Source organism: Chloroflexota bacterium (genome assembly GCA_035652535.1).
Taxonomy (GTDB): domain Bacteria; phylum Chloroflexota; class UBA6077; order UBA6077; family SHYK01; genus DASRDP01.
Map to the genome: position 1 here is coordinate 1 of DASRDP010000010.1, position 57671 is coordinate 57671.

A 57671-nucleotide genomic window follows, 5' to 3' on the forward strand; every position below is an offset into this window, starting at 1 on the left:
GTTGGGCCCGAGGCTCACGGTGGAGTAGGCGCCTGTCTCCGGGTCGAGCTGACCCAGCGTCCCGTCGCGCTGCCCCGTGTACCAGACGCGGCCGGACCCGTCTGGCGCCGCGTCGTGCGGGCCGCCCCCGTTCTGGACCGCGAATTCCTGCACCGTGAACGGCGTCTGCCCCTCAGCGCTCCAGGACTGATTCGCGGAGATCGCCACGGCGATCAGTGCCGCCGCAGCCGCGCCCAGGCCAATGAACCCCTCGAGCGACCATCGACCGTGTGCGCCACGGACAAGCCAGCCAGGAACGAAATCCGTGAGCATTCAACCTCCCCTCGTGGCCTCATCGAGATCATATGCGGTCCTCGCCCTCCGGGGGTCGCCGCCGACCCAGCCGGTTGACCATGGCCCAGATGGGTCGCTATATTGCCAGCGCTAGGCCGCTGCGATCAATTCGGCCTACCGCCTGGGCGAGCGACGCGCCGAGTAGAGTTGCGGGAGATGCATGGACGGCTCGCCGTCGCGCCACTTAACCCTCACAAATGGGGCGGACGGGAGCCCCATCGGCTTCGCCGTTCGGCGTATCGTGCTGGCCGGATACACGGGACGGGATCGCGCAACGGTCCAACGGCACGTGGACGAGCTGCGCGAGCAGGGGGTCCCGGCGCCGAGCCAGACGCCCGAGCTGTATCGGATCGAAGACGGCGCGATCCAGATCGGCGGATCGCTCAAGCGCGCCGGCGGCTGGTCCTCGGGCGAGGTGGAGTTCGTTCTGCTGGTGGCGCCCGAAATGACCTACGTGGGAGTGGGAAGCGACCACACCGATCGCGATCGGGAGCGCGCCTCAATGATCGAGGCAAAACGCGCGTATCCGAAAATACTCGGGAGTGTCGTGTGGCCGCTCGAAGCGCTGCTCCCCGACTGGGATGGGCTGACCCTGCGAAGTTGGGTCTCTGGCGCGGGCGAGCGACGCCTCTATCAGGAGGGATCCGTCGCGTCCATCATGGCGCCGCAAGACCTCCTTGCCCTGCTGGAGAGGGACGAGCGCGGGCCGGGGCTGGCGCTCTACTCCGGGACGCTGCCGGCCCTCGAGCTCGCGCCAGAGCGTGGTCGCTGTCTATTCGAGGGCGCCATCGTGACGCCTCGCGGCCAGGCCCTGATCACCTGTGAATACACATACGAGGCGTGAACCGATGCCAAAGCCCGAATATGAGTTTTTCGAGCCGTCGAACATCCCGGCGACCAACGTTGGCGGCGTGAAGGGACTCAGCGAGCGGATCCTCAGTCGCGACCCCGAGACGGGGGACTACACGCGTATTTTGCAATTCGAGCCCGGCACCGACACGAGCCCGATGGGTGTGCAGCGGCACGATTTCTGGGAGGAGGTGTGGATCCTCGAGGGGAGCCTCCACGACATATCGCTGAACCAAACGTTCCGCGCGGGGATGTACGCGTGCCGCCCACCGGGCATGCCCCACGGCCCCTGGCGAGCCCCGGAGGGCTGCCGGACTTTCGAGATCCGATACTTCCGCAAGTCTTAGGACGCTGCGACCGGGCTGGACGGTCGATTATCATTGAGCATCTTCTCAGGAGGCAGGCCACCGTGGCCGCGACGAGCCAATTGACCTCACTTGACATTCGAATTCGGCAGCAGGTTCTGCCCTCCGGGGACGCGTCCCATGGCACACCGGACCCGGTGCTGAAGCGCAGCTTCTTCTTCGCGTTCCCGGAAGGCGAGGCGCAGGTCGACCAGACCGACTACGGCCACCCCGGAAAGATGAACCCCTGCTATCCGCAGGTCATTCCGACGCGGCTTGCCGCCAAGACGCAGGCAATCCTCGCCGCAGCCGAGGCGCTCGCCGCTCTGCTCTAACCGGACGCTGAAGGCGGTCGGTCAATCTCCGCTCCCATCCGAGCATTCGCCGAGCGATCTGTACGGCGGCTGACGGTCCTCAACACTTCCAGTGGGGCTGAGCTGGCTGTCTGGATCACCGCCCCGCGACGCGCGCGGCCGGGACCGACCGTTGTGCTCGTTCCTGGAGGGATCTCCCCGGGCAGTCAGTCCTTCGGTATCACCGGAATCGCAGACCGCTTCGCGCGCATCGGCTTCCGCGTCGCGCATTTCGACCCTGACGGCCGCGGCGAGAGCGGCGGGATCGAGGACTTCGGCGGTCCTGTACACCAGGTCGGCCTCGCGGGGGTCGTTCGCATGGCGGCGAGCGACGAGGCGGTTGACGCCGCTCGTTTGGCCGTCCTGTCGTTCGACGCGGGCGCCCTGATGGCAACCGGGGCCGTCGCGCGCCATCCCGAGCTTTCCGTCCGCCTTCTCATCGACTGGGAGGGTCCCGTGACGCGAGCCGACGTCGCGAAGGTGCTCGTGAGCGGGGCCGACGGTGACGCGGCGTCTCTCGCGGGCCACGACGAAACGTGGTGGCGCGAGCGGGAGCCTGCCCGCTGGCTTCCCCGCGTTCGCGTGCCGTATCTGCGGATGCAGGGCGATCCGGACCACGCGGGTCTCGACCCATCGCGCGCCGTCACCGCCGTCCGGCTTGCCGCGGCATCGCGGTTCGGTGGAAAGGGCCGAGCGCCGTGGGTGCGGCTGAACGGCGACGCGCCGAACTGTCCTTCGGAGCCGCCTGATGGACGGTGGCTACCTGCGATGCCGGCCGAGGTCGCGGCGCTTTCGTATCTCGTGGAGCTGCTGCCGCCGCGCTGACGGTCGCGCCCGAACGCGGCGGCGAAGCGGGCGGGGCGGGCGAGCGGCCACCGTTTCTGAGGGCAGACCGCTCAGCGCCCGCGCGGGGCTATTTGGACGCGGGAGCGATGGTCCGCGATCCCCCCGCGTGCCTCGACGGCGCCGCGGGCGCGCCGGGCGGCTCCTGTCGCCCCCCCGAGGCGGTCACGCGCGGCGCGAGTTGAACGACGGGCGACTGCGACGTCGTCGTAACGATGGCGCCGCTGTGAAGCTGGGTCTGATTGGTCGGAGCCATGAGGACTGGCTGGGCAGCCGCCGCGGCCGTCCCTCGGATCACCACCGGCGAGCCGGCGCTACCGCCCACGCGCCCGGCGCTCGTGGCCTGAATTGACCCGCTCCCGTGCATGGCGGGGACGGTTGGCCCCGTGGCAGCAGCGCCGCCGCGGACCTCCGAATTGGTCTGCACGACTCGAAGGGATGATTCATTCGACTGGTGGACGCTCTGCAGCGCAGCCGACGCGGCAAAGAGCGCGGGGACCGGACCGCTGGGCGCCCCCTTCGCGGAATCCACCGCCACCTGGACTGTCCCGCGGCCAACTCGGGGAGCTTGCTGGCCCTCCACTCCATTCGCGGCCACGCGGGCCGACCCGCCGCCGCGCTCTCCGCGATCCGGCGCGGGCTCGCCGGCGATTGCCGGTTGGGCCGGGGCCGTAACCGTCCCCGGCGCGGGGGGAAGGAACGCGCCGGCCGGTTCCGGAGCCATCTTGGGACCGCCGGCGCGGATGGGCCCCGGCTTGCCGGCCGCGGGACTGGCAACGGTCCGCGGCGGCAACTTGGCGCTCGCAGTAGCTCCTCCCGTCGACCCCTTCGCGGCATTCGCCGCGGGCTGAGCGATGAGCGGGCCGAACGCCGGCGCCGCGATTATCGGCTTGGGCGCCGGTCCGGCGGGTGCGGCTGGCACGGCGGCGGGGAATGGAGCCGGCGAAGCTTCGATCTCTTGCGCCGGGGCTTCGGTGCTGGCATCGTTCCCCTCCGCCGAACCATCGGGTCGATTCGCCGTGTCCGCTGGCGCAGGCCGATCGTTGAGGGCGGACGGCGCGTCTTCGGGCTCGACCACGCGCCCCGACGACGGCTCTTCTCCCGCGTCGGTTGTCGCTTCGGGCTCGGCGGCGACGGTCTCATCCGGGAGCAAGCTCGCGACTTCGGGCTCCGCCGGCGCGCCTGGCGAACGCGGTGGTGCGAGGGACGCGCTCACGGAGGCGGCCTGAGAGGCGTTCTTCGCGACACTTGCCCCATTGGTCTCGGCCGTCGGCGATGCGTCACCACGGTGGAGGGCTGATGGTGACGACATCAGCAGCGCGACGAGGAGGAGACCGGCCGCGAGCCCGCCAGCGCCGACGTACGCCAGCGCTGCGAATCGCAGGGGCGCGCTCGCGCTCGCCTGAATGACCCGGTCGCGGAGCCTGAGCCACCGTGTCATGCAATCAACTCCTCTTCGCTCGTGACGGGAATCTGCAGGCGGAATGTCGCGCCGTGGTCCAGCCGACTCTCCACCTCGATGCTTCCCCCCATGCGTTTCACGATGGCGTGGGTCAGAGCGAGACCGAGGCCTGCGCCTCGCTCGCGACCGACTCGGGGGTCCTCGCTCCGAAAGAACTTGCTGAACAGGCGCAGCTGATCGCCCTCACTCAAACCGACGCCCGTGTCGGAGACGCCGAGGGTCGCGACTCCACGCTCGATCCGGTCGCGAACCCAAACCCGAATCTCGCCGCCGTCTGGCGTGTACTTTACCGCGTTGCTGACGAGATTGCTGAGCGCCTCACGCAGTAACAGGGGCGAGGCGTATACGGTAGGGGCACGGTCCGGCACCTCCACGAGAAGCGTCTGCTGCTTTTGATCCGCCAGCGGCGACAGTTCGTCGACGACATCTCGAACGACGATGCTGAGGGGAACATTCTCTCGAGCATAGACGCCCTCGTCCATCTCCACCTTGTTGATCTGCAGCAAGTTCTCCATGAGCCGCTCGATCGTCTTCCCCGCTCGAGTGATTCGGTCCAAGTGTTTGATCACGTCCGAGTGGGACGCTTGATTGCTGGCCAACGCGCCGCGTGCGAGCTGCGCGTACCCGAGCACCGTCGTCAGCGGGTTGCGCACCTCGTGCGTGATGAGGTGCGTCAATTCCTCCTGCACCACGCGTGCCCGCTCGAGTCGGCTCCGCTCTTCTTCCGCTTCCTCGCGCGCAATTCGGAGCCTCCACCACTCGCCGACGACGAACAGCACCGCCAGCAACGATGCGAGCGCCATCAAGAGCCCGCCTTCGCCGAGCAGGTCGCCTGCGACGATGGCCACCACCCCGATCGGCGCGGTCGCGAGGGAAAGTACCAGGTCGGGGCGCTCGACGTGCGGATCGTCGGCGGGCGGAAGCTGCGCCCGCTCGGCCAGTTGCCACGCCCCGGCCAGCAAAAGCGCAAACAGCCACACCACCAGCAGCGATCGCGCCTCGGCCTGTGGGAAGCTGGCGATCACGCGATCGGCGGCCTCGAACGCGAGAATGCTGATGGCGCCCGCCGTTACCGCGGAAAGGATAGACACCCTGCGCGCGAGGTTCGCCACGAGAATCGCGCCGAGGAGGAGCGGAGCGATGCTGCCCCCGAATCGCCAGTAAGCGGGCACCAGTGGAACCAGGAGAAGCGACGATGGCTTCTGTCCACCGTGCATTGGCGCGGCGATGAGCGATCCGACGAGGAGCGCGACCCCAACCGGGGCATACGCCTGGTTCCACACGTCGTGTGGACCAGTGACCCACAGCGCCCAAGCACTGGCAATCACGAGGAGCGTCGCGTAGCCAATGCGCAAGCCGGTGCGTCGACTCATTCGCTCGACCATGTCAAATCATCCGGTCGATCAAGTCGCTCCGTGCGACGAGGGCGCGGTCCGCACTCCTCCGTTACGAGCGCTCAAGTCTGACGAGGGGAAAATCGATGATCGCGCTCAGTCATGTTTCGATCTCTCGTCGAAATGTTCGCGTTCTTTATCCTTTTTTCTATTCTATTGAAACGTGAAGCAATTCGCTCCGGTCCGGCTGTGAAGCGCAGCGCTTCGATAGAGAGAGGCAGTTAACGTTCCCGGTGGTCACTTTGGCGGAGCAGCCACGTGGTCACCCTGGCCCGGAGATTCGACGGCGTGAACGGCTTAACCAGAAAGTCGTCTGCCCCCCCGGCGAACCCCTGGGCGGCCGATCCCTCGTCATTGCTCGCCGTCAGCACGATGATCGCCATTTGTCGAGCGCCGAAGCGAGCCCGAAGGCGGCGGATGACCTCGAATCCATCGGTCTTCGGCATCTTCAGGTCAATGATCACCACATCGGGGCGTTCACGAAACGCCGCTTCAAGGGCCTGCGCCCCGTCGGACGCGGTCACCACGTCGTGGTGATCGGCTCGAAGGATCGAGGCGATGAGATCGATGATGTCGGGGTCGTCGTCGGCCACGAGGATCTTGTACGCGTCCGGCACGTGGGCCTCCGATTGCGCGCCTATCAGAACAGGATAGTCGTGCCCTCGGCAGCGCCAAAGACCTCGACGTCGGATCCATAAGCGGCTGCACGCGACCGGGCGGCGGCGACGATGGCGTCGACGGCCTCGTCGTTGTGCGTCGGGTCGTGGTGGTACAGGGCGAGTCGCTTCACGCGACCGAGCACGCCGATATCCGTCGTGTAGCTCGTCGTGGAGTGGCCCCATCCGATCTTCGCCGGATATTCAGCATCGGTGTATTGCGCGTCCATGATGAGAAGGTCCGCCTCGTGAACGAATTCCGCGAGCCGCCGGTCCTCTTCGTGCACCAGATGCGGCAGGCTGCCCCGCTGAGGCGCGACAGAGCTGGATGGTCCCAAAACCCGCAGCCCGTGGGGCTCTGTGTCGGACGCGTAGATCACCGCCTGTCCGTCGGCTTCCACCCGGTACCCGAGACACACACACGTGTGGTTCAGGTAGTGGACGGTGACCTTTACGTCATCGATGGAAAACGCGCCCTCACGAACTTCGTGGAAGCCGATATCCGCCTGCATATCGTCGAGGGTGACCGGAAAGTAGGTGTATTCCATCTGGTTCGCCAGGACCTGATTCAGGCTACCACTGATGCCCGACATCCCGTGGAGGGTAAAGGCGTTGCCTGCGACGAAGGCTGGGGAGAAGAATGGCCACCCCTGGATGTGGTCCCAGTGGGTATGCGAGAGCATGACGTGGCCGCGAACCGGTCCATCCTGCTCGATTAGCGACATGCCCAACTCGCGGATGCCGGTGCCGCTGTCGAAAATGATGAGGACGCCGCTGTCCGTCCTGACCTCCACGCACGACGTGTTGCCGCCGTGGCGAACGGTTCGCGGGCCAGGGGAGGCGATGGACCCTCGAGTGCCCCAAAAGGTGACCCGCACTTCGCCCCCCGGCAGCGCGATTGATTCGACGTTTGGTGGGCCGTCGTCTGGCCCTCCAACTCCGTAACGTGGCCCGCGGAAGTATCGGGGCGCGCCGAACCGGTTCAGCGCACGGCAGCGTTCGCAAATGGCTGGTTGGCCGCCGCTCGTTGGCCGGGAATTCTACACTTTGCGCCACCAGCTCGGGACCGCGAATCCGTCGTCTTCGTCGGGATTGCCAGGAATGAACCCGGCGAAGCGAACCATGGGCGAACGGCGGAGTAGCCCAGGAATTACCTGCCCGTGGATCACGAGCTTCGCCATGTGCTCCGATCCGGCCTCGTCGCGAATCGACGCGATCGCCTGTTCGTACGCTCGCCCGCCGGCTTCGCCCGCTCGAAGCGCCTCGATCAGCGCCTTTGTCGAAAAGCGGTTGCCCACGACGCGACCGATGGCGTCGGCAACATGAGGCTCAAGGATCGTGATCGCTTCCTCGTCGTCCACGTGTGCCACTTCGCCCTCCGCGACCTCCGTTCGCGCGTCGCGCTGGAACGCTCCGCGCGGTTCCGGACGCCTACTTATAATGCTGCCAGGGATCGGGCGCGCGCCCGATGGGGGTGTTCCTTGCGGCCATTGCCTTTCTTGTTCCGAAGGAGCACGTGAGCCGGTGGCCGTTGCCGGCGGTGACCCGCCGGCGTTTTCTCCAGCTCGTGCCGGCGGCATTCGCGGCCGCCGCGTGCCAGCCACCGGCCATTTCCCAACCCCGCCCCGTGGGATCCGAGAGCTGGGAACAGCATCCCGGCGGGAGCATAACGCTCGCGGTGGAGGCCGAGCCCCAAACACTCGTTCCCTCCGTCGGCGGGCCTCGATCGGATGCGGCACAGCACCTCTTCAACCTCGTGCACCAGTCGCTGGCTACCTACGATGACCAGGGTCGTCCCTCCCCCCGGGTAGCGCTCAGCCTTCCATCCCTCGAGAACGGCACGTGGAAGGTCTTCGACGACGGCACCATGGAGACTGTCTGGACACTTCGGGACGACGTTCAGTGGCACGACGGCGAGCCACTGACCGCGGACGATGTCGTTTTCAGCTGGCGCGTGTTCAACGACGCGGCCGTTCCGATCGGGTCGCGCAAGGTCGCACGCCTCATCGACGCGATCGATGCGCCCGATTCGCACACGGTGGTGATGCACTGGCGCGCGCGCTACGCGTTCGCCGATCAGATCACCGGAAACGATCTCACCCTGCTCCCGAGCCACCTCCTGGAGGCGTCGTATGACCTCAGGCGAGAGCAGCTTGCCGCGCACCCCTACTGGCGCGCGCAGTTCGTCGGTGTGGGACCGTTCCGCGTCGATCAATGGAGCAACGGGACGATCCGCCTCACGGCCTTCGACGCCTATTTTCTTGGGCGTCCGGTCCTCAACGCCATCACCGTTCGGTTTCTGCCCGACAGTAGTGCGGCGGTCGCGGCGCTCCTCGCTGGGGGAATTGACGTCATGCTTCCGCGCCGTGCCGTTCCGGGCGTGGTTCTGACCCTGCAGCAGCGCTGGCAGGATGCCCGAGACGGGACGTCGGCGGTGCTCCCGGGATATAGCTGGCTCTTTCTTGCGCCCCAGTTCAGTGGACCGCAGCCGGAGGACCTGCTGGACCTTCGGGTACGACAGGCCCTCGATTGCTCCCTGGATCGCGCTGCCATCGCGGAGGCGGTCACGGGCGACCGCTCGCTGGCGTCCGATCTCTGGGTCCCATCTGCTGATCCGCAGTACGCGCTGCTCGGTCCGGACTACACGCCCACGGAGTACGACCCAGCGCGCGCACGGGATCTCTTTCGCGAGGCCGGATGGCGGCGGGAGTCCGCCGACGACGTCCTCGTGAAGCAGGGCAGGCGATTCGAGATCGAGCTGACCACGCCCCCAGAGTTCGAGCGCACGAGCACCGCCGTGGCAGAGTTCTGGCGGGAGGCTGGGGTCGCGGTCCAGGTCAGCATCCTGAATCGTCCCGCACTCACGGACCGCGCCGGGCGCGCCGCCTATACCGGCGTGGAGCTGGCCGGCGCAACCCCCAGCCTGGCGCTGATCGAAGGGCGACTCAGCAGCTCCAACATTCCGCTTGCCGAGAACCAGTGGGTCGGAGCGAATCGCGGTCACTACGCCAGCACGAAGATCGACGAGCTGCTCGACCGCGTCTGGACGACCATCGACCCACAGGCGCGTGGCGCCGCCGAGCGCGAGCTTACCGCGCAGATCGCGTCTGAGCTTCCCATCCTGGGACTCCTGTTCTACCCGGCCATGGCGGCTGTTCGTTCGAACGTCCGTGGAGTCAAATGGCCGCGCGCGCAAACGCCGACAGGATGGGCGTCGGCGACCTGGAACGCCCACGAGTGGAGCGCGGCTAGCTGAGGGCAGGCTCCTGTTGGTTCTCGGCCGCGAGCCCCTCGGCCTCTGCTTCATCGGCGGTGTCTGGTTCCCGATCCGTCACGCATAGGGGCTGGATGGTCGCGAGCGGGGCGTCAAAAAGGCCTTCGGATTCGCTGAACAGGGCCTCCAGATCCTCCGGTCGAAATGCCTTGTCCAGCCGCTGACAGCAGGTGGTTCGCAGTCGATTGATGTAGAAGTCGGCATCGTAGTCCGGTTCCCCGCCGGGTTGAAGGAGCTTCTTGGCCCCTTTCGCCTGGTAGTAGCGGATGCGCTCTCCAGGCCGCCATCCCGTGTGACCGGCCGCGAGATACACCTCGTACGGCTCCTCCCGTCGCTTGGCCTTGGCATACGTCTGCGGGGCCTTGGTGAGGGGCATCGAGACGCAGAGGGCCGCCGCGGGGACGCGGTGCGCCCGAAGATCGGCGCACGTCGAACGGTACAGCGCGCGGACCGACTCGAATTCGCCGCGAAGGACGTGCATGATGACCCGCGACAGGAACTCCTGAATGAACGGCTCGGTCTTGGCCGAACGAAATGCAACGCCAACCAGCCGAACGGGGTCGCGCTGGCGGAATCCTTGCTGCGCTTCCGAGTCGTAGTCGAGGAGCGCGTAGTTCTTTTCGAGATAGCTGTACATCGCCCGATAGCGGCCGTCGTGCTCCACTTGAATCCCCGTCGGCATTGCTCGGGCCACGTCCTCGATGAGGGCAAGCTCATCGTCGTGGGTCCAGGTACCGCCTTGTGGATGCGGCGGCATGCTGAACAGCACGCCGTCCGTATCGGCCTCGATGAGCGTCGCCCCGCGGGTCCGAAGCTCGTCCAGAAGGAGGCGGAGGATCTCTCGCCCACGCGCCGTGACGCGCTCGGCGGCCGCGGTATCGCAGAACAGGGCGAAGCTGGCGCCGAGGCTCCCGTAGAACGAGTTGATGAGCACCTTCATGGCGGACTGCATCGCGTCGTGGAAGGCGCGCGCGTCGTCCGCGCCTTCGCCGCGCGCAGCCCGCTTGTGCATAAGCCGTAGCGTGGTCAGCTCCTCTAACAGCCCGAGGAACGCGCCGATTTCGTCGTTTGCGGGCCCGATGCGGTCGGCCAGCATGATGCTCGGGTAAAGGGATGCGACGTCCGCCTTGACCACGTTGCCGATGATTCCCGTCGTAAAGAGGCCGGTCGCCCCGCCCGCGAAGGTGCCGGACGCGCGCCCGATCGGAAGCGAGTGGCCCGCGGCGACGTAGGCGCGCACCAAGAGCGGCTCGATCAGCCCTTGGCCGGTCCCTGCCGTGGCGATGCGCTCGAACGGCTTGGGCACCATGGACGCGAGGGCGAAGGCGGGCGCGAGCAGAATCTGCGAGAGCCGGTCCACCTCTTCCACGTCGTCCATGCAGTACCGCCGCACTCGCTCGGGGTCCTGCTGGAAGACGTTCCAGATCTCGGCCCCATCGACGTACTCCCGGTCGTCCATCGCGATGCCGAAATAGCGCGCGGCCTCCTTCAAGCCGCTGCTGCGAAGATCACGCTGGATGGCGCTGTAACGGCGCGTAGCATGGAGGGTGTCGATGATCTCGCGCCCCGCGAGGCTGTAGCGCGTGAACGGTTGGTTCGCGGCGCCGATCTTCACGGTGTCTCGGCTCTCGAAGAACTCGGAACCGTCGCGTCCAAGAGGGAGGGGCACTCCGAGGGTCTGGGCACGCTTGATCAAGAACCGAATGTCGAAGTCGAAAATGTTGTGGTTCTCGATGACGTCCGGATCCCGCTCGCGGATGATGGCGACCAGTCGCCGAATCAGCTCGGCTTCGTCCATCTCCGCCGTGTCGAGAAGCATCGCAAAGCCGTCCGAATCCTTGATCGAGACCATGAAGATCCGGTCTTGCCCAACGCCGAGTCCGGTGGTCTCGAAATCGAACTGCAGGCGGCGGATGTCGGCATAGGTCATTCCCCCGTAGTACGTCCGCCCCGTGATCGTGAGGTACTGCTCAACCACCGGACGAACGTACATCAGCTCCGAGATCGGCTCTTCTAGGCTGCCATCGTCGTGGCGCCGATGGATCGTGTCCACGATCTGCTGCTCGACCGCGTCGAGCTGGTCAGTCAAGACGAGGTACTGGAAGGTGTTTGCGCCGCGGAGTCGGACCAGGCCTACAGACCCATCCGGCACAGACGGGGTGGATTCGAGCGCTTCTGGACCGAGGTCGACAACCGGGAGGCCGTCCGCCAGCTCTCGGTGCGCGAGGAAGAACCAGTTGGGGAACCGCTCCTCTTCGCAGACGACCTCACCACCCACTCGCCGCCACACGCGTGCCTTGCCGTGGCGACTGGCGGCGACGGAAACGATCCCCGGCGTGTCGTCGCGACCGAAGAGGAGGGATCGCCGGTCGGAGCCCGTTGTCGGGACAGCCTCGGACAGGCGCTCAGCCGTCATCCCGCGCTCATATTCGGGACGGGCCATGACCGTCAACAGGATTGGGAAGCGCGCGCGACAGTGGTGATGTCTCCCGTGCTGATCTCATGCTCAGGATACGAGTTGCTCGATGACGCGGAGTAGCTGGAGCGGGCTGAACGGTTTGGTCAGATACTCGTCTGCCCCCGCGGCGAACCCCGCCTCGCGCTCGGACGGCTGCGCGGCGCTGGTGAGCATGACCACGGCGGTCGATCGCAGGTCCTCGTCGCTCTTGATTCGCCGGCAGACTTCGAGCCCGTCCATCACCGGCATCTGAACGTCGAGGAGGGCGAGCTTCGGTCGCTCTGATCGCGCAAGCGCGAGCGCCTCACCGCCGTCACTCGCTTCGATGATCTCGTAGTCCTCACTGGCGAGGGTGGCCGCGACCAGGAGACGCAGGCTCGGCTCGTCGTCAGCTATGAGCAGCTTGTGCATCCGAAGATCCTTCGTTGGATTGCGTCACCCTGTGCTCCCAAACCGCAGCCGATAGAGCGAGAGGGCCCCGACGCGCCCTCGAATGGGCCGCGTTCCCAAGAGATCGGCGGAAACCTGGTCGGACACCGCGTGGTACGCCGATTCCGACAGCAGGACTTCACTGGCCCCGGCGACCTGTGCGAGGCGCGCCGCCACGTTGACGGGGTCGCCAATGATTCCCAGCTCGCACCGCTCGGGGGGACCCATCGTCCCAACGACGACGCGGCCGGAGCACAGCGCCACGCCAACCTCGAGGCGGAACCCCCACTCGTTGGCCCGCCGGCGATTGAGCCCCTCATTGGCGCCAATAACGCCGATCGCCGCGGCGAGGGCACGCGATGAGTGATCGGGCGCGTCAGCCCACGCGCCGAAGGTGGCGAAGAGTCCGTCTCCGAGGAACTTCTCCACGGTGCCGCCGCACCGCACCACCGCCCGCACGACCACCCGAAAGTGCTCATTCAGGACGGTCAGCAGTTGATCTGGGTCGGATTCGAGCCGTTCCGCGATCGCCGTGAAACCGCGGATATCGGAGAAGAGAATGGTCGACTCGCGAACGCGCGTTTCCGGAAGCGATGGCGCGAACACGTCCAGCGGAACGGGGACCAGCCGCTCGTACGCGCGCCGAAGCGCATTCATCCGCGCGACATCGCGGGCGAAAAGCAGCGTTTGGGCGTGCGACGTCCCTCCGGAGTCGCCGTACGACACGCGGTTGTCGGGCTTGGCCACGCGGCCTCTCCGAGGGCGGGACGGATCTCAATTCGAATCGGGCCCGCCGCATCATACCATGGAAGTCGCTGGCATCGGAGAGCGGCGCAGCTCGAGCGACGCGCGGACGCCTTCGCGGTCGAACGGCTTCGTGAGCACGGTAAAAGCCCCCCCGAGACGGATGACGTCCTCGGGAAATGCCGTGACGATGACGACGGCCGTAGACGGGTTGGCTTCAGCAATCGTAGCTGCCAGCTCGGGGCCGCCTCCCGGCATGCGCACGTCGAGAAAGATGTGGCTGAAGGGATGCTCCCGTAACGCGAGCAATGCTTGCCCTCCGGTCGACGCCTCCGACACGTCGTATCCGAAGCGCTCGATATACCCCCGCAGGAGCTGACGGACGTCTGGGTCGTCATCCACCACCAGCACCTTGTGGGGATGGCGACCGGAGATCGCCTGCCGCCGATTCTCCGCTCGCCCGCGACCGAGGAGGCCGGCATGCTCGATGACGGACTCGATGTGGTGACGCTGAAAGGGCTTCGTCACGATCAGCACCGGACACTCCGGGCGTCCATGGAGGTCTCTGAGATCCTCAGGGAACGCGGTCACCGCGGCGATAGGCAGGTTAGGCCACCGCTTGCTCACAGTGCGAATGAATTCCACGCCGTCCGTTGTGGACGGCATTCGTACGTCGCTCAGGACGAGGCCGATCCGGGGGTTCCTCTCGAGGGCTGCGATGCCTGCTTCGGGTCCATTGGCTTCAATGACGCCGCAGCCACAATCTTTGATGTGCTCCCGGAGGAGCGTACGGACCGCGGCCTCATCGTCGACCACGAGGACTTCGGTACTTGGTCCGGTTTGAACGAAGGTGCCCCGTCCATGCTGGAGCGAGATGAACCCGTCGTCGGCAAGGGCCGTCAGCGCATGGCGGAGGGTCATCGGAGCCACCCCGAAGGCGACGCTCAGCTCGGCATGGCTCGGGAGCTGTTGGCCAGGCGGCCACACCTCATCGATGATCTTGCGGCGGATCTCTTCGTAGACTCGCCGGGATCGAGGCCCCAATCGACGAGGCACCGGCCATCCCCCCGCACAAGGGTCGCACTATCGTAACATAACGTAACAGAACGCTAGTATGGTAGCAGGTAACGCCGCGCGTTGCTCGCTACGAGCCGCGAAGCTCGAAGAAGTGTTGTCGATGATACTCCTGAACGCGCGCGACGAGATCGCTGTATCCGTACATTTCTCGAACGATAGTTTCTCCCACCATTACCACAGCGTCGAAACCCGCGCCCGTCTCTTCGATGGTCACACCTGAGGCTCGCATCTGGTCCAGATCCCGGCCCACGGTGCGCAGGAGCTCGGCTGAGCCATAACGGAACATGCCCTCGGCCAGGCCGCGGTGCATGCGGGCTGCGGCTCGAAGCGCCTCGATGGCCGATCGATCGTAGTGCTGAGTCGCGCGCGCCCCGCGGCCATCGTCCCAGGAGACCTCGATCGATTCGGGGCCCTCGACAATTCGGATCGCATGCGCGTTGATGTCGTCCAGAAAGCGTCCGAGGGCCCGAAGGGTGTCCGAGTACTCGCCGGGCGTCAGCACAGTGTTCCTCCATCCTCCGCGGACTCAGGCGCCCGGGAGCACCCTGCGTACGGCGCGATAGACCCAAATGGCGCTTACGACGCTGAAGAGGAGCGGCGCAAGCAGCGCGACGAGGAAGAATGGACGGTCAACCTGGGGCTCGCTCAGCCATGCGACCAGGAGCTGCCCCACGGTTCCAAGGGCAAAGACACCGAAATATCCCATGGCGGCAGAGCGGGCGCCAATGCGATCCACAACCTTGAGCCAGCCGCGCCACGAGAGGAAGTCACGGGGACGAAACCGCTGATAGACTCGCGCGTGCTCGCGCGCGGCGCGCAGCTGCGCTTCCCAGAGCCCAGGCGTGCTGGCGAGGGCGGCGAGGGACAGCGAGATCGCGGCGAGGGTCAGGGCCTCCACCGCCCCGCGCATACGCAACGCGGCCGCCGGCAAAGCCCCGAAAAGCGAGACCGCGATGCACGCGGCTACTGCGTAGAGGGAGACGCGTCCTCGTCCCCCGTGGAGAAAGCTCCAGCCGGCGTACAGGGCGAACGCCAGGATCAGGACCGTGACGATTCGGCTCGGGTCCACTGGTGGGCCGCAATCTCATCTCGTTCCGCGACCGTCCCGGTCACGCGGATGCGCCCCGCCACCCGACGCGCCGCTGTCGGAACGTCGCCGGCGGCCGTCCGGCTCAACGAGCGTGCGGTAGATCTGAGCGTTCGCTCACGTCGATGAGCACGCCGTCCGGATCCGCGAGATGGAAACTCCCGTGGCGGCACCGCGCGAACAGCTCGTATCGCACCTCGCCTTCCGCGTATCCGTGGAGGGGTGACGGCGCCAGACCCGGGTTCTCCGCAACCATGGCGTCGAGGTCACGCTCGAACTGCGCGAGGCTCTCCACTTCAAAGCCAATGTGGTCAAGCGCCGGGCGCTCGATGCCGGTTCCAGCGAAGTCGGAGATCTTCCAGGGCGCCACCACGAGGGTGACGGTCCCGTCCGTCAGGCTGTAGGTCGGATCGTCCGGATCCCTGGGCAATGGGGTGAGGTCGAAGACCTCCGCATAGAAGCGAGCGAGGAGCGCGGGGTCCACCGTGCGAAGCTGAAGGTGGCTGATTCGGCGAGGATTTCGCGCGTCGATCTTCTCGGCATAGAGCCCGCCGCGGTTCTCCATTCCCTCCTGGGACAGGTCGAACACGTTGCCGAGGGGGTCATGCGTGCTGATGCCGGCGAATGGCCGATTGCTGGGCCGCTTCAACAGCTCGACGGTCGGAAAGTCGTCTCTGAGGCGCGACGCAATCTCATCGACGCTCTCCACCTCGAATCCGAAATGGTCCAGCCCTGCCTGGCGTCCGGCTTTGCGCGGGTTGATGTTCAGCCCCACGTAGCCGTCCGAAACGGTGACGGCCCGCGCCGCCTGCGTCTCGGCCATGCGCATGCCGAACAGGGTCGCATAGAAGGCGCCGAGTCGCTGGAAATCGTTGCTGACGATCGCCATGTGCTTCAGTTTGGCGGACACGAGACCCTCCTTCCCCGCTACCGGACCTGCGAGCACTATCCTACCGGCCGCGAGAGCGCCGGCCCGCGGCGGCTCACGCGCCCGAATCGCACAACCGTCGGTGCGCTAGCCCCTCTTCTCCGCGGCCGCTTCCGCCGCCGCGGCGCGCTTGCCTCGGGCCGACTCTCGGAAGAAAACGATCCTCCGCTTCGGCGGGCGGGCCGGCAGGGTTCGAAACTGGCAGTACACCGCCGGATCCGGACCGGGATTGTGCAGGCGGTAATAGTAGCCAGCGTCGATGTGAACAAATTGACCCGGGCCCAGGACGAGGTCCTCGCCTGACTCCACGCCTGTCAGATGGAGCTTGCCCTGCCAGACCAGAAACGTGTGCTCTTCCCCGGGGTGGCAGTGCATTTCGTCCGCCTGGCCGGGCTGATAGCAGTTCAGGATCACCGCGGACTCATCCTGCTGGGTGAGGGGGACAAAGGCATTTCGCTCCGTGACAGCGTTTTCGACGATGCTGGCGACCTGCCATCCCTTGTTGCGAAACATCTGACGTTCGATCATTTGATCACGGGGGTTGGGCTGCTGCGACTGTGCTCCACCTTCGGCCATCGATGCTCCTCATGGCGTTCGCCGCGTGCGATATCGTGGCAATCATATTCCGGTTTGTGGCAGGGCACCAGTGGCGGCAAAAGAGACGCTCGCGGACGTGATTCGGGCGCGGGCGATGGCGCTGGGATTCGACCTGGTCGGCTTTGCCGCGGCCGGCCCGTTCGCGCGGGAGGCCGAGCTCGTGCTGGCGAGCCTGCGGGATGGGCGGCTCGAAGGGATGCGCTGGTTCAGTCCAGACCGGGTGCGCCTCTCGTGCGACCCGGAGCGGCTGCTGCCCGGTGCGCAGAGCATCATCGCGCTCGGCGTGGCATACGCACAAAAGCCGCCAGCGCTCGTACCCGACGGGCGTCGGGGCAGGGTGGCGCGCTACGCCTGGGGGCGCGACTATCACGACGTGATCCGGCCGAAGCTTCGGACCCTCGCGGACACCATCGTCGCCGAGACCGGTCCCGCCACGCGGTGCCGTTGGTTCGTGGATACGGGTCCGTTCGTCGATCGCGCTGCGGCCGAACGGGCGGGGCTGGGGTTCATCGGCAAGAACACGTGTGTGCTCACCGGGCAGCACGGTTCCCTCGTCTTCTTGTCGGCGATCCTCACGACCGCGCACCTGGAGCCAGATCCCGTGGGCGCCCGTGACTGCGGCTCCTGCCGACTCTGCCTCGACGCGTGCCCGACCGGTGCGCTCACCGATGCCTTTCGCATGGACGCGACGCGGTGCATCTCCTACCTGACCATCGAACATCGCGGGTGGATTCCCAGGGAGCTGCGGCCCCAGATGGGCGACTGGGTCTTCGGGTGCGACGTCTGCCAGGACGTCTGCCCGTGGAATCGGGCCCGGTCGGCCTCGTCGCACGAAGAATTTGCGCCGGATGTTGGCGCGGGCGAGACGCTGGACCTTCCCGGGCTGCTCCGCCTCGACGACCGCGCGTTTCGCGATCGATTCCGCGGCACACCCCTCACGAGACCGAAGCGTCGTGGGATCCTCAGGAACGCCGCGATCGCGCTCGGGAACGCCCGGGACCCGAGCGCGGCGCCGGCGCTGATCGAGGCGCTATGCGACCCCGACCCCGTCGTGCGCGGGCACGCCGCGTGGGCGCTGGGGCAGATTCAGCCGCTGGCGGATGACGCGCGCACGGCGCTCGATCGCGCGCTCGCCGTCGAGACCGACACGGATGCGCGGGCAGAGATCGAGGCCGCGCTGGGTTCAGCTGGCCCGCGCGGCCGCGGCTAACACGAACCGCCGCAGGAGTCGCTCGCTGGCCGCGTGGCCGGGCACCAGCTCCTCCGGATGGAATTGAACGGCCAGGGCAAAGGGGTGGCCCGGCCGCTCGATCCCCTCGACCACGCCATCCGACGCGACGGCCACGACCTCGAAGCCCGGCGCTATCGCGCCGACGGCCTGGTGGTGGAGGCTGTTGACGGGAAGCTCGCCAGGTCCGAGGATCTCTCCCAGCCGCGATTCCGGCTCCACAACGCGGACCGAATGCGCAATGGCCGACCGTGGCTCAACTCGATGGACGAGGGCGCTCGGGACCTGGCTGGCAATGTCCTGAATCAACCCGCCGCCCGCCGCCACGTTCAGGCACTGCTGTCCGCGGCAGATGCCGAGGACGGGCTTCTCTTCTTCGAGAGCCCACCGCGCGAGGCGCAGCTCCGCGTCGTCGAGGGGCGGATCGACGGCCCCGAGCAGCGGGTGGGGCGATTCGCCATAGGTCGATGGCTGCAGATCGGCCCCGCCGGGCAGGAGCAGCCCGTCGATGGCGTCGAACAGCCCGCGCAGCGGCTGGTCGTCGGCGAGGGCCGGCATGAGGAGCGGTACGCCCCCAGCGGCGGCAATCGCTCGGCTATAGGCCTGGTTGATCACGAATCTTGGCGGTCGATCCTCGGCCACCAGGGTACTGCAGACCATCCCGATTCGGGGCAGCACGTTAGGTCCACGCCCGCTCGTCACACGATGTCCCGCAGAAGCACGACCGGGTGCGCGCGCGACTTCGCCCACCCGAACCGCCTGCGCGGGCCCGGGCGCTGGAGGGCGCTGCCGAACCCGATGCCGTGGCGCTCGCCTCTGCGCGGCCGGCCGCGTTTGATTCTGGCTGCGCTTTCCCCTCCTCGGGGTGGTCGGCGCCCGTCTCAGGCTCTTCGGACGGCGGGGTTTCCTCGTCCAGGACGCGGGGCGTGCGCCGACGGCGCCGGCGCGACCCCGGCTCGACTTCGCGCAGCTCGTCGAGGCTCTTCAGATAGTCGATGAAGAGGATCCCGTCGAGGTGGTCGATCTCGTGCTGGAGGATGTGCGCGAGCGGCCCGTCGGTCTTGATGCGCACGTCCTTCCCGGTGCGGTCCTTCCCTTTGACGGAGACGCGCACCGCGCGGGGAACGGTCCCGACGTAGCCGGGGATCGAGAGGCATCCCTCTTCGGCCATCCACTCGCCTTCTTTGGCGAGGATCTCGGGATTGATCAGCACGGTCTGGTGCAACTCCTCGGTCTCCTCGTCGGCATATTCGCAGACGATGACGCGCAGCAGTACGCCGACCTGGGGCGCTGCGAGCCCAACCCCCTCCGCTGCGCGCATCGTTTCGATCATGTCGTCGATGAGGGTTTGAATCGATCGATCGACGCGCTTGACTTTGACGCTCTTCATGCGGAGGCGCGGGTTCTCGAGGGTGAGGATCGGCCGGGTCGCCACACAATTCTCCGATCGGGGTCTCGGCCAGATTCTAGCATCCGCTCTCAGGGGGTCGACGGCTCCCGGGCGCCCTGCGCCATCGTCTCCTCGATGAGGGCGAAGTCCGTCTCGGGCAGGACGTGCACGTTCCCTTGGAAGGCGAGCCGCCAGTGCTGAGGCGGCCACTTCCGCGCATATTCCATCTGCTCGACGAGGAGCCGCGCTGGGACGTAGTCGTCCTCGTCGAGGACGACGTCCGGCTTGATGGAGAACCGAAACGGATAGTCTTCCCCGGGCTTGTCGCTGGTCCAGATGGGCGTGTGGTCCTCGAAATAGCGGGAGGTAATGGTGGCGGTGAAGGCGAATGCCTGCAGACCCGTCGCGTAGAGGACGACGCGGTCGCCCGGCTGCATCTTCTCCGCCTTCTTCCGATGGCCCTTTTTGATCCCCTGGATCGTGAAGTTTCGTTCGCGCGTTTTGGCGATGTTGTCCGGTGAGGTGACGAGACACCAGCATGTCGGCATTGACGCCTCCCCTCTCGAGTCAGTCACCGGCAGTATAGCGACCGACTCGTATAATCCGCGCGTGGAGCACCACCGCATCCCGACGCCGCCGGTCTATCACGGTGAGCCGCACTTTCGCGGCGGCGACGCTCCCGACTACGACAACCTGCTCTCATGCGTGAAGTGCGCGGCATGCTCGGCCGTGTGTCCCACGTATGCCACGGACGCTATTGAGGTGCAGTCCCCGCGTGGTCGGGTCCAGCTCATGCGCGCCGTCGACGAGGGGCAGATTGACCTGAGCGCCGTCGTGGCCGAGCACATGTATCACTGCCTCGATTGCCGCGCCTGCCAGAGCGTGTGCCCCTCCGGCGTGCGCGTGGGCGAGCAGGTCGTGCGCATGCGCGCGGTGATCGAGCGCGGCCGGCGGCAACCCTGGCCGAAGCGGTTCGTCCTCAGTCAGGTGATGACCCGCCCCGACTGGCTCGAGGCGGCGGTCTGGCCGCTGCGACTCTACCAGTGGCTTGGGATCCAGTGGCTCGTCCGCCGATCCGGGCTGGTCCGGCTCTTGCCGCGAAGCCTGCGATCGATGGAGCGCCTGTTGCCGCCGCTCCCGCGAACCCCGCTGCGGCGCGCGCTGCCCGAGGTTACTCCGGCCGTGGGCGAGCGCCGCTACCGCGTCGGCTTCTTTCTCGGGTGCGTCATGAGCCTCGTGTTCGCCAAGACGAGCGCGCGCACCGTTCGGATCCTCTCGGAGAATGGGTGCGAGGTCGTGCTGCCGAAGGCGCAGAAGTGCTGCGGCGCCCCGCACGCGGGGGAGGGCGACGTCGACACCCTCAAGCGGCTGGCGCGCCACAACGTCGAGCTTTTCGAGCGCTACTCCGTCGACTACGTGGTCGCCGACTGCGCGGCGTGCTCCGCGCAAACCAAGGAGTACGCGGAGCTGCTCCGCGACGATCCGGAGTTCTCGGCCCGTGCGGAGTCTTTTAGCCGCCGCGTTCGCGACGTGACCGAATTTCTCGCCGCGATCCCGCTGCGCGAGCCCCTGGCCGAGGTCCGGAAGAAGGTGACCTATCACGAGGCGTGCCACCTCTGCCACGCGCAGGGGGTCTCGCGGCAGCCGCGCACCGTCATGGCCGGCATCCCGGGTCTGTCCCTCGTCGAGATGCGTGAGGCGAGTTGGTGCTGCGGCAGCGCGGGCGTCTACAACCTGACGCATCCGGAGCGGGCCGAGCAGATCCTGGATCGCAAGCTTCGGAACGTCGCGGCCACCGGTGCCGAGGCTGTGGCCGCGGCGAATCCGGGGTGCCTCCTGCAGCTCATCGCGGGCGCCCGCGAGCGCGGGCTCGACGTCGCGGTCGTGCACCCGGTGGATCTGCTGGCCGAGGCCTACGAGACCCCGAAGTCGCTGGGTCCTTAGCGGGCCGCGCAAAATCCGGTCGCGTTGAAGATCCCGTTCGCCTCGATCGAAGGGCGCTCGCGCTGAAAATCCGTTCGCCCCGAGCCCTTTTCATTCGCTCGGGACAGGCCCTGTCGCAGGGCGCTCGTGCGTGCCATACTGTGCTGACCTGACAGCGGGGAGGCGCGCGTGGGTGATCCGTACTTCATCAAGCTCACGATGGTGAACGGCGCCCCCACATGGATCAACCTCGCCAACGTGGCGTTCATTTACCAGCAGCCCGGCGCCCAGACCGTGGTCCGCTTCTCGGGGCCTCCCGACAACCAGGTCGGCGTGAAAGAGAGCCTCGCAGACGTGGCGGAGCTGCTGCCGCCCTTCGCGTAGCGTCCAAGACGAACCTGGGGTGTCGGATGGTATGAGCTTCGCCATTGCCACAGCTGCGCCGCTCTGGCAGGGCGGGGATCTCCGGCCTGCCAGACGAGGAGGCCACGTTTGTGGGTCGTGAACGCGCTATGCGACCTCGACCACCATCTCAATCTCGACCGACGTATTCAGCGGGAGCGAGCCAACGCCGAACGCCGCTCGCGCGTGCCGGCCTTTGTCGCCAAAGACCCTGACGAGGAGGTCCGAGGCGCCGTTGATCACCTGCGGGTGGTCGGTGAAGGTGGGAACGGCATTCACCATTCCGGTCAGCTTGACGACTCGGCTGACTCGATCGAGGTCCCCCAGCTCAGACTTCAGGGTCGCCAGGAGGTTCAGCATCGTGAGCTGGGCCGCCTCATATCCCTGCTCGATCGTGATCTCCTGCCCCAGCTTGCCGATGGAGACGAATTTGCCATCGCGCCGCGGTCCGCGTCCAGATAAGAACAGCAGATTGCCCGTTCGCACCGCCCCGACGTAGTTCGCAATGGCCTCCGGGGCCTCCGGCAATTGAAGTCCGAGCGCTGCGAGCCGCTGCTCCGCTTCCACCAGTCCTCCTCCGCGCACGTTGTGTGTCGACATCTTAGGGTAATGATGGAATCGTTCGCTTGAAAACCGGCGCGAGAAGCGGGATGATCCCTTCCAGTGACGCCCGGGCCGTACGCTCCGGGCTTGGGCGAGACGGTCATCCCGAGGGCGCGGCCCGAGGGGTCTCGTTTGACAGCGATGCTGCGCTGCGCTCAGCATGACTTCATTCGCCGTCTCCGACCGAAAAGGCGGGCGAGCGGCGTGGAAGGATGAGAGGGTGATGGCCGGCGACGTCGAGCGCGCCCACCGTGCACTCGAGCAGGCGCTCGCACCCGACCGGGTGACGATGGCGCCAGAGGACATGGTGGTCTATTCGTACGATGGAACCTGGATCGTCGGGCGGCCGCAGATCGCCGTCACGCCTCTCAATGCCGAGGAAGTTGCCGCGACCGTGCGCGTCGCCCGGGACGAGGGGATCCCCATCGTACCCCGGGGCGCGGCGAGCGGGCTCGCGGGCGGCTCGGTCCCCCTCTTCGGCGGCATCGTGGTCAACATGACGCGGATGAACAGCATTCTCGACATCGACCGGGTGAACATGACCGTCGTCACGCAGCCGGGCGTGGTCACCGCCACCCTCCAGGCGGCGGTCGAGCGGGAGGGTCTCTTCTACCCGCCCGACCCGGCGAGCCTGAAGCAGTCCACCATCGGGGGCAACCTCTCGACGTCCGCCGGCGGTCCGCGCTGCCTGAAGTATGGAACGACCCGCGACTATGCGCTCGGCCTCCAGGTCGTGCTCCCCAGCGGAGAGATCATGCGAACCGGCGCGCGTACCGCGAAGAATTCCAGCGGGTACGACCTGACCCACCTCTTCGTGGGATCTGAGGGGACGCTCGGCCTCATCACCGAGGGCACCCTCAGACTCATCCCCGTGCCGCGCGCCCGGCGTACGGTGATGGCGGACTTCGCAGACGTCTCCGCGGCTGCCAACAGCGTGACGGACGTGCTGGGGGCGGGCATCGTCCCGTGCGCGATGGAGCTGATGGACCGAACGACCCTGACCCTCGTCGAGGAGTACCTGAAGGCAGGGATCAACACGAACGCGGGCGCCCTGATTCTCATCGAGATCGATGGGGACGAGGAGGTGGTGCCGCGACAGGCCGACGAAGTGGCGGCCATCTGCAATGAACGAGCGATCAGCGTGCGGCTCGCCCGCGACGCCGCCGAGGCGGACGGTCTCTGGAACGCCAGGCGCTCCGTGGCCGCCGCGTTCGGCCAGCTGCGGCCGAATCGCCTGGGCGAGGACATCGCCGTCCCGCGCAGCAAGATCCCTGAGGCCGTCGAGCGCATTCGCGACATTGGCGCCGAGCACGACGTGACCATCGCTATTTTCGGGCACGCCGGCGACGGCAATCTTCACCCGAACCTCCTCGTCGATCTCCGAGACGAGGACGAGACGAGGCGAACGCTCGCGGCCGCTGACGAGATCTTCCGTCTCGCTATCGAGATGGGAGGTGTGATCTCGGGCGAGCACGGCATCGGCATCATGAAGCGGGAGTATCTCGTCGAGAACCTCGATCCCCTCGCCCTGGCGACGATGCGGGGCATCAAACAGCTCCTCGATCCAACGAACATCATGAACCCGGGCAAGGTCCTGGCTCCACTGTGACCGATGCCAGCCACGATCGCCTGACGGCCGAATACGTTCGCGAGGTCTGGGCGAGCCTTGGGTCCATCGTCATGCCGACGCTGCTGCTCCACAGTAGCGCCCTCGACGAGGCGGTCGGCGCCCACGTAACGCTGGCCTGCGAGACCTTTCAGCGAACCGGCTCGTTCAAGTTCCGCGGCGCCTACAATCTCCTGCGGAGCGTGTCCGCCGAGCGGATCGTGAGCGCGTCCTCCGGAAACTTCGGCCAGGCGGTGGCCCTCGCCGCGCGGATGCTGGGAAAGCACTGCACCGTCGTGATGCCCAACACCTCCGCTCGCGTCAAGATCGAGGCCGTGCGCCGAAACTGCGCCGAGGTCGATCTCATCGATACGGCCACGGTGCGTCGCCTGGACCGCGTACAGGAGGTCATGGAGCAGCAGCCGGGTAGCTTCTACGCGCCAGCCTTCGACGACCTCCGCGTCGTGGCGGGGAACTCATCCCTCGGGCGGGACGTGCTGGCGCAGGTCGCCGACCTGGGTGCGCTACTCGTGCCGGTCGGCGGTGGGGGGCTGATCTCCGGCATTGTGACGGCGCGCGACGTGCTGGGGAGCCGAACGCGAATCGTGGGCGCTGAGCCGGCCATCGCCAACGATGCTGCCCGGTCCTTCAGATCCGGAACGCTGATCGCAAACGACGAGGAGCCGCCCACCATCGCCGACGGGGCGCGCACCCTCTCGCTGGGGGCCGTCACATGGCCCATCGTTCAACGGGGCGTCGACGAGATCGTCGAGGTACCCGAGGCGACGATCGCCCACGCCACGCGCCTGCTGTTTCGCACCGCCAACGTGAAGGCGGAGCCGACCGGCGCGCTTGCGCTCGGGGCGGCGCTGGTGTGCCGCGAGCGATTCGCGGGGCAGAGGATCGGGTGCATCGTGAGCGGCGGCAACGTCGACGCGGACGTCTACGCGGCGATTCTCCGCGAAGAGCTGTAACGGCCTGCTACGTCCGCCCCATCGCGCCGTGGCGACGCGCAAAGGTCACCAGCGCCTCCACCTGCTCCTCGTTGGGTGATGCTTGCCAGCGGCGCGCCTTGATGAGCTGAAGCGCATCCACCGCGGAATATCCCGACGAGACGAGAACACAGGCGCCCAATAAGGGGCCGCGGCCCACGCCGTGCAAACAGTGAACGTAGACGCGCCGGCCCCGCTGGATCTGATCGGTGGCCCATTCGACCCCGGCGTCCAGTGAGGACTGGCTCAGCTCGTGGGTATCCGGAGCGGGGAGCCAGAGGAAATCCATCCCTTGGCGACGAAGCGCCTCCTCGTCGTCGCACGCCTCGGCCCGGCAGTCGACGACCGCGCTGACCCCGATGCGCCCGAGCTTGGGAATGTCCGACCGCCGAAAAGCGCCACCGACCGCTAGCTCGTCGGTGATCCATGAGAAATTGAGCTTGGTCGGCGCGAACTCCAGGACCCGCGCGAAGCCCTTTCGCGTGAACCGCAGCGCCTCCTCTGTCGCTCGTGAGATCAGAGACTTGTCACGCAGCTCGCGCGGGAGGTCTTCGGCGAACGCCGCGTCCGCGACGGGTTGAATCGGCGGGACGGGGCTAAACTCGGACACGTTCCGCCCGGAACACCTGGTCCTCGATGTAGTGCTCGGCCGCGATCGCGGCGGTCGTCGCATCGCCCACCGCCGTCGTGATCTGGCGAGCGAGCTGTGACCGGACGTCGCCGGCCGCGTAGAGGCCCGGCACGCGGGTTTCCATCCGCTCGTTGGTGATCAGGAATCCTTGCTCGTCGTGGTCCAGGTGGTCTTCGAAGAGCCCGCTATTTGGGCTGAACCCGATGAAGACGAAGACGCCATCGAGGGGCAGGCGCCGCTGGCTCCCGTCCTTGAGGTTGCGGATGGTCGCCCACTCCACGGTCTGCGTGCCGCCGATCTCGTCGACCACCGCGCTCGTGATGAACTCGATCTTCTCGTTTTCGCGGGCTTTTTCCTGCAGGATCGGCTGGGCTCGAAACTCGTCGCGCCGGTGGATGAGGTACACCTTCGACGCGTGCCGAGTCAGATAAATCCCCTCTTGGAACGCCGAATCGCCGCCGCCGACGACAGCGACAACCTTGTTCCGGAACAGTGGCCCATCGCACACGGCACAGTAGGAGACGCCACGCCCGGCGAGCAGCTCCTCGCCCGGCACCTCGAGCTTCTTCGGCACGCCGCCGGCCGCCATGATCACCGTTCGCGAGCGATACGATGGGCCTTCTTCGGTCGTCGTCGTAAAGATGTCGTTCCCGCGCGTGATACGCTGCACGGTCCCCTGCTCGATCTGGAGCCCGAATGTCCGTGCGTGCTCCTCCATCTTCTCCGCGAGCTCCCGGCCCGTGGTCGACACGAAGCCCGGATAGTCCTCGATGAGGTCCGTATTGAGCAGCTCGCCGCCGGGAAGTAGCTTCTCCAGCAGCACCGCCCGGAGGTTTGCCCGCGCCGCGTACAGCCCGGCCGTGAGGCCCGCCGGACCGCCTCCGACGATCACGACGTCAATCAGTTCTTCGTTCACCGATGCTCCTCTCGCTCTGCACTCACCTTGTACAACGCTGCGCCACTCGGTAATCTTTCACGCTGGCGGCCCGCGGGGATCGGCGATGCAGCCGAAGGCCCTCTCTGAGCGGCGGGAGGCCTGCCCCGAGAGAGGTTGACGGGACGCGAGCGGTCCCGCGTGTTTCTCAGCACACCGCTAAGGATACGGCATGGCGCGATGGCGGAAGACGGACACGGCGGTCCTCGTCGCCATCCTCTGCATCGCCGGCGCGACCGCCCTCCTCTGGCTGTACACGATTCCCTTCCACAAGGCGCCCGACGAAGGCGCCCACTTCCAGATCGTGCGCTTCATCAGCGACCACGGCCGACTTCCGGTCTTTTCGCCGGATGACCTCTGGCTGATTGCCACCCCCTCCGGCGCCGTCGAGACGTACGCGGCGTACCCGCCGCTCGCCTACATGGTCGACGCAGGCGTCGGTTGGCTGACCCGGGAGGAGGCGATGTGGGCAGCCCGATACGCTTCTCTGGCGTCGTACATCGGCACGGTCGCCCTAACGTACTGGATCGCGCGCCGCCTCTTCCCCGATTCTCGGGCGATCGCCATCACCACCGCCATGCTCGTCGGGTTCTTGCCGCAGCTCACGTTTACGGCCGCGTATGTCAATAACGACGCCCTGGCCGTCCTGGAGACCGCCGCGATGCTCGGCCTGCTCATCTGCGCATGGCAATCCGGAGCCCGTGCGCGCACGCTCGCAGGGGTCGGCCTGCTCGCGGGCGAGCTCCTCATCACCAAGTACACGTTCTACGGCGTGGCCGCCATCGGCTTTGGAACGGCCGCGCTTCTGGCGATTCGGGAGGGCCGCTCGCTCGGCATGCGCCTCTTCGCGCTTGCCGCGGCGACCGCCGCCACCAGCGGCTGGTGGTTCGTTCGGAACATCGCCCTGTACGAAGAGGTGATCCCGGGCCAGGTCATCGCCGATGCGAAGGCGTCCGCGGGCGGAAATACGCTCTTCGTGCCGATCGACCACGGCGTGACGCTCCTCACCCTGTCCACCCAGACGAACTTCTGGGAGATGACGCTGAAGAGCTTTGTCGCCGGGTTCGGGTTTATGGCCATCTTTCTTGACGCGCCGTACTACTGGCTTGTCGCGGGCATCGCGGCGGTCGGGGTCATCGGCGTTCTCGTCGCGTTGCGAAAGGGTCGACCGGAGCGCCCGCGGCTGGCGGCCGCGGCGGTCGCGCTGGCCATCATCGCCAGCACGATCGCGCTGGACATGGTCGTCAACGTCTACGGCGAATACTCGCCCCAGGGGCGGTACCTGTTCCCCGCCCTCATCCCGCTCGCGCTGATCGTCGCGCGCGGCTGGTTCGCGTTCTCCGACTTGAGCCGCTTGCTCCGCTGGGTCCCGAGCATGGGCGTCCTCGCCTTCGTCGGTCTGAACCTCATCGGCCTCGTGTTTTTCGAGATACCGCGCCACTACGGCCCCACTGCGGAGCGGATCATGGTGCAGATGGACAGGCCGTCGAACGCCCGCCACGGGGGCGAGGCGATCGAGGTGGCCGGATGGAGCCTGGTGGAGGGGCAGCCAGCGTGGCGGCCATTCGCGCCTGACCTCGTGTCCAGGTACCGTCAGCCGACGCCAGAGGTGAAGATCTACGCGGACGGGCCGCCGGGCGTCGGCCGATTCCTCGCACAGGCGCGAAACGGGTTCAAGCGCCCGGACGTGGCCGACTTCTACGGCCGGCTGAAGGCCATCGACCGAACCGGCTTCTGGTTCATGGTGCCGGCCGGCTCCCTCTCGCCCGGTCGCCACGCGCTGTACGCCTGTGCGACCGCGCCTTCCGCCACAGCGCCGACGTGCGGGGAGAAGGACCTCGAGATCCTGTAGCGGTCGGAGGCCGGCTTCGCTCGAAGAAGAGTCTACGTTTCCTCGAAGCCGAAGCTTGTGAACTTCAGCGTCCGCGCATTCTCGCTGACGGTCCGCACGACGTGATCGGAGGCCCCGTCGGGGATCTCGGCTTCGATTTCAACGGTGATGGTGACCTTCGAGCCGACGATTCCACTGAGGTGCTGGACCACCTCCTCGGCCACGGTGCCGGCGTCGCGTGCGAGACGGGTGGCGTCCAATTGCACCGTGCCGTGAAACCGCCTCAGCACCTTGGCCGGTGGTGGTGCGACGGCCGCCTCGCCGTCCCTGATCTGGCCCTCGGCGCCGTTCTCCTTCCCCGGCGGGTATCTTCCTGAGGCCCCTCCGGGTGTTGGGGGCGTGGCAGTCTCCTCGGCATCCAGCTGGCGGCGGGCGGCCTCGGTCTTCACAATCAGGCTGCGCCCGTCCATGAGGACGCTTCCGACGCGCCCGAGGCGGAGGCCGGCGTAGCGCCCATGGGCCTCGTCCCAGGCCTCGGCATAGGCGAAGCCATCGGTCTCGGGAGTCAGCGATGCGGCGCCGTCGGCGATGCACTGCAAGAGCACCTGCTCGTCCTTCAGCCTGGGGAGGTACAGGTACTTCGTGAAGTAGTCCCACAGCTGGCGGATACCGACGTGATCGCCCTGCCACAATGGCACCCGATCCAGCTCCATGCGCAGCAGCGCCGATCCGTATTCGGTGAACAGCAGGCTGCCGGCCTTGAGCTTGCGGCTCGCCCGAACGGCGAGCGCCTCGCCCCCCTTAAGCCCGGTCTCCTGCCAGGTGACCTCACTCTCCCCCGCTTGCTGTTCCGGAACGAGAACCAGACTGTAGGTTTCTGGGAGGCGGGTATCCACCGTCTCATCGGCCTGCTGGCGCTTGCTGGCCGCCTGGCCGGCCTGGAAGACATCCAGATTTAACTCCTCCCGCTGATCGTCGATGGACTTCCAGGCCAGGTACTGACGCACCGCCGTCTCCAGCTCGGCCAAACGAGCCCGATCGGGCGCGAGGAACACCAGCATGTTCCGGTGATCGCGGGGACCGGTCCCCTTGGAGTCCAGGATCCGGGTGGCCGCCGCCCGGGCTGGACTTTCGGCCCCGCGTGGCACATGCGGATGGTCCGGATCCAGGATCACGAGTCGGGCCGACTGCTCATCGGGTACGTCGGCTGGCGACGCGGGACAGGGGTGCACGCTCGCGAAATCGCCGCGCTGCCCGCGTTGCGCGCGCACCCGCGCGCGGATCTCCGCCAGCACCGCATCGCGCGAGAGTTGCTCGGCCCGATCCTGGGCAAGGCGGGTCACGCTGGGCTGACGAGCAAACCAGTAGCGCTGATTGTCCACGTACAGATGGGTGGCCCGGTCGGTGAGCCGCCGCAGAGCGTCCCCGAAAATGGCCGGGCTCTCTCCGGGCTGCACCGCTCCCAGCTTGATCTGCCGGTCCTCGAGGCCGCGGTTCGGCGAGTCCGGCCCTTTTGGCGCCGAGCCCAGAAAGATCGTCCGCGCCACCCGGCGGGTGGAGGAATAACGACCGAGGTTCGGGTTCTCGGCGTCGAGCGCGAGGGCCACCGATTGCGGCCCGTCCACGTCGGTCTCGATCACCGGGTCCCACGGCTCTTCCAGGTACTGGCGGAACTCGTTGTGGATCTCGGCCTCCTCGATCGGTATGGTCCCCGGAAGGATCAGGAGGTTGGCGTCCTGGCGCTCCCAGAGCGCATGGATCACGGCCGCCATGAGTCGCAGCACCCCTCGGGTTCGCTGGAAGCGGTCGAGCGCCGACCAATCGCCGAACAGCCGGTCGAACAGCTCGGGATGGATCGGGTAGGCCTGGACGATGCGCTGCTCGTAGGCGGCTTCGCGGCAGTGGGCGGGAAACTCGCCGGTCTCCTTCCGATACAGCTGGGAGAACGCCTTTGCCACGGCATCGCGCTGCGCACTCTGGCTCGGATCGGCGATCGGCTCGAAGAGTCTCCTCCGCACGATCTCGAACCCCTCCTCGGTTGACGCGGGGCGCCACGGGGCGTCCAGTCGGCGGAAGATGTTGCTGATTCGCTCCAGGGCCCGCTTGCCCGCCTCGCCGCCAACCTCCACGTCGGACGAGGGAATGGCGGCCACGACCAGAGTTTGGGGCGCCTGGCGGGCCGCCTCGGCCAGCGCCTGAGCGAAGGTGAGATTGGCCTCGAATGAACCGGCCGGGAGTCCCTCCACCCCCTCGAGCTGGCGCACGAAGGCCACCCACTCGTCGATCAAGACCAGGCAGGGCGCGAACAGCTCGAACAGATCGCGCAGCGCGTCCGATCCGGGGCTGACGCTCTTCTGGTCGGCGTCCGCGACAAGCCCGTAGCCGTCCGCGCCGCCGAGCTGCCACGCCATCTCGCCCCACAGGGTTCGGGTAACGGTCCCATCGGGCTTCCGTCTGGGATTGGACGGGGACAAGGCGGTGCCTACCAGGACGGCGCGGTGGGCGGCGGGCGGGCGCTCGACCCCGGCCTCGACCAGCAAGGGCGCGACGCCGGGAAGCTCGCCCGCCGGCGCGCCCGAGAAGAGATGGTAGAGAGCCAGCATCGAGTGGGTCTTACCCCCACCGAAGTTGGTCTGCAGGTCCACGACCGGGTCCCCGCCGCTACCTCCGCCCAGGCGCCGGAGAGCGTCGGTGAGGAGCTGGCGCAAGCTCTGAGTGAGGAAAGTCCGTTGGAAGAACTCGCGCGGCTCGGCATACTCCGGCAGCCCTTCGCCGCGGTGCACCTGGCCCAGGTCCGCCGCGAACTCCGCCTGCCGATAGCGGCCCGAGGCCACGTCGGGGTGCGGCGTGATGACCTCGCGCCATGGGCGAAGGTCGCCAGAGGGCTGCCCGCCGAGGGGGAGGGTGGCGGCCCGCCGGGCCTCGCGCCGGGGCTGGGCCTCGTACTGCACGCGGATCTGTTCCTGCTTGAGCCGGTCCAGCTCCGCCGCCTCCGGCGCTGAAATGGCGCTCAGCATGCGGCTCACGCTGTCGAGCGCCCTGAGCGCGTCGTCGGGGCTGAACGACTTCTGATGGGCCCACTCGTTGCGCGTCGTGAGCAGCTCGTGAACCAAGTTGCGCTCGAATTGGCCGAGCTTCTTGCCGAAGACCTCGCGCCACTGCTCGCGCATGAGGACGAGCAGGGCCTGCACGTCGCCGCTGCCCCTTTGCGCATCAAAGTTCGCGGACGAGCCGCTCCGGGCAATGGCCTGCTGTGCTGCCTCCAGCCACCCCTGCTTGAAGACCGCCTGCATCTCGCGACGGACGTAGGGTTCGAGCCCGCCCTGAAGCAGCTCCAGCGCCCGCCCAACCCGGTCGCGGTTACTCATCGCCATGGCTCACCTCCCGTATCCGGACCCCGCCGCAAGGATCAACATGGGAAGCAGCCGCGGCGGGCATCTCGTATACTCAAGCGCTTCTCGATCTGGCTGCGCGACGATACGTGGTGGAGGGCAGGAATGCCGGGAACCTGGCGCCTCGATGTGCCCCGGGGGCGAGCCGCCGCGCGTTCTACGGTCGAAGGCTTCGCGGTTGTGACCCTCGTCTTCCGGCACCAGGGGGACGACGTCTGGACTGGGGAGTGCCGGGAGTTGGGGACGGCCACAGACGGCTCCAGCCTCGCGCGGGTCCACGCCGAGCTGGTCGACCTCGTGGTTCTCCACCTCAACGCGCTCGAGGAGGCGGGAGAGCGCGAACGATTCTTTCAACGGCACGGGATTCCCTTCTACGGGGCGGACGCGGCGCCGAAGGTGATCCAGCTGGCGTTGCCGCTGGACGAGGGCACATTCGTGCACCCGCACAAGGTGCCCCTGGCGCGCGCGGCATAGCCCATATGGGATGGCGGACGAGCTTCCCGCGCTCACTGGCAGCCAGCTCATCCGGTTGCTGACCCTGGACGGCTGGGAGGAGCAGCGCCGCTCCCGGCACGGGGTCGCGCTCGGGAAGGCGATCGGCGGGAGACGGCGCGTCGCCGTGGTCCCAACCAAGACCGGCTCGATGCATCCCAACACCCTGGCGCGGCTCCTGGGTCCCAAGCAGACCGGTGTGGGGCGGGCGGGGCTGGTGCGCCTCATCGAGCGGCACGGCCTGCGCTGATGGGTCCCCCAGCTCACAGCAGCTCGCCCTGCTCCGGCCGGCCACTGGCTCCCGCCAGGCGGCGGACCTCCGGCCACGCCACCACCAAGCTGTTGTAGCCGAGCGCCTCCTGGGCCCACTTCTTGCGATCGGCGGCCACGTAGAGGCGATAGGCCAGGTCGCGCGCAGCCTCGCCCAGGCCGCCCACCTGGGCGAGCAGGCGGGCCGCGGCCTGCTCGCCCCCGTCCTCCAGCCGGCGGATTAGGTGCTGGGTGACTTCCCAGATGGTCACCCGCCGATCCCTTATTGGATCCCAGTCGGCCGGCAGCTCGTCGCGCCGCAACAGCCGCACCCGGCCCTGGCGCGCCTGAACGATGCCAGCCTCGACCAGGGCGTTCAGGGCGGTGTTCTTGGCCTTGGAGAGCGTCTCCGCCACGCCGAAGGCCCCCTCGTTGGCACCGAACTGCTCGAACCAGGCCACCGCCCACCGCGTCTCGGCGTCGAACTCACCCTCCTGCTCCGCGAGCACCGCGTCGAGGGCCTCGTTGATGAGCGCCAGCGCCGTGCGGACGGGCATGGCCGAGCCGTCGGCCTCCAGCACCCGGTGGTACCTCGAGAATACGGCCATGCCCGGCCCGATGGCGGCCTGGGCCAGGTCCACGGGCGCGATTCCCTCCCGTTGCAACATCCTCAGCGCCGGAGGGAGCTCCCGCTTCAGCTCGGCCAGGAACTCGCGGCGATTCGTGACCGGGGCCGAGTCGGGCCTGGGCCGGCAGACCAGGACGATGGATGAGGCGAGTGCGTTTGTACCACGCCCCACGTTGCGGGTAGCGAGCTCTGAGCGGACGGGCCAGGTCCCTGTGATCACCAAGCCGGCCTTCATCAGGCCTTCGAGCATGGTTTCCCAGCCCGTTGAGGAGACCGTGGCTCCGCCGTTACGACCGCTGTCATCTTCGCTTTCGGCCTGTTTGAAGGCATAGAACGCGGTCAGCGGGTAGTCGGGATGCTGCGCATCGCGCATGCGTTGGAAGGTGGCGGTGAGCCCCTGCTCGAAGAATTCCGCCGCCTGGTCCCGGTTGCCCACGAAGCGGTATGGGCTGGCCACCAGTTCCTCGGCTTTGGGGGTCAGCAAGGTGCCAAATAAGTCAGGGTAGAGGGCGCCGACTGACCGTCGAAGCCAGACATAAAAATAGTCTGCTAGATCCGCGTAGCCGATGTTGTCGTAGTAGGGGGGATCGGTGCACGCCAGGCGGCTTAGCGGTGCATCCACAGTCCGCCCGGCGTCCGATTGCCGGACGCTCGCCAGCACGCGACAAGGTGATCGCCCGAGGCACGTCGCCGTCCATTCGACATTGTTTACCCAGTTACCTGAGGACTCGCTGAACGGATTGCCTTCGGCAAAGTCCCACGTCATAGGGATGGCTTGGCGGGCGAATGTCGCCCTGAGCGCTTCCATCTTCGGGCTGCTGTCCCAAGTGCATATTGTGGAACCGCGATCCGCGCTGCGGTCCAGGGCAAACGCCAGATACGTCGCCACCGCATCTGCGTAGGCGGCCGCGCCCGCGCCGCCGTCGTTTAGGGGCACGCCATCGTCGGGCAGGCCCGCCGCGAGGGCGTCCGCGCGCGCTCGCTCGCGCGCCTCCCCCACCAGATCGCAGAACGTGGTGAGGGCCACGAGCTGGCGGGGGGTGAACGCCTCGCCCCACGTCTTCATCCCGTACATGGGCAACCGGTCCACATCGTGACTCGGCGTCGTCACAAGTTCTTCGGGCCTCCACTTTGGCTTCGCACTGCGGGCCACTGCAACGTGGTCGCTGTCAGTTGCGACGAAAGCCCGCCCGCGTCTCGTCTCGGCAACCGTTGCCAGGGGCGTGGATCTCATGCGGCTAGCCTGCGCCTCTGACCGAACGTATGCCAGGGAGGCAGACGTGCCGCATACCAAGCACGTCGCACCCTGGCGCCCAACCGTTCCCGCCCGTGCGACCCCCTGCCCCGTCCGAACCTCGAATCGGACCGTTTTCGCTGCCCTGTCGAAGATGGGTTCTACCCAGGCCTGCTTCCCCTTCTTGGTCGAGAGCCAGAAGGAGCGCACCAGCGGCATCTCGGCGCCGCACGCCGGGTTGGGGCAGCGCACGGTGCGCGCCCAGAGCCAGGCGATCACCGTCGCCTCGCCGCCGCCCTGCTCCGGCGGCAGCTTCACCTTCGGGTAGAGGTGACCAATACGCCGCTCGGCCTCATCGCGCATCCATTTCCCGTAGTAGCGCACGTCCTCCGCCAATCCCTGCGCGCCCCGCCAGCCGTCGGCGTGGCCGATCTTGCGCCTTGCCTCCGGGTTCACCGGCGGCTGGCCCGCGAAGCGGGGCGGGATCTCGATCAGCGCCTTCGTGATGAGCACCGCGACCGGGTTGAGGTCGCTGGCGTGCACTTCCAGCCCCAGGCGCTGCGCCTCCAGCGGGATCGATCCGCCGCCGCAGAAGGGATCCAGCACCGGCGGTGGGTTTCCGTCGGTCGCCTTCTGGATCTCGGCCCGGGCCGCGGCGAGCACCTGCTCGTTGGTGGTGTTCTCCCACTTCACCAGCTGCTCGATGATGCGGAAGAGCCGCTGGCGCTCCGCCTCCTGAGCCTCTTCGGTGGGGAACTGCTCCGGATGGCTGGAGGGGTCATCCACGAGCGAGGCGAACAGCACCGCTCGACAGGCGGCCAGCGGCCGGCGCGCCCACCACAAGTGCAGCGTCGAGGGGTGCCCATGTCGGATCGACTTCTCGCGGGCCGACTCGCGGTTGATCGCCTCCAGGGGCAGGGCCACCTCGATGAGCTTTTTGCGATACGGAGCGTCTTTCACAACACCCCCACTGCCTGCTTCACATGCGGCTGGGTTCTCGAGCGCGCCCGAAAATGTCCCTTGAGCGCGCGCTACTGAACATCAGGCGGCCCGAACCCTCAGGCAACATTCCGCTCGTTGAAGGGCAAAGGCAAATCTTCGCTTGGCTCCAACTCGAGCCAGCCAATCAGGTTGAGGCTGCGGATCGCTTCGGCAAACTTTGTGTTCTGGATGGGTGGTCTCCGTCGCTGCTTCCACTCGGCAGCAGCCCTTAAAACCTCCATCTCCGAGTGCTTGCGTCCATCTGCCGCGAGCTCGCGCGCCGCAAAGTGGACTGTGGCAGCGACCTCAGCTTGCTGGGTTCTCATTCGTAGGAAAAGATCGGTTAGTCGGTCGATCGCGCCGCTCCATGCGGCCAATTGAGCCTGGAAGGCCACCTGCGCGTCCCCGAAGGTGGGGCCGGGGACAATGGTGAAAGCGCGGCCTCGCTGCTCCTCTCTTATCAGCCCGTTGTTAACCAGCCGAGAAGTCACCCGCTTCAGCTCGGGCGCGAATGGGCCGTAGCTGCCACGCACATGGGTCAGTCCAGTCGGGACCCCAGCTTCCGACGCGAAGTAAGCAATCTTTTGGAACATAGTTCGGCCAATGGGCCAGTGATACGGCTCCTGCTCAATTCGATCTACCACAGCGACAAGCGCAACCCATGTGGGCTGAATCCTGGGAGCCTGTAGCATAGCGTGCGCGCCGTCGTCAGACAGGAAGCTCAATTGGAGCTGATCGTCTGGAGTGCCATACGGTGCGTAAACCTCGACCGGTATGTCCAGCCGGCTGAGGTGGCGAAACAGTGTTGGCCCAACAACTTCCCACTCAAGTTGCCCTTGCCCACATCCAAGGGGGGGCACCGCTAGTGACGTAATGCCCCACTCCCGGTAGTGCTGCTCCAGGTACTCCAGGCCAGCGACGATGTCGCTCAGGCGGGACACAGCGCGCCAGTGGTCCTTGGTGGCGAAGTTAAGTACCCAGGGCAATTCCCTGCGCCGATACAGGTACGGCCTTCCCAGCCGAACTTCGCGCCGGGCGCAGCGCTCCACGTAGTCTTGGAACATCTCTGGAAAGCGCTTCTTGAATTCCAGCGCGATGCCTTTGCCCATCACTCCAACGCAATTCACCGTGTTGACAAGCGTCTGAGCGCTTGAGTCGAGGATGTTTCCCACACGAGTTGTTATCATGGCAGTCCCTCGCTCATCTGAAGAACAGATCACTCTTCACTTCGATCGGGATGTCGGGCGCGACTGATGCGACCGCCTGCGCTCCATCCTGCGTCGGGACGTAGATGCCCAGGATGTGTTGGGCAGGCACAACATCGGGAACCAGAACCTCGGCACACATGGCGGCTTTGTGACGCCACTCAGCGATCTGGTCTTCGGGATGGGTCCAGTAGCGGGCGAAAACGTAATCGCGATCTAACAGTGGCAGGCCAGCACTCGGCGGGCTAAACCGAGCATGGCCGCTCGCCGCGTTTTGGTCAGTGACCACCACCCCCGGCAAATCCAGCACGTCCGGCGAGATCCGGAGCACGCACAGCTGGGTGCTGTTCGGCCCCATGCTCAGCGCATACATCATGGGGTTCCGAGCGTTGATGTAGAGATTGGCGTACTGGTGCAATCGTCGGCCGCCGGCCACAACCACCCCCGCCCGGATTTGCTGCACAACTGGATCTGCCATAGATGCGTGCTCGAGGTTCGTAGCCCGGGTATGGGAGAGAACCCCGCTTTGAAGGATGCTGGGCAGATTCTCCACGTGCTGGATGTTATGCAGCTCGCCAATCTCATCGCGCTGCAACCTGCCCCCCGGAATCCGAGCTCACGGGATCCCGGGCTGGGAAGGGCACGTCCAGCGCCGAAGGATCCTCTGCCCGAGCCAGCATCTCTCCCAAGTCGTAATTGACACTCGTCACACCGAAATCCGGCTCGCGCCCGAACGGTTGGCGCACGTACCAGGGGCGGCCGTCGTCCCCGTCCACCTCGACGATCGCCAGAATGTAGTCATCCGGCTTGTTCAGCCCGGTGAGGATCTCGTTCTTGGTCACCGTCACGGTCCGCGCGCCGGCGACTCTTCCCTTGACCTCGATGAATCGCAGCCGCCCGGTGCCCGGCACGTGGGACTCCACGTCGTACCCCCGCTTCTCGGAGGAGACGTCCACCGGCTGGAAACCGAGGCGCCGTTCGGTCTCCAGCACGACCTCCAGCGCAAGGCGCTCGATGCGGGCCGTCTCCTGGGCCTGGTGGCCCAGATCGTCGGGGCCGGCTCCCGCGCTCAGTCTGGCGACCAGTCCAGCCGGGACCACCAGCGCACCGCCGACGACGACGGGTGGCAACGGCGAGAGCTGCCTCTCCTGCTGCAGCTCCTCCATGCGTCGCTGAAGGCGCACTTCCAGCTCGTCGGCCCGCTGGCGAGCACGGGCGGAGTTGAGGCGCGGCGTTCGGCCTGCCTCTTCCTGGGCCCGCAGGTCCGCGGCGCGATGGTCCCAGTACGCGATCTCCTTGGTCAGGCGGTCCTTGACGGCCGCCACGGTACGATCAACCAGCTCTTCCTTCCTGGCGCGGACTTCGCTCAGGTGCCGGGGAACCAGCTCCGATACTGCGTACTCCATTGCCATCGCTTCGAGATCCGTTCGCGTCCACGCGCTGGACAGCTCGGACTCCAGCATGCGACGCTCATCATCGGTGATGGGGCGGTAGTCGAGATAGGGCGCGTATCCCGCCGAGCGCCCCTGGCCCGTCGAATCGATCTCGACGAACTGCAGCTGACGGGAAACGACGCGTCGGTTGCCGGCGCGATCGGTCCGCGCGTCCTGGATGGCGTGCTCGAGATAGAGCAGCACACGAGGGGCATCGCCGTCATCGTCGGGATCGACCAGGATCGCTCCATTCTTCAGGAGGTCGCGATAGCGTTCGAGGACGAGATCGATCGTAGCGTCGAGCAGGGGGTGGCCAGGGCACACGAACGACGCGAGCGCCTTCCCGGGAACGCTGATGAGGTCCTTCTCGAAGGTGATCCGCTCGTAGCGCTGGAGGACCGGTTCCCCGACGCCCACGAGGCGGTCGCGGCTTCGGATGACCGCCGGCACGTGGGTGATCTCGAATCGACGGGGCTCCCGCTCCCGGATCGTGCCGCCGAGCAGGCGGAAGGCTTCGATGAAGAAGGCAGCTATGAAATGGGGCTGGAGCCGGCGGGCTGCGGCGCGCTCCATGTCCTCACGAATGCGGCGCACCTGGCTGGCGTCCATCGCATCGCGGGCCAGCGCTCGCTCCTCGAGGAGGTCCCGCAGGTGGTCGCGGTCGAGGGCTCCCTCGACCGCCAGACGCAACCGATCGCGAACCTCGGGCTGGTCTCCATAGCGGATCGCCTCGATCAGCAGCTCGCGAAGGGGCCGCTCGTCGAACACCTTCCCGAGAACGTCGAACACCTGGCCGCCCAGAGCAGCTCGCTCGGCTTCCAGCTTTCTGAACAGGGCCAGGAAGATCTCCCCTTCGCGGGTGCCGTCGGCGACCAGGTTCCACATGTGGCAGACCTCGGTCTGGCCAATGCGGTGGATGCGCCCAAACCGCTGCTCGATCCGGTTGGGGTTCCAGGGCAGGTCGTAGTTGACGAGCAAATGGGCGCGTTGGAGGTTGATGCCCTCGCCGGCCGCGTCGGTCGCCACCAGGATCTGGACCTCCTTGTCCTGGGTGAAGGCCTCCTGCACCTTTCGCCGCTCCTCCCGCCCCAGGCCGCCGTGGATGATCACGACCGACCCCGGGGAGCCGAGCAACGTCGTTATCCGCTCCGCGAGATAATGGAGCGTGTCCCGGTGCTCGGTGAAGATGATCAGCTTGCGTCTCGCCCCGCCCGCATCGAACATGTCCTCACGTCTCTGGAGCAGCGCCGACAGCTCCTCCCACTTCCGATCGGTGCCGCTGCGCCGCACTCCGTCGGCAAGCTGCTCCAGGCGCTTCAGCGCAGCGATCTCCAGCTCCAGCTCGGCGATCGTGCGGGCGGCCGTGGCCTGGTCGAGGATCTCCTGCTCCAGCTGCTCGCGCTCCGCGCTCGGCGCCTCCTCGTCGATCTCCAGCAGGTCTTCCGTGTCAATGCCAGCAGCCGGCAGATCGCGAAAGGCCTCCTGGCCGCGGCGGTGGATCTGCTCCTCTCGCAGCCGACGCTCCAGGCGTTCCCGACGGCGGCGCAAAGACTGATAGATGGCTTCGGGTGAGGACGCGAGGCGGCGCTGAAGGATCGTGAGCGCGAAGCCCACCACGGTGCCGCGGCGGGACTCGCCCTCCCGCGCCAGTCGGTCGGCCCGATTCATCTCCTCGCGCACGTAGTCCGTGACCTGGGCGTAGAGGGCCAGCTCCCCGGGCGATGGGGTGTAGGACACGGTGTTGGCGTAGCGCTCGGGAAACAGCGGCGTCTCGTCGAACCGGAGGAGCTGCTCCTTGACCAGTCGGCGCATGAGATCCGAGGTATCCACTTGGTGGACGCCGTCCCGGAAACGGCCCTCGAAGCGGTCGCCATCCAGCAGCGCCAGGAACAGCTGGAACTCCTCCTCCTTACCGTTGTGGGGCGTGGCGGTCATGAGGAGGAAGTGGCGGGTCAGCTTGGATAACAGCTGCCCGAGCTGGTAGCGCTTGGTGTACTTGACCTCTCCACCGAAGAAGCTGGCCGACATCTTGTGCGCTTCGTCGCACACGATCAGGTCCCAGTCGGTCTGCTCTAGCTTGGCCTGCAGCTCTTCATTGCGGCTGAGGTGATCCAGGCGCCCGATGATGAGGTCCATCTCGGCGAACGGATTCCCGCTCCGAGAGGACTCGATCTTGTCCCGGGTGAGGATCTCGAACGGTAATTGGAACCGTCGGTACAGCTCGTCCTGCCACTGGTCCACCAGCCCGCCCGGACAAACGATGAGGCAGCGGCGGAGATCACCTCGGACGAGGAGCTCCTTGATCAGCAGGCCCGCCATGACGGTCTTCCCGGCTCCTGGGTCATCGGCAAGCAGGTAGCGGAGTGGCTGGCGAGGCAACATCTCGCCATAGACGGCCGTTATCTGGTGAGGAAGGGGGTCGATGAGGGAGGTGTGGACGGCGAGCAGGGGGTCGAAGAGATAGGCGAGGCGAATCCGGTGGGCCTCGGAGGCGAGGCGGAAGCGCGCTCCGTCGGCGTCGAAGCTCCACGCGGCCCCCGCCTCAATGACCTCGAGGCTGGGCTCCCGGTCCCGGTAGAGGAGCTCATGGCCAAGCCGGCCGCCGATGTCCTTGTAGGTCAGCTCGACTACCGAATCGCCATGCCACGTGACATCCACGACGCCCACGGGACCGTCGGGCAAGACGCCCCTGACCCGGGCTCCCCGCGTCAGCTCTTCGAGCCGCGCCACAGATCGGCTCCCCCAAAAACGGTGAACGGGCCCAATGCACCAGAGCTCATGAATCCAGGAAGGGACAGTACAGAACGCATATTCTACTCGCCGACGAACCCCGCTGCCAGCCGTCGTGCGTGGTTGATCGTTCTGGTCCTCTCTCGGCGTCGTTAGTTGAAGGCCAGGTCGAGGTGCCAGCGCATTGCCTCGAGCTGTTCGAAGGAATACGAGGGCACGACGAGCGATCCGACCGCCAGCTCGTAGAGCTGTGCCCGCGGCACGTTCGCGCGAAAGACCACGCGGCACGGCGAATCGTCCTCGGATGCCCCCGCCGGGAGGTCCATCGTCACGTCGCCGATGAGGGTGTTGACCTCGTTCCGGATCGTCACGTCGGTGTGGAGCAGCGCGTACGGGTTGCCGCAGGTGGGGGTGGTGACGGTCCCGGTCAGCGTGTAGACCGGGGGCGTGGTCGGAGCGGCCACGGGCGTCGCGCGCGGACCGCCGGCCCCCGGCGCCGTGCACCCGATGCACGTCAGGAGCGCCAGAACCGCGGCTCGCGCCCCGGTCGGCGCCCTGATCAGCTCAGCTCCCGGCGAAGGACGTTCGCGCTCAGCACGAGGGTGACGGCGTCGAATACCAGGAGCACGCCGACCATCTCGATGACGAGGAGCCAATCCCAGCCGTTGATGACGAGGCTTCGGGTCGCGTCGATGGCGTAGGTCATGGGGTTGAAGCGGGCGAGCAGCCGCATCCACGGCGGCATGATCGATATCGGAGCAAGTGCGCTACTGAGAAACACGAGCGGCAGGCCGATGAAGCCGATGAGGGTGAAAAAGTCCCCGTGGCGCTTCAGGGAGAACGCCAGGATCATGGAGATGCCGACAAGCCCAATGCCGAGCAGCATGCCGATCACCAGGATCATCGCGATGCCGCCGAGCCCCGAGGCGATGCGCACGCCCAGCGCGTACGCGACGGCGAGGATCAGTAAGCTCTGCGCCGAGCCGATGAGCAGTATGTACAGGAATCGGCTGACGACCAGGGAGAGCCGGTTGATCGGCGCGACCATTAATCGTTGCAGGAACCCGCTCTCGCGGTCGAAGAGCACTTCCACGCCTGAGTTGATGGACGCGTTGTAGACGGTCATCACGACGGATCCGGCCGTCATGAAGGTCAGGTACGTCACGCCGGGCACCAGGGCGCCCGAAGCCATCCCGGAAAACAGGTGCCCGAACAGGATGAGCCACAGGACCGGCTGCGCCAGCGTGGTGATGAGCCCGATCGGCTCTCGACGGAGGCGGCTGAACCACCGCCCCATGAGGACGGCGTTTTCGCCGACGAAGCCCACCACCGCTCCGGCGCCAGGGCGCGCGGCGCGGGTTGTCGTGCCTTGGAGGACGAGCCCCGGCGCGTCGGATGTCGCGCTCATGCCACCCTCTCCCCCTGGACTCGCTCGCGGAGCGAATATCCCGTCAAGTGCAAGAATACATCGTCCAGGCTCGGCCGCTGACAGACGATGGACGTGGGCGGGCCCCCGGCGCGCTGCGATTCGGCCAGCACCACGGGAATGGCCTCGGCATGGCTGGTCACCTCGAGCCACAGGCCATGGGGCTGCCGGTAGACGGCGAGCACTTCCGGCCGCGCCGCGAGGGCGCGCTCCAACGCTTCAGTGTCTGCGTGGCCATTGGCGTCGGTCGCCGCGAAATCCAGACGAATCGACTCGTGGCCGTGGGCGCGCTTCAGCTCGTCGGGCGTGCCGAGCGCCTGGATCACGCCGGCGTCGATGATGGCGATATGGTCGCACAGGGTGTCGGCTTCCTCGAGGTAGTGCGTGGTGAGCAGGACGGTCGTGCCCGCCTCGCGGAAGCCCATGATGTAGTTCCACAGGCGATGGCGCGTCTGCACGTCGAGCCCCAGGGTGGGCTCGTCCAGAAACAGAACGCGCGGGCGGTGAATCAGCCCCATCGCCAGGTCCAGCCGTTTCTTCATGCCGCCGGAGTAGGTCCGCGCGATGCGGTCTGCCGCGTCGTCCAGCTCCACCAGCTCCAGCAGCTCGCGCACGCGCCCGGCGCGCTCCTGGCGTGGCAGGTGGTACATGCCGGCTTGCAGCAGGAGGTTCTCGCGGCCGGTCAGATACTGATCGACCGTGACCTCTTGGGGGACCCAACCGATGAGCTGGCGAACCGCCGCGCTCCCGCGCTCCACGTCGATCCCCGCCACCCTCGCCCGGCCGCCAGACGGCGGGATAAGGGTAAGCAGCATCTTGATCGTCGTGGTCTTTCCGGCGCCGTTGGGGCCCAGCAGCCCGAACACTTCGCCCTCGACCACGGAGAACGAGACGCCGCGCACCGCTTCCGTCGGTCCGAAGCTCTTGCGAAGGTCCTGCACCTCGATCACGGGGCTCTCTGCCACCGGGTCCTCCTCGCGGTCAGCCGGTACGCCGGGCGCGGACGAGGAGGGCCGGCTTGTCCAGCTCGCGCATCACGTGCTCGGCCACGCTCCCATGGCGCAGCCGGTCGAAACCGCTGCGGCCGTGAGTGCATAGGATGACGAGGTCCGCCTCGCCCGCGGCCCGCTGAATGACCGCGCGCGGCTCACCGACCTCGACGGCGAGCTGGACCGAGACGCCCGGAACGTTGAGGCGAGCTTTCACCCCCTCGAGGTAGGTCATGGCGGCGGCGCGGGCATCGGGGGCGGCGACGGCCCGAAAGAGGGTCAGCGACGTAACGGGCCTGCCGGCGAGCGCTTCGGTCACGGGAATCGCCTCTTCGGCGACGCTGGACCCATCCAGCATGAGGAGCGCGCGTGCCAGGTCCGTTGCGGATGTGCTCGCTCGGCGAATGACGAGGACCGGCGCGGTGCCATCGCGGATCAGGCGATCCGTGACGCTGCCCAACGCGAACCGAACGATTCCGGTCCGTCCGTGGGTCGCCATCACGACGAGGTCCGGGCGCTCCTGCGCCTCGTAGTCGAGAAGGGCCGCGGACACGGGCCCCTTCAGTAGCTCGCTCCGGACTTTGGGCCAGCGGGGTCGCACGTCGTCTTCGAAGCGCGAGAGGTCGGCGCGAAGTTCACGCTCGATCGCCTCCGCGAATTCATCGAAGATGCGCGGGTCGACGGCCGTATCGTCGGCCGGGAGCGCGGCGGTGGCGGGTTCGAGGACGCGGACGAGGACGAGCTGAGCATCCTGCGCGCGGGCAACCACTTCGGCGATGGCGAGCGCCTTTTCGCTCTCCGCGGATCGATCTGTGGGAACCAGGATCTTCTCCATGCGGCTTCTCCTTCGATCGTCGTCGGGTCCCTGAGCGTGCCTGATCCGTGGGTCCTGTATTCGGTGCCGCCGGCTACGGACTCAGTCGTTTCCCGGTGCCGCGAAGTTTTCGGCGCTTCGCGCTCATCTCGCCGATGGTCGCGCGGGGGTACCACTCGGCCATGCTGTGCCAGTCGAGGACGCCCACGACGCGGTGTCCCTCGGGCAGCTTGATGAGGCGCTCGAGCACGATTTGCTGCTCGTCGAGGTACTGGCCGATGGTTCGGAGGCTCTCTGCTTGCTCGCCAGGCGGGCCATGAGCCGGCTCCTCTCGGAGCTGCCGGGCACGCTCGCGAAGCTGCGCCACCTCCTCGCGGCCGTACCGCTCGCGCTGCCGTTCGCCGTCACCCGTCTGCCAGGAGACGACGATTCCGGCCCCGCGGATGGCGATCTCGACCGCGGCCACGTCTGACCCCGCGAGGCGCTGGTCGAGGGTCCAGCCGATGGCCCGCAGCACGTCCGCGTATTCACCCTGCTTGAGCATCGATCCTCCGCTTCGGCCATCCGAGCGGGATGGGGAGCGCCGCTTATTCTATGCCGGCGCGTCCCTCCACGATGTCGCGTTCTTTTCCCGGCGAATTGGGTGATGTATCGTAATCTGCCGCCAAGATCTCGATGGTTTTGGCTGAGCGTCTGATTTCGGAGTTTGCCCATGCGAGCAGTCCGATTTATCGCCACCATCTGCGTCGTCGTCACCACCGTGGGATGTGGCGGAAGCCGCGCCGGGGCGCCGGCCGGCGCCTCGGCGTCGGGCGGCGGCTCGCCTGTAGCGGCCGAGCCCGGCCCGTCCAAGGTGGGGGTGGGCGTCGTCGGTAGCGCCTCCGACGCGGGGCTCTTCATCGCGGAGGAGAAGGGGTACTTCGCGCAGCAGAAGATCGAGGTGGAGACCACCCGCTTCTCGACAGCGGCGGACATGGTGGCGCCCCTCGGCCGCGGCCAGCTCGACGTTGGCGCGGGCGCGCCGAGCGCGGGGCTCCTCAACGCCATCGCCCGGGACATCCCGCTGAAGATCGTGGCCGACAAAGGGAACGTCAACCCCGGCTTCGGGTTCCAGGCCATCATGATCCGAAAGGACCTCTGGGACGCGGGCGTGCGCGGCCCGGCAGACCTGCGCGGGCGAACGGTGGCGATCAACGCCCGCGACATCACGCCGGAAGTGCTGCTTGACCACTATTTGCGCAGCGGCGGACTCACCATCAACGACGTCAACGTCGTGACCCTCGGATTTGCGGACATGTTCTCGGGATTTGCCAATGGATCCGTGGACGCGGCCTTCCCCATCGAGCCATTCGTGACCCAAATCGTGGAGAGCGGAACGGCGGTGATCGCCGTGCGCGCTGACGCCGTGCTGCCCGGCCAGCAAGTCGCCGTCATCTTGTACGGCCCGAACTTTGCCCAGAACACCGACCTCGCGCGGCGGTTCATGGTGGCGTACATCCAGGGCGTGCGCGACTACAACGACGCGTTCGCGAAGAACGACCCGGCGAAAAAGGCCGATGTATCAGACATCCTCGCGCGAAACACGCCGGTGAAGGACCTCTCGCTCTACGACAAGATGGTCATGCCTGGGCTCAATCCCAACGGTCGTGTCAACCTGGACAGCCTGAACGACTCGCAGAACTGGTGGATCGAGAAGGGCTCGCAGGGCGCCCGCGCCGATCTGAGCAAGGTGGTCGACGACCAGTACGTCGACTACGCGGTGAAGCTCTTGGGCGCATACTAGTCGTCCGTTGTCTTCAAGACACATCGCGGCGGTTCCCAGCGCCGTCGAGAACCGAGAACACGGCTGCGGAGCTTAGGCTCGATCATCCCTCGTCCCACCCGGTTCGGCGATTTGGTCCCTGCGGGAGCCGCCTGTTACCAGCGGCTGCCTCGGCTCCGAACCGTCGCATATGCGCTGCCGCGCTGGCCCGCGTAGCAGTCCGAACAGTAGACGGGCTTGTCCGTCCGCGGCTGGAAGGGGACTTCGGTGTCCTTGCCACACTGGGCACATACCGCGGGGTACATCTGTCGCTCGCGGCGCTCGTAGCCGCCGCCAGCATAGCTCCCCCCGGCATAGCTGCCGCTATAGCCACCCTGGCTGCGCTTTCGCTCGGCGCGGCAATCCGGGCACCGGCTGGGCTCATTGGTGAAGCCCTTGGCGGCGAAGAACTCCTGCTCACCAGTGGTGAACGTGAAGCTCTGGTTGCAGTCACGGCAGATTAAGGTCTTGTCGGTATACACGTGCTGACTCCTTGGGTCAGAAAAGTTGGCGCAGAATCAGTCAGCACAAAGAGAGGAGGCGAACAAGAGAACCGGAGGACGAACCCGAGGAAGACCTGCGCGACACCCCGCCAGCTGGCGGGCTCGATTCATAACCACTGCTCAACTATACCCGAATCCCGCGCCGTGCGCCCCCCGATCCGTCACGAGGCCTGGACCTCGTCTCCCTGCTCGATGGCCGCTCCTGACTCCAATCCACGAAGCTCTTGGTCCCAAAGGCGCAAGCAGTCTGTCGCCTTGCGCCGTGGACTCGTGAGCGCCGGCACGCGAATCCGTCCCTCGGCGATGCGGGCCAGCTCCACCCGGATCCCATCGAAGTCCGGGGCTCCGACTCGCTCCTGCAGGAACACGAGGAGCCGGCAATCATCGCGCAGGCTGTCCCACCGCGTCCGGTTTAGGACGACCCCGCTGAGCTCCGCTTGCCCGGATGCAAGCTTGGCGGCGAGGAACGCAGCGCTGGCGCTCCACGGCCTCTCGGCACTCTTATTCACGCATTCGTCTCCAGTCCACCGGCCGGGAACGGGGCGAAAAGCGTTCCGCCTGTCGGCGCACGCGGACCGCATCCGCAACCGAGGGCCGCACGCTGTTCGGCTGTTCCAGGCGATCGCGAAAGTCGATCAGGATCTGAACGATCTGATTCTGAAGGGCACCCGCGCTCAGGCTCGTGCCAGCCAACTCGACGGTCAGCGTGTAGCGCGTGTGACCGGCGCTCGCCGAGTCTCGTTCGAAGATGTGGCGCTCCACGACCTTGGCGGAATCGCAGCAGCCCTCGATGGTCAGCGCGGCATTCTGCTCGAATGCCGTGATCTCCAATTCCCACACTTCCGTCGCCCCGTCGGCAGCCCGGCGCGTTTCCGTGCAGCGTGCCCCGAGCTGACGTCCGCATGGGCCGCTGAGCTCGCCGGCAACGGTTGCGCGGTGCCATTGCGCGCGCATCTCCAGGGCGCATCCTCGATCGAACACTTCCTCGATCGGGCGCTCGATGACGATGCTCTGCCGCGCCGTTCTGGATCGATCGGGTCGCTGTGGGGCCGCCACGTCATGTCTCTGGGGCAATAGCTCGTCTTGCACCATCGTGCTCCTGAGGCTCGCTGTCACACTGCCGAACGATCGGCGACGGTTACGCGCTCACCGTGTCCTGGCGTCGGCCGCGCAGCAGATCGATGAGCTCCCGAACCGTGAGTTCCCGTTCCCCGATGCGCCCAAGGCTCTGGTCGAGTTGTACGGAGTAGCGCTTCCGGCGGCCGACGCGCTCCGAGCTGAGATAGCCGGATTGTTCCAGGTCGCGGACGATCTCCCGCGTTGCCCGCTCGGTAATGCCTACGGCCAACGCAATCTCGAGCCCGGTGCTCTCCGGGTGACGGCTAATGTACGTCAGCACCAGGGCGTGGTTGGTGAGAAATCTCCACGCTGGCATGGATGGCGTTCGTTCCTCCGCAGTGGTCCCCGGATTGCCGTGCCGTCGTACGAGGTGTCACGGATCATGTATTCTACTTCATGTGTGCGGTCGGGGCGGCCAGTCGGACGGCTGGCCCCACAAAGGATCCGCATGCGCCGCCAGAAAGGGAGCAGGACATGGCCACCGGGATCATCAAGAAGCTCGTCAGCGATCGGGGCTTCGGCTTCATTCTTCCGCAGGGCGCATCGGCCACCGGGGAGGACTTGTTCTTCCATCGGAGCGACGTCCAGGGGGCAGGATACGAGGCGCTCCACGAAGGAGACACCGTGACCTATGACGTCGGGCGGGACGCCCGTCGGGGGACTGCCAAAGCAGAGAACGTTCGGGCCGGGCGCGACTGAACCTCCGGCGGGTTGATCCCCGCTGGATCCGAGCCGCGCGAAATCTGACGGCACGGAGCTATCGACCGCCGTGCGCCCCGATGGATTTGGTCCCTGGCCACACTTCTAGCCGAAGAAGTCTGCCGCTGCACGCTGGAACGCGTCCGCCGCGTCGAGCTGGACCAGGTGCTTGCACCGATCGAGGACGCGGAGGTCGAGATCCGGATATCGCTGCCGCAGGAGCGATGCACGCTCCGGCACCGAGCCGCGATCATCGCGCCCGTAGATCATGAGGACCGGGACTGTGATCTCGCCCAGGCGGGTCCAGAGCGGCTCGCGCGGCGCGCCCCCCGGTGCCGCGGCGGGTCGGGCGCGCACGTGCCCCAGGCTCATCTCGTACCGTTTCTCCACGAGCTCAGGCGTGATGAGGGCGTGGTTCCAGAGCTGCTGTTCCAGAACGTGGCGCACGTCATCGCGGGTCGGCTCGCGGCCAAACACGTTCTCGCCTTCGCCCGGGGTTGGCGCCTGGCCGCCCTCGGGCGGTGGGAGCAGGCTCCCGGTCCCGAGGACGAGGATCCTGCTGATCCGCTCGGGGTGCTGAAGGGCCAGCGCAACCGCGAAGTTGCCGGTCTGCGAATGGCCCACGAGGCCGGCCTTGTCGATCCCGAGGGCATCCATGAACGACAGGATGAACGCCTGCTGATACGCCGAAGATGGATCGGCCGGATCCGGCGAGCGTCCATAACCCGGGCGGTCGGGAGCAACGGCGCGCAAGCCGCGCGCCGCGAGCGGGGCCAGGTGCTGCTCCCACACGTCCGCGGACGAGCCCAGCGCCGCGCCGTGGAGAAGGATCACCGCGGGCCCCCGACCCTCCTCCAGGTATCTGATGTTCAAGCCATCCACGGTCACGTATCGGTCGGTCGTCGTGGCCATTGCGTCGCCTCCTTCTGGTCATACGTATGCCGCGCGCAACGGAATTGGTGCCATCCACCAGCTCGGGAGCGACCGTCCCCCGTGGAGGGGAAGTAGCGCGCCCGTGGCGGGCCATTGTACTGCGGACCGTGGAGTACCATTGCAGAGGGACCCATCCCTGTGGAGCGCCGATCGTGGATGCGCTTGCCTTCTTGCGGGAACAATCCGCTCAGGCCGATCGAAACCTGCGCCAGGTCTTCACCCCGGTCATGCCTGACCAGGCACAATGGCGTCTGGCCGGATCCACCGCCAACACGATCGGCGCCACGTTTATGCACGCATACTTCAGCGAGGACCAGATGGTGCAGGACATGCGCGGAGCGTCCTCCATATTTGAGAACGGGGGATGGCGCGACCGCCTGGGCTATGACCACTCCAACGTCTGGACCTTTGAGGGAAGGCACGACCCACGGCTCCTTCTCGAATATGCGGAGGCCGTGGCCGCGGCGACCGAGGCGTTCCTCGCTGAACTCGATCCGGCGGCGCTGGACGACGTGATCGATACCCCGCGCGGCCCGCAGCCCCGGGCGCGACGGCTGTCGGTCTACCTCGTGCATCACAAGGCGCAGCACGCGGGTGAGATCGCCGCGCTCCTCGGCTGTCAGGGTGTCAAAGGCCTTCCGTTCTAGCCGGCGCTGATCGGACGCCGGTCGCGAGATGCGCCGCCGATTGCCCCTCGCGCTGCTCATTGTCCTGCCTATCGCGGCGCTGGCGGCCGTCATCCTGGCCGTCGGCCTGTTGCGCCGTGCCGGCTACGACGTGGTGCGGTTTCGAGCCGCAGCCTTCGTGGGTCACTGGGCGTCCGCGTCGGATCGCTCCTGGGTTCGCGCCACTTCGGGCTGGGTCGCCTTCGGCAGTACGGGGATACCAAAGGTCGACCAGTCGTTCGATGGGATGACGCTGGCCATCGGCGGACGCACGTTCGACCGGGGGATCGGTGCGTTCGCTCCGTCCGAAGTGGTCTACGACCTCGATCCCTCGGATTCACTCTTCGCTGCCACCATCGGCATCAACGACGGCGGGCCGCCCGGCGAAGGCAGCGCCACATTCTCGATATTCCTGGACGACCTGCTGCTCTACCAGAGCCCGCTGATTCGCTCAGGGCAGCCGGGCCGGGACGTCATCGTTCCCCTCACGGCACCCGGGCGCCTGCGGCTCGTCGTCCAGCCCGTCGGGCCGCTCTCTCCCTGGAACCTGGCGACGTGGGGCGATGCGCGCATCTTCCAAAGCGTGGCGGTGTTGGGCGTGCCGCAGGAGCTGGGAATCGCGGTGCAAGCCGCGCGCACGCGGTCCGCCAACGCGACGCGTCGATCCGCGGCCGAGAGCCGGCTTGGCGCGCAGACGGCGCTGCGGGCCGCTGAGGTGGACGACGACATCGGCGCCTCGGACGGCGGGACGGCCGTCGCGGCATTCGACGAGGCGCGCGGCGACTGGGTGATTGGGAACGAGTCAGCCGCATTCGTTCTCGGGGTCGGCACGCAGACGCGAGGGCAGGTCTCGGTGCTCCGGCGAAAGGGGCCCCAGCTCATCCTCGACCGAAGCACGTCCTCGGTGGAGTTCACGGGTCGAACCTATCGCCTCGCGGAGGGAACTCCTAACGCCGCGGACGTCAATCCCGCCCGGGTGAACGTGTCCGGCTTCGGCCCCGGCACCCAGATCACCATCCCATTCAGCTATCCAGATGGAACGGAGATCCAGGTCAGCGTGATTGCGCTGGACGATTCGCCGGCGTTTCTCTACCAGCTCCAGCCCGCCGCCCCGATTCCGTCGGGCGCAACGTACGACTACGTCGACGGCAACGGTGCGCTGCTCTTGGGCGACCAGGCCCAGTACCTGACCGACGTCAGCCGAATCCGGTCCGGCTCGATCCGGGACGACGGAGTGGCGCGCCACGAATCGATCGACTTCGGCAAGCCCCTCCTGGTGTGGGGCGGGGCGCTTGGCGCCCCGGTCCTGATGGCGACAATCGACGAGACAGACCTGATGACCGATTTCGCCGTCCTGCTCACGCCCGGTCAGCTCCAGGCCGACGTGCACTACGCCGCGCGCCGGTCCCGCCCCATGGGATCGGCGCCGCGCCTGTATCTCGAGGTGTCAGACGAGACGCGAATCGCCCACGCTTTCGATCGCTATCGAACCGCGATGGGCCAGCTCTATCCGACGCGACCGCCACCGTCGTGGCTCCGCTATCAGTGGTCGACCTGGTACGTCTATTTCATGGGTATCTCGGACGCCGCGATTCGCGCGCAGATCGACTACATCGCGGACCACCTGGCGGACCTGGGGCCGTGGCACGTGGTCATCGACGCGGGCTGGTACGTGGCGGAGGGTCGGCCTGGATCCAGCTTTGAAAACGTGGACCGGGCCAAGTTCCCCGACGGCATCCGCCCGGTCGTGGACTACGCCCATTCGCGGGGCGTCAAGGTCGCACTGTACCTCTCGGTGCCCTATCTCGACTCGCGCGAGCAGTCCGGCGATTGGCTCGGGCTACGAGGCGTTATCGACGCCTATCGGCCGTGCCTGACGATTCTGGGATCCGACCCCAGCAGCACCTCGTACGCGTTCGACTTCGATCGCCCATGTACCCGCGACTACTGGCGGTCGGTACTGACGAACTACTTTCGTGACTACGACGTCGATGGGCTGGTCGTGGACGGGCTCGGATTTGCCGAAGGCGCCAAGGTCAGCCCGCGAAGGCTGGACCCCGTCGGGATCGTGGACCGCGTCGCTGAGCAGACGGTGGACATCTACCAGTTCATGTACCAGACGGCCAGCAGGCTCAAATCCGACATGTATCTCGAGGGCGGCTGGCACTTTCCAATGATGGCGAAGCCATACGCGACCAGCTTCTGGCTGAGCGACAGCGTGGCGCGATTCTCGAGCCCGTACCCATTTGCCGGCCTGGTGGAAGCCGTCGACTACGCGGCGTTCCAGCGGATCGCGCTCGGCCAGCCCGCCCATCTCGGCTGGATCAACGACCTGCCCAGCAATGACCAGGTCAATCGATGGCGGCTGGAGGCGGCGCTGGCGCTGGCGTGCATGGTCGGTGACGGCACGAATCTCCTCGACCTCACACCCCGCAACTTGGCGGCCCTCCGCGCGCGTCTGGTGCACCTGAGGCCGTACGTCGGAACCACCGTCGTCGACGATCCTCAGCGGCCGACCGTTTTCGGGACGATGCGCGACGACCTGGCTTTCATCGGCATGCTCAATCGATCGGTGGGCTCACAGCAGCTTCAGGCGTCCCTGACCGACTTCGGGCTGTCCTCGGATCGACCCTACACGGTGTACACGCCGGAAGACGATGCGGCCAAGCTGGCCGAAGGGGCGATTGTCGACACGCTGGAGGGCGAGTCCTTCCGTCTGTCGGTGATTCCGCTGCGCCCCGGCGTCGTGTGGACGGATAGCTCGTACGTCCAGCGTCTGGGCCGCGATGCCCTCGTTGTTCGGCTGCGTGGTCCGACCAGCATCCGAGGCTTCGCGGCGATCTACGCGCCCGGGCTCCAGTCCGTGTCCATGGATGAGCGGCAGCTCACCGAGGGGGTGGGTGGGCCGCTGGGCCGGATCCTCGAGGGCGACTACCAGTACGATGAGACGACGGGCATACTACGGCTTCGCTACGATCACGACCAGGAGCACGTGCTCCGGATTGCCCTTCGCTGAGGCCGTCGGATCGTTGACCCGCCGCGGCGGCCTTGGGTACCCTAGCACCGGTCCCGAGCGTGAAGGTGGAGGAGCGGCCGATGCAGCCGGTGTACAACAATCCAGATTTCGTCCGACCCGATCCCGGAGACCCGGCAGAGGCCCTCGGCCACGTGGATATCCAGCCCAATTTGCGCGTCGGCATGCCGGCGCCCGACTTCGATCTCCCCACGGCCGATGGCGGGCGCTGTCGGCTGAGCGACGTCCTGCGCGAGCGGCACGCGGTCTTGATCTTCGGCGCCATCACGAGTCCGGTGACGGCCACGAATATGCCGGAGCTCAATCACCTGTGGGAATACGTGCGGTGGCGCGGGATCCAGTTTCTCTTCATCTACGCGCGCGAGCCACATCCAGGCGAGGTGTACCCACACCACACGTCCATGGAGCAGAAGATCGCCGTCGCGCGAGAGTTCCAGCAGGTCGAGCACGTCCGCTTCCCGGTGCTGGTCGATGAGCTCGATGGAAGCGTCCATCGAGCTTACGGACCACGGCCGAACCCGATCTTCGTCGTCCACCGCAACGGGCGCCTGGTGTATCGGGCGGGCCACGCGCAGGCTCCCGAGCTTCGTGATTACCTCGAGCATCTGCTGCTGTGGGACCAGGCGATCGCCCAGGGGCTTCCGCTCCACAACATGTACATCGAGCAGATCCGGTTCATCATTCCGGACCCGGTTCACCACAGGGAGATCGTGAAGCGCGCGGGACCGAAAGCCGTGAAGGAGATGCAGGCATCCTTCGGGGAGCACAGCTTCCTGACGTGACAGTCGCTTCGGCCCGGCCCGCCCGACGTCGATTCGCTACTCGGCACTCCAGATGACGGCCCCGTCACCATCGAGCATCTGCATCGTCGGCGTTCCGTCCTCGGCCACTGAGAGCCGGATCCGAGGCCGTCCCTGCTGATCCCAAAGGATCATCGAGGTGCTTGGCGGCAGATTGCCGAGCGGGCCACGCCCCATTCCGAAGCGGGCGACCGCGGTTCCATCCTGCGCGTAGACGCTCATTCCCGACCCATCCGGGTCGTCGGCGTCGATCCCGCCGACGCCGACGACAAGCCGCCGCGTTCCGTCGGGACCGGCCCGCGGGCGAAGAAGGGCGGCTGACCGCCACTGAGTGGAACGTTCGCTTCGCTCGATATGACCAAGTCACTCGTCGGGCGCACCTCTAGCCCTTCGGCAGCATCTCGGCGGGGGTCTGCCGTGGGCCCACACTCTCAAAGTATTTGCCCGTCTCGAGGTCGTACCGGCCCTGCAAGTGCTCGCCTGCCTTCTGGCTGCGAATGATCACGGCGACCGTCCGCTCGCCGACGGTCACTTCGGCGTGGACCTCCTTCGGCCCGACGAGGTCGATCTCACCGGGGCCCACGTGGACGTCGACCGTCTTCTTGATCTCCGCGTAGTCCGGCCTCGACCCGTCGTCGATTCGGTCGTATTTTTCAATCCGCTCGTGCCCGTCGAGCACGCCATACAGGGTATAGATGTGGCCGTGGTCATGGATGCGGGTGCGCTCGCCGGCCTGACGGCTCCCCCCCTTGATGAGCCCGTTGATGGCGAACCCATACTCCGGGTCTTCGTAGAAGAGCAGGTTCTCCGCGCGCCCATCCTTGACGACGCAGTCCGGCCAGTGCTTGGACGCCTCGCGCACCGCCGGATCGGCGAGCAGCTCGGCGAGAATCGGCGTTAGCTCGCGCCAGCGCTTGTCCAGATCGGGCTCCTCCGCGAACAGGTCGCGGGTCTTGCTGATGAATCGTTCCAGCGCGTTCTCCGTGGTCGTGCGTGCTGCCATTTCTCCTCCGTTCGCCCGGGCGCGCCGCCCGCGGCCGGTCATCACCGAACGCTTGCCTCGACGCCGACCCCGTAGAATCGGGCGCAGTTGTCCCAAAGGATCTTCCGCTTCTCCTCGTCGGTGAGGGAGAGCATCAGGAAGCTCTCGACGGCCTTCGGGTACTTCGAGTCGCCGTGGGGATAGTCCGTCGAGAACACGAGCTGATCGCACCCGAACTCCTCGATGGTGAACCGGGCTGGCTCCTCGTCTGGCTCGATGGACACCCAGCACTGGCGCCGGAAGTACTCGCTGGGCGGCATGTCCAGGTGCTCCATGAAGATGTCGCCCTCCCGCTCGTACCCCTCGTCCGCGCGCCAGATGAGCCAGGGAACCCACGAGCAGTTCGCCTCGAGGAACGCCACCTTGAGCCCCGGGTGCCGCGCGAGAACGCCGCCGCAGAGGAGCCCGCCCAGGCCGAGCATTTGGGACACCGGTTGCGAGTAGATCCGGCGGATCCCGAAGTTCGGGTCGAAGTTGTCTCCCACCTGGGGCGAGGCCGAACCGGTCGCCTCGTGGAACCCGACAGGAATCTGCAGCTCCTCGAGGGTGTCCCAGAGCGGCTCGTAGTACGGGTCGTACCAGTTGTGGCCGTTCACGATGTTCGATCGGAGGAAGATCGATCGGAAGCCGTACTCCTTCACGACGCGGCGCGTCTCGGCCACGGCGTCGCCGATGTCGTACACCGAGACCATCCCGGAGCCCAGGAGCCGGTCCGGGCGGGCTTCGCAGAACTCGTGCAGCCAGTCGTTGTAGGCCCGGGCGATGGCGTTCGCGAAGCGCGGATCCATGGATGGACGGGTCAGGACGGAGAGGCCGCGCGTCGGGAACAGCACCGCGGCGTCGATCCCCTCGACGTCCATAGCCTCGAGCTGGCAGTCCGGTGTCCAGCCGCGCTCCGAGTGGTCGCGATAGATCTGCTGGTTCTTCTCGAAGTTTCGGCCCCGATTCGGCGTCCCACGCGTCACTCGGGCGGCCGGGTCGTCCTGCGGAAAGACCGTCCGGAGGTCGCGAACGTTGTCCGACGTGACGCCGCGGGGCGCCAGGTCTTTGAACTCGGGAGCGATGTACTTCGGCCACAGGTCGGGTGGCTCCATGATGTGCATGTCGCTGTCAAAAACTTTGAATCCGTTCTTCGCCATAGACCTCCTCCATGTCTCGGCCAGTCGTCCAATGCCGCGCCCCCCGCGACGTGCTCGGGGAGGAGTGACGTCTACCCCCGATCCCAGCCTTCCCCGAGACGGGGGAGGAGCATCTCTACACCGCGACCGGGACGTTGGCGAGCGCGGGATACAGCCGCCGCGCGTTGTCGCCGAAGATGTTGCGCTTGTTCGTGTCCGTCAGGTCTGTGCGCTCCGCCAGCTCTCGCGTACTGTTGGGGAACGCGCCGTCCCAGTGTGGGTAGTCGGATGAGTAGACGAGGGTCTCGTCACTGCCGAGGTAGTTGATGACCGTGGGGATCATCCACTCCTCGGGCTCGGCGCCGAAGAACACGCGGCCGCTCTTCATGTACTCGCTCGGCGGCTTCGTCAAGAGTGGCGCCTCGAAGGGCCGGTGCTCGTACTCCTCGTCCATGCGATCGGCAAGCATGGGGATCCAGCCCACCATCCCCTCGAGGAACGCGACTGTGAGGCGGGGGAACTTCTCGAGGACGCCGCCATAGATCACCTGGACGGTGGCGGTCATCTGCTCGACGGTGTGGCCGAGCGTATGCTCCGCGAGGAACGTGTCGAAGCGGTTGAACCGCTCGATCTCCGAGCCCTGCGCGTGGAATGCGATGGGCACGTTGTACTGCTGGGCGCAGGCGTACACGTCGTCGTAGCATGAGTCGCTAAGCTGGTGGTTGTAGACGAATGTGTGGAGCATGGCTCCCACGTGGCCAAGCTGCGTCACAGAGCGCTCCAGCTCGCGGGCCGACGCCTCCGGGTCGACGAGCGGGAGCACGGCGACGCCCTTCAGACGGTCGGGCTTGTTGCTGCAGAACTCCGCGAGCCAGTCGTTGTAGGCGGAATGCAGGGCGACCGCGAAGGCGCGATCGCGGAGCGCCCACGCCCCCAGGAGCGTTGTCGTGTACAGGACCGACACGTCGATCCCCTCGGTGTCCATATCCTCGATCTGGATCGAAGGGTTGCCGTGTCGCCGCCCGTATTTGCCGCCGACGCTGCGGTCGACGAAGCCGTTCCCGCGCATCGGGTACGTCCGGAACCTGGGCTCCATGTATCGGCGGAGCCCCTCCTCGTCCTCGTGGACGTGGCCGTCGCTATCGATCACAACGAAACCGTCTCGCATGTGGAGCCTCCTCTCCCTGTGGCGCGAAGCGGGCGCGCACCCCGGCTGCCCTTTTCGCTCCCCATCCTACGCCGGGTTGCGCAAGACGGCAACATTCCTCCCGCCCGCGCTCAGCCTCCGCGCATGAGCTGCATCAGGAGCTGCACGATCTGCGCATCCGGCCACTCGAAGCCAAAAGTGTCCGGCACGAATCCCATCGGAAGCTGGATGTTCAGACCCACCTCGAAGATGAGGAGGAAGAAGAGGTAGATCGAGAGGGCGATGGCGACGCTCGTCACCCAGCTCTCCCGCGCGGCCAGGCGCAGGAATGTGAGGGCAAGGCCGGCCGCGCCGATCTTGAATCCGAAGAGGACCACGCCGGCCGTGAACGCGAAGATCCAGGCGGACATCTCCAGGGCCCGGCGCCGCGCCAGATCCGGCGGGATCTCCGGCTCCTCGGCCTCGCCCGCGGCGCGCGCCTCCGCGGCCGTGTCCGCGGGCCCGACATCGCGCGCGGGCCCCGCAGACCGCTCGACGGATCCGACGCGCTGGGGTGGAGCGAACAAGACGCGCACGGCGACGCCGAGCTGCACCAGGGCCAGGGCGAGCGCCGGCCAGCCCATCGTCCAGGGGAACAGGCGGGCCCGAGCCGGCCAGTCGCGCGCCTGCCACAGCATCCATGCGATGATGAGGGTCAGGCAGATGCTGAAAAGGAGATCAGCTCTCTTTCGCAACAAGCAGCTCTTCCCTCACACCCAGGCGACCAGCCAGCCGCTTTTGGAGGATAGGGGCCACGACGAGCGCGATGCCGACGAGGATTGTCCCGAGCAGGATCGGCCGCAGCAGGAAGGCGAACTCATAGCGGGAGT

At 66.9% G+C, this 57671-nt stretch carries 58 protein-coding genes and 1 pseudogene (1 of these 59 running past the window's edge); 18 read left to right on the plus strand and 41 right to left on the minus strand.

The features are described from left to right. Positions 1-312, minus strand: a 312-nt coding sequence (locus VFC51_01455; GenBank protein HZT05671.1) for a hypothetical protein, incomplete at its 3' end; no start/stop codon positions are given. A gap of 181 nt (positions 313-493) precedes the next feature. On the opposite strand from VFC51_01455, the gene VFC51_01460 reads away from it, so the two are divergent. From VFC51_01460 to VFC51_01475, 4 genes are all read left to right on the plus strand, one after another. Next, positions 494-1177, plus strand: a complete 684-nt coding sequence (locus VFC51_01460) for a DUF2848 family protein (GenBank protein ID HZT05672.1) — start codon at positions 494-496, stop codon at positions 1175-1177. A 4-nt stretch (positions 1178-1181) separates the two neighbouring features. Continuing rightward, entirely contained in the window at positions 1182-1529 is a 348-nt protein-coding gene (locus VFC51_01465) for a cupin domain-containing protein (protein ID HZT05673.1), read from the plus strand. Between the two features lie 62 nt (positions 1530-1591). Next, the gene (locus VFC51_01470) at positions 1592-1861 is read left to right on the plus strand and encodes a hypothetical protein (GenBank protein HZT05674.1); all 270 of its coding nucleotides are present in this window, start codon (positions 1592-1594) and stop codon (positions 1859-1861) included. A gap of 153 nt (positions 1862-2014) precedes the next feature. Then, on the plus strand, positions 2015-2704 hold the full coding sequence (locus VFC51_01475; protein ID HZT05675.1) for a hypothetical protein: 690 nt from the start codon (positions 2015-2017) through the stop codon (positions 2702-2704). A gap of 88 nt (positions 2705-2792) precedes the next feature. Here VFC51_01475 and VFC51_01480 read toward each other — a convergent pair whose 3' ends face one another. The 5 genes from VFC51_01480 to VFC51_01500 all read right to left on the minus strand — a co-directional run bounded on the left by VFC51_01480 (position 2793) and on the right by VFC51_01500 (position 7604). Continuing rightward, the gene (locus tag VFC51_01480; GenBank protein HZT05676.1) at positions 2793-4163 is read right to left on the minus strand and encodes a hypothetical protein; all 1371 of its coding nucleotides are present in this window, start codon (positions 4161-4163) and stop codon (positions 2793-2795) included. Next, complete coding sequence (locus VFC51_01485) at positions 4160-5569, minus strand: ATP-binding protein (protein HZT05677.1); 1410 nt, start codon at positions 5567-5569, stop codon at positions 4160-4162. Before VFC51_01485 ends, VFC51_01480 begins: the two co-directional genes overlap by 4 nt. A 230-nt stretch (positions 5570-5799) precedes the next feature. After that, positions 5800-6195: a response regulator gene (locus tag VFC51_01490; GenBank protein ID HZT05678.1), complete on the minus strand. Its 396-nt coding sequence runs from the start codon at positions 6193-6195 to the stop codon at positions 5800-5802. 23 nt (positions 6196-6218) lie between these two features. After that, on the minus strand, positions 6219-7112 hold the full coding sequence (locus tag VFC51_01495; protein ID HZT05679.1) for an MBL fold metallo-hydrolase: 894 nt from the start codon (positions 7110-7112) through the stop codon (positions 6219-6221). Between the two features lie 162 nt (positions 7113-7274). After that, positions 7275-7604 carry a hypothetical protein gene (locus VFC51_01500; GenBank protein HZT05680.1) on the minus strand — a complete coding sequence of 110 codons (330 nt, stop codon included), beginning with the start codon at positions 7602-7604 and terminating at the stop codon, positions 7275-7277. Between the two features lie 146 nt (positions 7605-7750). Between VFC51_01500 and VFC51_01505 the strand changes: the two genes are divergently transcribed. Continuing rightward, a complete protein-coding gene (locus VFC51_01505) occupies positions 7751-9490 on the plus strand; it encodes a peptide ABC transporter substrate-binding protein (protein HZT05681.1) in 1740 nt (579 codons plus the stop codon). On the opposite strand, the gene VFC51_01510 is transcribed toward VFC51_01505, so the two are convergent. The 8 genes from VFC51_01510 to VFC51_01545 all read right to left on the minus strand — a co-directional run bounded on the left by VFC51_01510 (position 9483) and on the right by VFC51_01545 (position 16807). After that, complete coding sequence (locus tag VFC51_01510; protein ID HZT05682.1) at positions 9483-11924, minus strand: DNA polymerase domain-containing protein; 2442 nt, start codon at positions 11922-11924, stop codon at positions 9483-9485. The genes VFC51_01505 and VFC51_01510 overlap by 8 nt on opposite strands. Before the next feature lie 90 nt (positions 11925-12014). Continuing rightward, positions 12015-12377 (minus strand): response regulator, encoded by a 363-nt coding sequence (locus VFC51_01515; protein ID HZT05683.1) that lies wholly within the window; start codon positions 12375-12377, stop codon positions 12015-12017. Between the two features lie 24 nt (positions 12378-12401). Next, a complete protein-coding gene (locus tag VFC51_01520) occupies positions 12402-13142 on the minus strand; it encodes an adenylate/guanylate cyclase domain-containing protein (protein ID HZT05684.1) in 741 nt (246 codons plus the stop codon). Positions 13143-13193: 51 nt separating this feature from the next. Then, positions 13194-14195, minus strand: a complete 1002-nt coding sequence (locus tag VFC51_01525) for a response regulator (protein ID HZT05685.1) — start codon at positions 14193-14195, stop codon at positions 13194-13196. Between the two features lie 88 nt (positions 14196-14283). After that, complete coding sequence (locus VFC51_01530; protein HZT05686.1) at positions 14284-14718, minus strand: hypothetical protein; 435 nt, start codon at positions 14716-14718, stop codon at positions 14284-14286. 24 nt (positions 14719-14742) lie between these two features. Next, a complete protein-coding gene (locus VFC51_01535; protein HZT05687.1) occupies positions 14743-15285 on the minus strand; it encodes a hypothetical protein in 543 nt (180 codons plus the stop codon). A 103-nt stretch (positions 15286-15388) separates the two neighbouring features. Continuing rightward, positions 15389-16213, minus strand: a complete 825-nt coding sequence (locus VFC51_01540; protein HZT05688.1) for a VOC family protein — start codon at positions 16211-16213, stop codon at positions 15389-15391. A gap of 105 nt (positions 16214-16318) precedes the next feature. Continuing rightward, positions 16319-16807: a cupin domain-containing protein gene (locus tag VFC51_01545; protein ID HZT05689.1), complete on the minus strand. Its 489-nt coding sequence runs from the start codon at positions 16805-16807 to the stop codon at positions 16319-16321. A 70-nt stretch (positions 16808-16877) separates the two neighbouring features. Here VFC51_01545 and queG point away from each other — a divergent pair, with 70 nt between their 5' ends. Then, positions 16878-18038: a tRNA epoxyqueuosine(34) reductase QueG gene (gene queG, locus VFC51_01550; GenBank protein ID HZT05690.1), complete on the plus strand. Its 1161-nt coding sequence runs from the start codon at positions 16878-16880 to the stop codon at positions 18036-18038. Here the strand turns inward: queG and VFC51_01555 are convergent. From VFC51_01555 to VFC51_01565, 3 genes and pseudogenes are all read right to left on the minus strand, one after another. Further along, complete coding sequence (locus VFC51_01555; protein HZT05691.1) at positions 18012-18734, minus strand: gamma-glutamyl-gamma-aminobutyrate hydrolase family protein; 723 nt, start codon at positions 18732-18734, stop codon at positions 18012-18014. The two genes, queG and VFC51_01555, sit on opposite strands and share 27 nt — an antisense overlap. A gap of 274 nt (positions 18735-19008) precedes the next feature. Continuing rightward, positions 19009-19491 (minus strand): annotated as a pseudogene (gene def, locus VFC51_01560) (peptide deformylase). Positions 19492-19535: 44 nt separating this feature from the next. Continuing rightward, positions 19536-19994: an EVE domain-containing protein gene (locus VFC51_01565; GenBank protein HZT05692.1), complete on the minus strand. Its 459-nt coding sequence runs from the start codon at positions 19992-19994 to the stop codon at positions 19536-19538. Positions 19995-20055: 61 nt separating this feature from the next. On the opposite strand from VFC51_01565, the gene VFC51_01570 reads away from it, so the two are divergent. Then, positions 20056-21390 (plus strand): (Fe-S)-binding protein, encoded by a 1335-nt coding sequence (locus tag VFC51_01570; protein HZT05693.1) that lies wholly within the window; start codon positions 20056-20058, stop codon positions 21388-21390. A 168-nt stretch (positions 21391-21558) separates the two neighbouring features. After that, positions 21559-21753: a hypothetical protein gene (locus tag VFC51_01575; GenBank protein HZT05694.1), complete on the plus strand. Its 195-nt coding sequence runs from the start codon at positions 21559-21561 to the stop codon at positions 21751-21753. Positions 21754-21879: 126 nt separating this feature from the next. On the opposite strand, the gene VFC51_01580 is transcribed toward VFC51_01575, so the two are convergent. Beyond that, positions 21880-22338: a RidA family protein gene (locus tag VFC51_01580; GenBank protein ID HZT05695.1), complete on the minus strand. Its 459-nt coding sequence runs from the start codon at positions 22336-22338 to the stop codon at positions 21880-21882. Between the two features lie 259 nt (positions 22339-22597). On the opposite strand from VFC51_01580, the gene VFC51_01585 reads away from it, so the two are divergent. Both VFC51_01585 and VFC51_01590 read left to right on the plus strand, forming a co-directional pair. After that, on the plus strand, positions 22598-23983 hold the full coding sequence (locus VFC51_01585; protein HZT05696.1) for an FAD-linked oxidase C-terminal domain-containing protein: 1386 nt from the start codon (positions 22598-22600) through the stop codon (positions 23981-23983). Then, a complete protein-coding gene (locus tag VFC51_01590) occupies positions 23980-24954 on the plus strand; it encodes a threonine/serine dehydratase (GenBank protein HZT05697.1) in 975 nt (324 codons plus the stop codon). Before VFC51_01585 ends, VFC51_01590 begins: the two co-directional genes overlap by 4 nt. A gap of 7 nt (positions 24955-24961) precedes the next feature. On the opposite strand, the gene VFC51_01595 is transcribed toward VFC51_01590, so the two are convergent. Both VFC51_01595 and trxB read right to left on the minus strand, forming a co-directional pair. After that, positions 24962-25582 (minus strand): dual specificity protein phosphatase, encoded by a 621-nt coding sequence (locus VFC51_01595; protein HZT05698.1) that lies wholly within the window; start codon positions 25580-25582, stop codon positions 24962-24964. Continuing rightward, positions 25569-26519, minus strand: coding sequence for a thioredoxin-disulfide reductase (gene trxB / locus VFC51_01600; GenBank protein ID HZT05699.1), 951 nt, complete (start codon positions 26517-26519; stop codon positions 25569-25571). Before trxB ends, VFC51_01595 begins: the two co-directional genes overlap by 14 nt. Before the next feature lie 190 nt (positions 26520-26709). On the opposite strand from trxB, the gene VFC51_01605 reads away from it, so the two are divergent. Next, complete coding sequence (locus VFC51_01605) at positions 26710-28389, plus strand: hypothetical protein (GenBank protein HZT05700.1); 1680 nt, start codon at positions 26710-26712, stop codon at positions 28387-28389. Positions 28390-28421: 32 nt separating this feature from the next. On the opposite strand, the gene VFC51_01610 is transcribed toward VFC51_01605, so the two are convergent. Further along, positions 28422-31742: a Swt1 family HEPN domain-containing protein gene (locus VFC51_01610; protein HZT05701.1), complete on the minus strand. Its 3321-nt coding sequence runs from the start codon at positions 31740-31742 to the stop codon at positions 28422-28424. A 123-nt stretch (positions 31743-31865) separates the two neighbouring features. On the opposite strand from VFC51_01610, the gene VFC51_01615 reads away from it, so the two are divergent. Both VFC51_01615 and VFC51_01620 read left to right on the plus strand, forming a co-directional pair. Then, positions 31866-32234, plus strand: coding sequence for a hypothetical protein (locus VFC51_01615; protein ID HZT05702.1), 369 nt, complete (start codon positions 31866-31868; stop codon positions 32232-32234). 10 nt (positions 32235-32244) lie between these two features. Continuing rightward, positions 32245-32502 (plus strand): hypothetical protein, encoded by a 258-nt coding sequence (locus VFC51_01620; protein ID HZT05703.1) that lies wholly within the window; start codon positions 32245-32247, stop codon positions 32500-32502. 13 nt (positions 32503-32515) lie between these two features. On the opposite strand, the gene VFC51_01625 is transcribed toward VFC51_01620, so the two are convergent. The 9 genes from VFC51_01625 to VFC51_01665 all read right to left on the minus strand — a co-directional run bounded on the left by VFC51_01625 (position 32516) and on the right by VFC51_01665 (position 44485). After that, the gene (locus VFC51_01625) at positions 32516-35323 is read right to left on the minus strand and encodes a DUF1156 domain-containing protein (GenBank protein HZT05704.1); all 2808 of its coding nucleotides are present in this window, start codon (positions 35321-35323) and stop codon (positions 32516-32518) included. A gap of 98 nt (positions 35324-35421) precedes the next feature. Continuing rightward, positions 35422-36531 carry a macro domain-containing protein gene (locus VFC51_01630; protein ID HZT05705.1) on the minus strand — a complete coding sequence of 370 codons (1110 nt, stop codon included), beginning with the start codon at positions 36529-36531 and terminating at the stop codon, positions 35422-35424. A gap of 13 nt (positions 36532-36544) precedes the next feature. Then, positions 36545-37102 carry a DUF4433 domain-containing protein gene (locus VFC51_01635; GenBank protein ID HZT05706.1) on the minus strand — a complete coding sequence of 186 codons (558 nt, stop codon included), beginning with the start codon at positions 37100-37102 and terminating at the stop codon, positions 36545-36547. Between the two features lie 28 nt (positions 37103-37130). Then, the gene (locus VFC51_01640; GenBank protein ID HZT05707.1) at positions 37131-40712 is read right to left on the minus strand and encodes a helicase-related protein; all 3582 of its coding nucleotides are present in this window, start codon (positions 40710-40712) and stop codon (positions 37131-37133) included. A 152-nt stretch (positions 40713-40864) separates the two neighbouring features. Further along, entirely contained in the window at positions 40865-41176 is a 312-nt protein-coding gene (locus VFC51_01645) for a hypothetical protein (protein ID HZT05708.1), read from the minus strand. A gap of 95 nt (positions 41177-41271) precedes the next feature. Next, on the minus strand, positions 41272-42120 hold the full coding sequence (locus tag VFC51_01650; GenBank protein HZT05709.1) for an ABC transporter permease: 849 nt from the start codon (positions 42118-42120) through the stop codon (positions 41272-41274). After that, positions 42117-43103 (minus strand): ATP-binding cassette domain-containing protein, encoded by a 987-nt coding sequence (locus tag VFC51_01655; GenBank protein HZT05710.1) that lies wholly within the window; start codon positions 43101-43103, stop codon positions 42117-42119. Before VFC51_01655 ends, VFC51_01650 begins: the two co-directional genes overlap by 4 nt. A 16-nt stretch (positions 43104-43119) precedes the next feature. Beyond that, on the minus strand, positions 43120-43962 hold the full coding sequence (locus VFC51_01660; protein ID HZT05711.1) for a universal stress protein: 843 nt from the start codon (positions 43960-43962) through the stop codon (positions 43120-43122). A gap of 73 nt (positions 43963-44035) precedes the next feature. After that, positions 44036-44485 carry a hypothetical protein gene (locus tag VFC51_01665; protein ID HZT05712.1) on the minus strand — a complete coding sequence of 150 codons (450 nt, stop codon included), beginning with the start codon at positions 44483-44485 and terminating at the stop codon, positions 44036-44038. A gap of 168 nt (positions 44486-44653) precedes the next feature. Here VFC51_01665 and VFC51_01670 point away from each other — a divergent pair, with 168 nt between their 5' ends. Continuing rightward, a complete protein-coding gene (locus VFC51_01670) occupies positions 44654-45724 on the plus strand; it encodes an ABC transporter substrate-binding protein (protein HZT05713.1) in 1071 nt (356 codons plus the stop codon). 134 nt (positions 45725-45858) lie between these two features. Here VFC51_01670 and VFC51_01675 read toward each other — a convergent pair whose 3' ends face one another. The 4 genes from VFC51_01675 to VFC51_01690 all read right to left on the minus strand — a co-directional run bounded on the left by VFC51_01675 (position 45859) and on the right by VFC51_01690 (position 47680). Then, positions 45859-46224 carry a zinc-ribbon domain containing protein gene (locus tag VFC51_01675; protein ID HZT05714.1) on the minus strand — a complete coding sequence of 122 codons (366 nt, stop codon included), beginning with the start codon at positions 46222-46224 and terminating at the stop codon, positions 45859-45861. A gap of 182 nt (positions 46225-46406) precedes the next feature. Next, on the minus strand, positions 46407-46754 hold the full coding sequence (locus VFC51_01680) for a hypothetical protein (GenBank protein HZT05715.1): 348 nt from the start codon (positions 46752-46754) through the stop codon (positions 46407-46409). Beyond that, positions 46747-47301, minus strand: a complete 555-nt coding sequence (locus VFC51_01685; protein HZT05716.1) for a hypothetical protein — start codon at positions 47299-47301, stop codon at positions 46747-46749. The genes VFC51_01680 and VFC51_01685 overlap by 8 nt, the downstream gene beginning before the upstream one ends. Before the next feature lie 82 nt (positions 47302-47383). Then, entirely contained in the window at positions 47384-47680 is a 297-nt protein-coding gene (locus VFC51_01690; GenBank protein ID HZT05717.1) for a winged helix-turn-helix transcriptional regulator, read from the minus strand. A gap of 158 nt (positions 47681-47838) precedes the next feature. On the opposite strand from VFC51_01690, the gene VFC51_01695 reads away from it, so the two are divergent. Continuing rightward, positions 47839-48063 carry a cold shock domain-containing protein gene (locus tag VFC51_01695; protein ID HZT05718.1) on the plus strand — a complete coding sequence of 75 codons (225 nt, stop codon included), beginning with the start codon at positions 47839-47841 and terminating at the stop codon, positions 48061-48063. Between the two features lie 105 nt (positions 48064-48168). Here the strand turns inward: VFC51_01695 and VFC51_01700 are convergent, their stop codons facing one another. Then, entirely contained in the window at positions 48169-48975 is an 807-nt protein-coding gene (locus tag VFC51_01700) for an alpha/beta hydrolase (protein HZT05719.1), read from the minus strand. A gap of 173 nt (positions 48976-49148) precedes the next feature. On the opposite strand from VFC51_01700, the gene VFC51_01705 reads away from it, so the two are divergent. The 3 genes from VFC51_01705 to VFC51_01715 all read left to right on the plus strand — a co-directional run bounded on the left by VFC51_01705 (position 49149) and on the right by VFC51_01715 (position 53477). Then, a complete protein-coding gene (locus VFC51_01705; GenBank protein ID HZT05720.1) occupies positions 49149-49643 on the plus strand; it encodes a DinB family protein in 495 nt (164 codons plus the stop codon). A 28-nt stretch (positions 49644-49671) separates the two neighbouring features. Next, the gene (locus tag VFC51_01710) at positions 49672-52677 is read left to right on the plus strand and encodes an NPCBM/NEW2 domain-containing protein (protein HZT05721.1); all 3006 of its coding nucleotides are present in this window, start codon (positions 49672-49674) and stop codon (positions 52675-52677) included. 80 nt (positions 52678-52757) lie between these two features. Next, on the plus strand, positions 52758-53477 hold the full coding sequence (locus tag VFC51_01715; GenBank protein HZT05722.1) for a redoxin domain-containing protein: 720 nt from the start codon (positions 52758-52760) through the stop codon (positions 53475-53477). Positions 53478-53513: 36 nt separating this feature from the next. Here the strand turns inward: VFC51_01715 and VFC51_01720 are convergent, their stop codons facing one another. From VFC51_01720 to VFC51_01745, 6 genes are all read right to left on the minus strand, one after another. Further along, on the minus strand, positions 53514-53717 hold the full coding sequence (locus VFC51_01720) for a hypothetical protein (GenBank protein ID HZT05723.1): 204 nt from the start codon (positions 53715-53717) through the stop codon (positions 53514-53516). 160 nt (positions 53718-53877) lie between these two features. Then, complete coding sequence (locus VFC51_01725; protein HZT05724.1) at positions 53878-54498, minus strand: hypothetical protein; 621 nt, start codon at positions 54496-54498, stop codon at positions 53878-53880. 41 nt (positions 54499-54539) lie between these two features. Beyond that, positions 54540-55676, minus strand: a complete 1137-nt coding sequence (locus VFC51_01730) for an amidohydrolase family protein (protein ID HZT05725.1) — start codon at positions 55674-55676, stop codon at positions 54540-54542. Between the two features lie 115 nt (positions 55677-55791). Next, entirely contained in the window at positions 55792-56823 is a 1032-nt protein-coding gene (locus tag VFC51_01735) for an amidohydrolase family protein (GenBank protein ID HZT05726.1), read from the minus strand. A gap of 110 nt (positions 56824-56933) precedes the next feature. Further along, positions 56934-57536, minus strand: coding sequence for a tripartite tricarboxylate transporter TctB family protein (locus VFC51_01740; GenBank protein HZT05727.1), 603 nt, complete (start codon positions 57534-57536; stop codon positions 56934-56936). Further along, positions 57520-57671, minus strand: the 3' portion of a protein-coding gene (locus tag VFC51_01745) for a tripartite tricarboxylate transporter permease (GenBank protein HZT05728.1). 1366 nt of this gene lie beyond the right edge of the window; only the last 152 of its 1518 coding nucleotides appear in the window; the start codon falls outside the window, past its right edge — the gene reads right to left on this strand; the stop codon is at positions 57520-57522. Before VFC51_01745 ends, VFC51_01740 begins: the two co-directional genes overlap by 17 nt.

Excerpts from the sequence above, each read along its gene's own strand:
- VFC51_01460 (HZT05672.1), top strand. The coding sequence starts at position 494 with ATGGACGGCTCGCCGTCGCGCCACTTAACCCTCACAAATGGGGCGGAC.
- VFC51_01465 (HZT05673.1), top strand. The coding sequence starts at position 1,182 with ATGCCAAAGCCCGAATATGAGTTTTTCGAGCCGTCGAACATCCCGGCG.
- VFC51_01480 (HZT05676.1), bottom strand. The coding sequence starts at position 4,163 with ATGACACGGTGGCTCAGGCTCCGCGACCGGGTCATTCAGGCGAGCGCG.
- VFC51_01485 (HZT05677.1), bottom strand. The coding sequence starts at position 5,569 with ATGGTCGAGCGAATGAGTCGACGCACCGGCTTGCGCATTGGCTACGCG.
- VFC51_01510 (HZT05682.1), bottom strand. The coding sequence starts at position 11,924 with ATGACGGCTGAGCGCCTGTCCGAGGCTGTCCCGACAACGGGCTCCGAC.
- VFC51_01515 (HZT05683.1), bottom strand. The coding sequence starts at position 12,377 with ATGCACAAGCTGCTCATAGCTGACGACGAGCCGAGCCTGCGTCTCCTG.
- VFC51_01545 (HZT05689.1), bottom strand. The coding sequence starts at position 16,807 with ATGGCCGAAGGTGGAGCACAGTCGCAGCAGCCCAACCCCCGTGATCAA.
- VFC51_01565 (HZT05692.1), bottom strand. The coding sequence starts at position 19,994 with ATGCCGACATGCTGGTGTCTCGTCACCTCACCGGACAACATCGCCAAA.
- VFC51_01585 (HZT05696.1), top strand. The coding sequence starts at position 22,598 with ATGGCCGGCGACGTCGAGCGCGCCCACCGTGCACTCGAGCAGGCGCTC.
- VFC51_01605 (HZT05700.1), top strand. The coding sequence starts at position 26,710 with ATGGCGCGATGGCGGAAGACGGACACGGCGGTCCTCGTCGCCATCCTC.
- VFC51_01610 (HZT05701.1), bottom strand. The coding sequence starts at position 31,742 with ATGGCGATGAGTAACCGCGACCGGGTTGGGCGGGCGCTGGAGCTGCTT.
- VFC51_01615 (HZT05702.1), top strand. The coding sequence starts at position 31,866 with ATGCCGGGAACCTGGCGCCTCGATGTGCCCCGGGGGCGAGCCGCCGCG.
- VFC51_01620 (HZT05703.1), top strand. The coding sequence starts at position 32,245 with ATGGCGGACGAGCTTCCCGCGCTCACTGGCAGCCAGCTCATCCGGTTG.
- VFC51_01630 (HZT05705.1), bottom strand. The coding sequence starts at position 36,531 with ATGATAACAACTCGTGTGGGAAACATCCTCGACTCAAGCGCTCAGACG.
- VFC51_01650 (HZT05709.1), bottom strand. The coding sequence starts at position 42,120 with ATGAGCGCGACATCCGACGCGCCGGGGCTCGTCCTCCAAGGCACGACA.
- VFC51_01660 (HZT05711.1), bottom strand. The coding sequence starts at position 43,962 with ATGGAGAAGATCCTGGTTCCCACAGATCGATCCGCGGAGAGCGAAAAG.
- VFC51_01665 (HZT05712.1), bottom strand. The coding sequence starts at position 44,485 with ATGCTCAAGCAGGGTGAATACGCGGACGTGCTGCGGGCCATCGGCTGG.
- VFC51_01670 (HZT05713.1), top strand. The coding sequence starts at position 44,654 with ATGCGAGCAGTCCGATTTATCGCCACCATCTGCGTCGTCGTCACCACC.
- VFC51_01690 (HZT05717.1), bottom strand. The coding sequence starts at position 47,680 with ATGCCAGCGTGGAGATTTCTCACCAACCACGCCCTGGTGCTGACGTAC.
- VFC51_01695 (HZT05718.1), top strand. The coding sequence starts at position 47,839 with ATGGCCACCGGGATCATCAAGAAGCTCGTCAGCGATCGGGGCTTCGGC.
- VFC51_01700 (HZT05719.1), bottom strand. The coding sequence starts at position 48,975 with ATGGCCACGACGACCGACCGATACGTGACCGTGGATGGCTTGAACATC.
- VFC51_01710 (HZT05721.1), top strand. The coding sequence starts at position 49,672 with ATGCGCCGCCGATTGCCCCTCGCGCTGCTCATTGTCCTGCCTATCGCG.
- VFC51_01715 (HZT05722.1), top strand. The coding sequence starts at position 52,758 with ATGCAGCCGGTGTACAACAATCCAGATTTCGTCCGACCCGATCCCGGA.
- VFC51_01720 (HZT05723.1), bottom strand. The coding sequence starts at position 53,717 with ATGAGCGTCTACGCGCAGGATGGAACCGCGGTCGCCCGCTTCGGAATG.
- VFC51_01725 (HZT05724.1), bottom strand. The coding sequence starts at position 54,498 with ATGGCAGCACGCACGACCACGGAGAACGCGCTGGAACGATTCATCAGC.
- VFC51_01730 (HZT05725.1), bottom strand. The coding sequence starts at position 55,676 with ATGGCGAAGAACGGATTCAAAGTTTTTGACAGCGACATGCACATCATG.
- VFC51_01735 (HZT05726.1), bottom strand. The coding sequence starts at position 56,823 with ATGCGAGACGGTTTCGTTGTGATCGATAGCGACGGCCACGTCCACGAG.